The sequence below is a fragment of the Tianweitania sediminis genome (genome assembly GCF_017813335.1).
In the GTDB taxonomy this organism is placed as follows: domain Bacteria; phylum Pseudomonadota; class Alphaproteobacteria; order Rhizobiales; family Rhizobiaceae; genus Tianweitania; species Tianweitania sediminis.
On sequence record NZ_JAGIYY010000003.1, the window covers coordinates 338,810 to 390,773 of the forward strand.

Genomic DNA, 51,964 nt, shown 5'->3' on the forward strand with positions numbered 1-51,964 from the left:
CGGCTGGTGGCACGACATTTGGCTCTGGCGTTTATACCGTCAGAGACTTTCTCGCCTTCGGCGCAAACGGCGGTGGATCGGTCTGGTGCAACGGCGCCAACGTCGCGGGAACCGGTGTGGACGTGAACTTCATTCTTGGCGGCGATAGGGCTTCCACGCAGGGCACTTGCAATGGCTACGCCTTCTGCGTCGGATCAGGCTTCAGCGGCATCAGCCTCGCGGCTCCCAAGATCGGTCCGCTCGGCAAGGTGCTCGTCGTCGGCCCTCAACTGCCTGCCAACATCAAGGGCGCGACCTTCGCAGAAGGAGGATCGGCCGGCGTGCTGGCGGGCGCCTTCTACTTCCCTTTCGGCCCAGTCACCATGAGCGGCGGCGCCAGCGCAGGCGGGGCGAACAACTACTGCCTTCAACTGATCGGCTCCCGCATCACGTTGGGCGGCGGCACGACCGCTGTTTCAGAATGCATTGCTGCCGGAGGCGGGTCGGCCGCCAAGAAGGTCGTGCTGGTTCAATGAACAAGCGAGCTTTTGCAAAACGGCTGCGCCAGCAGCTGCGGATCTTGACGCGTGACAAACACGGCGTTTCGGCGGTCGAGTTCGCGCTGGTCGCCCCGATCTTTCTGCTGCTGTTGGCCGGCACAGTCGAAATCGGCGGCATGATGTTCACCCGCTTCCAGCTGAATTCGGCTATCTCGGCGGGAGCGACCTACTCGGTCCTGAACGGCAGCACGCTGAGTGCAACAACAGCCAGCACCGTGGTCACCAACACGGCGGCGGTTGTTGCAGGCAACACGAGTTCGCAGGTTGCCGTGGCTGTGACAATCAACAATGGCTACACGCGAACGGTGAGTGGTGGCCAGGCAGCAACAAGCGGCAGCGCCAGCCAGGCCGACCAGTGCTATTGCCCGACACGCTCCGGTGCCACCTTGACCTGGGGCGCGACGACCACTTGCGAGGCAAGCTGCCCCAACGGCTCCTTGGCCGGCAAATTCATCATGATCACCGCAACGAAGCCCTACCAGTCCATGTTTGGCGGCTTCAGCCTCGTTGAAGATGGCCAGATAAGCGTTGCGACCATGGCACAGGTGAAATGATGCTGGCCCTGTTGCAACGCTTCCGCGAGGAACGGGCCGGCTCCACAGCGCTGGAGTTCACCCTCGTGGCTGGCCCACTCCTATTGTTGATGTTCGGCGTGCTGGAATTCGGGCGCGCCGAGTGGTCGCGGCAAACCTTGCAGGAAGTGGCCATGCATGGCGCACGATGCATGGGCGTGCGCCAAAGCGCCTGCGCGACTGGAGATGCTTCCGACCTGACAAAGACCCGGAGCTATCTGATGCAAGAGGGTCACGGCTACGGATTGTCGTTGACAACGAGCGACATCACGCTCGAAGCCGACGCAACCTGCGATGGCGTATCGGGCTTTTCGCGCGTCAGCCTCACCTACGATTTCAAAAGCTCCATGCCCGGCGCAATCGAGGTTCTTGTGCAGGAGCTGCCGTTACGGGCCAGCGCCTGCTTCCCCAACCAGCCAACGTCCTGAAGAAGATAGGGGCGGAGCGCCGAAACGCACCGCCCCTGCTATCCAAAGTTCAGAACAGGCCTTCGATCTGCCCTTCGCCGTTGAGGAAGATCTTTTCCGACGACGGCACCTTTGGCAGGCCAGGCATGGTCATGATCTCACCGCAGATCGCCACGATGAATCCAGCGCCGGCTGAAAGCCGCACTTCGCGAACCGGCACGACATGGCCGGTGGGCGCGCCGCGGAGATTGGGGTCGGTGGAAAACGAATACTGGGTTTTGGCCATGCAGACCGGCAGGTTTCCGTAGCCGGCGGCTTCCCACTGGTGCAGCTGGTCGCGCACGCTCTTGTCGGCAATAGCTTCCGAACCACGGTAGATGCGCTGCACGATCGTCGTGATCTTCTCGAACAGCGGCATCTCGTCTGGGTAAAGCGGCGAAAACTGCGAGGAACCGCCTTCCGCGATCTCGACGATCTTGCGCGCCAGCTCCTCGATGCCTTCCGAACCCTTGGCCCAGTGCTTGCAAAGGATCGCCTCGGCACCCTGGCCGGCAACGAAGTCCTTCATCGCCTGGATCTCTGCGTCCGTATCGGACACGAAGTGGTTGATGGCCACCACCGCCGGAACGCCGAACTGCTTCACGTTCTCGATGTGACGGCCAAGATTGGCGCAGCCCTTCTTCACGGCCTCGACATTTTCCTGGCCGAGATCTTCCTTTTTCACGCCGCCGTTCATCTTCATCGCGCGAACGGTGGCGACGATCACGGCCGCTGCCGGCTTGAGGCCTGCCTTTCGGCACTTGATGTCGAAGAACTTTTCCGCACCGAGGTCGGCGCCGAAGCCCGCTTCCGTGACGACATAATCAGCGAGCTTCAGCGCGGTGGTTGTTGCAACCACCGAGTTGCAACCGTGCGCGATGTTCGCGAACGGCCCGCCATGCACGAAGGCGGGGTTGTTTTCCAGCGTTTGCACGAGGTTCGGCTGCATCGCGTCCTTGAGGAGCACCGCCATGGCGCCGTCGGCCTTGAGGTCACGCGCATAGACGGGGCTCTTGTCACGGCGATACGCGACGATGATGTCGCCAAGCCGCTTCTTGAGGTCTTCGAGATCGTTGGCTAGGCACAGGATCGCCATCACCTCGGACGCAACCGTGATGTCGAAGCCGGCTTCGCGAGGATAGCCGTTGGCCACGCCGCCGAGGGAAGCAACGATGGAGCGCAGGGCGCGATCGTTCATATCCATGACACGGCGCCAAACTACGCGGCGCGTGTCGATGTTCAGTTCGTTGCCCCAATAGATGTGGTTGTCGATCAAAGCCGACAGGAGGTTGTGCGCGGTCGTGATGGCGTGGAAATCACCCGTGAAATGGAGGTTCATGTCCTCCATCGGGACCACCTGGGCATAGCCGCCACCCGCGGCACCGCCCTTTACGCCGAAGTTCGGCCCAAGCGAAGCTTCGCGGATGCAGGTGATCGCCTTCTTGCCGATGCGGTTCAGTCCGTCGCCGAGGCCGACCGTCGTCGTGGTTTTGCCCTCACCGGCCGGTGTCGGGTTGATTGCCGTGACCAGGATGAGCCTGCCGTCCGGCTTCGAGCGCTGTTCCTTGATAAATTCGGCCGAGATCTTCGCCTTGTCATGACCATAAGGAAGCAGATGTTCCGAAGGGATGCCGAGTTTCTGCCCGATCTCCATGATCGGCTTCTTTTTCGCGGCGCGCGCGATCTCGATGTCGCTCTTGTACTCGGCCATGGCTTTTTATCGCTCCCTCAGCAGACTGATTGGCTAACGCCGCCCTCCGGCGCCTTTCAGCGGCCGGCATCAAGCCGGAAGGGCCAAGGATCCGCCATTCCAAAACAGCCGCCGAATGCACGAATTGCGACAACCCTTTTGGAGGCAGGCCGACCGTTGAGCTTTCATCCCTCACCAGCTGTGTTTTCCGCGGGCTGCGGCCGCCACGGGCCAAGCATCGGCAAGCCGTTTCCCGTGGCCGCAACTTGTCCAGCGGGCGGAACAACCGGATCTTTCTTTGCGCATTACGGCAGTCATCAGGGTGAAGAAATGCAGCTTCGGGATGAAAAAACGATCGACCGTCGAGTATTGGCTCGGTGAGCAGACAGATGAGAGCCGCTCTGCAGCCATTATCTTCACCTGGCGGCATGCACCTGCCGCTGGGTAATATTAGCCTAGGACACAATATTCTTTTTCCGAGGCGATATGGAGGTTAGACGGGCGGTCCAGGAGTGGGCAAATCTGAGAACGGTACTTGTTCGTCGGCGATAAGAGCTCGGTCAGCAACCGCTGGACGTTGCCGCGCAAGAACAGGAGATGCGGAGCAATTATGGACGAGGCGCGAGGTCAGAAGCCCGATCCTGCTGAACATCAGGCATTTTCCGATGCTCCGGGCACGGGCACGGGCACGGACGAAACCTCAGCCAAGCGGCGTCCTGGACGACCTCCGATCAAGAACCCGCGCAAGGCAGTTTCCCTGCGCCTGGAACCGGAAGTGCTGGAAAAGTTTCGCGCAACCGGTCCCGGCTGGCAGCGACGCATCAACGACATCCTGAAAGCCGCCAAGATCTAGCCTCAGCCTCGAACGAAGCCGACCATGTCTTCCGGCTTGACGCGGCCCATTTCCTCCTCCCAATGGCGCCGGCAAAGCGAAACGTAGGCGTCCTTCCCGATCGCGACCTGTTCGCCTTCTTGCGCGATGTGACCATCCGGTCCAAGTCGCACCACCATGTTGGCCTTCCGGCCGCACCGGCAGATCGTGCGCACCTCGCGCAACTCATCGGCGATCGCCAGAAGCGTTTGCGAACCCGCGAAAAGCTTGCCCTGGAAGTCGGTCCGCAGGCCGTAGGTCATCACGGGAACATCGAGACGGTCGGCCACGCGGGCCAATTGCCAGACCTGTCGTTCCTCGAGGAACTGGGCTTCGTCCACGAACAGGCAGTGGAGTGCGCGGTGGGCATGATGCTCCGCCACCCGGGCGAACAGATCATCGCCGCTGCGGAACATTTCGGCCTCGGATTCCAGCCCGATCCTCGAAGAGATAAAGGCCGTGTCATCCTCGCGGCGGTAGTGCCCCGCCACCATCAGAAGCGTGTGCATGCCGCGCTCGCGGTAGTTGTACGATGCCTGGAGAAGCATCGTTGTTTTGCCAGCATTCATGGTGGCGAAATGGAAGTAGAGCTTGGCCATGGTGGCGGTGTCATAGCCCTGCACCGGGTCCCTCCCAACCCCACAGGGGTGGTTTTCCCACTGGATTCGGCTGTTCAAGCCGACGCGACTTGCAACCACCGGCGTTTGATGTTTCGTTCCTGCGGGAGCCTTGGCCGGGCTGCTCAAGTCGGCGTCCATCATCGTCGACGCCTTGAGGAAGCCTGGACCGCATCAATCGGGAGACAACAATGCAGCACACAGCAAAATTCGTGACAACGGCATTCCTGGCGACCTTCGCCATGGGAAGCGCGGCGCTGGCCGCCGATCCCGAAAGCTGCAAGACGGTTCGCTTCTCCGACGTCGGCTGGACGGACATCACGGCAACCACGGCGACCGCTTCCGTCGTTTTGAAAGCGCTCGGCTATGAGCCGAGCACCCAGATCCTCTCCGTTCCGGTGACGTTCGCGTCCTTGAAGAACAAGGACATCGACGTTTTCCTCGGCAACTGGATGCCGACGATGGAAGCCGACATCGCGGCCTACCGGGACGACAAGTCGGTGGAAACGATCGTCACCAATCTGGAAGGCGCCAAATATACGCTCGCCGTGCCGACCTACACTTATGAAGCCGGCCTGAAGAGCTTCGACGACATCGCAAAGTTCAAGGACAAGCTGGACGACAAGATCTACGGCATCGAGCCGGGCAACGATGGCAACCGCCTGATCCTGGACATGATCGAGGGCGGCCAGTTCAAACTGGGCGACTTCGAGCTGGTGGAAAGCTCCGAAGCCGGCATGCTGTCGGAAGTTCAGCGCGCTACTGCGGCCAAGAAGGACATCGTGTTCCTTGGTTGGGAGCCGCACCCGATGAACGCCAATTTCGACCTGCAATATCTGTCGGGTGGCGACGACGTCTTCGGCCCCAACTTCGGCGGCGCAACAGTGCACACCGTGGTGCGTGCGGGCTACACCACGGAATGTCCGAACGTTGCTGCGCTCCTGAAGAACATGGTGTTCTCGCTCGACATGGAGAACGAGATCATGGGCGCCATCCTGAACGACGGCGCTGATCCGGAGGACGCGGCGACGGCCTGGCTGAAAAAGAACCAGGACGCCGTGAAGCCGTGGCTGGAAGGCGTCACGACCTTCGACGGCGGCGACGCCGCAGCAGCGATGCAGACCGCCATCGCGAACTAACAGCGATCTCGAACGCAACCTGGCGACGGCTCAGGCCGTCGCTTTCTAACTTGGAGGAGCGGAACACCACATGGAGAACGAGCAGGCTTGGTGGGACAGCCTTTACACTTTGGCGACAACCAAGATCCCGATCGGAAACTGGGGCAGGACCTTCTTTGATTTCCTGACAACCAACTTCGCGTGGTTCTTCGACTCGCTTGCCTCCACCATCGCTTCGGCGCTGGACGCGTTCACGGACGGGCTGCTCTGGTTTCCACCGCTTGCCTTGATCGCGTTGATCGCCGTGCTTGCTTATGCGCTGCAGCGTTCCTGGAAACTGGCCCTTGGAACAGCCCTCGGCCTGCTCTTCATTCTCAATCAGGGACTTTGGGAGGAGACGGTCGAGACGGTCGTCCTCGTGGTTGCAGCAGCCGTGGCTTCCATGGCGCTCGGTGTTCCAATTGGCATCTGGGCTGCCCATCATGAGCGGGCCTACACCTGGCTGCAGCCGGTGCTGGACCTGATGCAGACCTTGCCGACCTTCGTGTACCTCATCCCCGTGCTGATCCTGTTCGGATTAGGCGTCGCACCCGGCGTTATCGTGACGGTGATCTTCGCATCGCCTGCGCCCATCCGGCTCACCTATCTCGGCATCAAATCGGTGCCGCAGCCCATGCTGGAAGCAGGCGAAGCGTTTGGCGCAACCAAGCGCCAGCTGTTGTGGAAAGTGGAATTGCCGGCAGCGCTTCCCACCATCATGGCGGGCCTGACGCAATGCATCATGTTGTGTCTGTCCATGGTGGTGATCGCGGCACTGATCGGCGCGAATGGCCTGGGCAAGCCGGTGGTGCGCGCGCTGAATTCGGTCAACATCCCGCTTGGACTGGAAGCGGGGTTTGCCATCGTCGTGCTCGCCATCATTCTCGACCGCATGTCGCGCATCCGCTCGGGAGCCGTGCGTTGACCACGGCTGTCGAGTTCCAGAAGGTCGATATCATCTTCGGCGAAGCGCCCCAGCGCGAGCAAGCCCTGGCCATGGCTGACCAGGGTGCCAGCCGGGAAGAAATCCTGTCCGCAACAGGCGCGGTGCTCGGCTGCGCCGGCGCCGATCTTCAGGTCGACGAAGGTGAAATCGCGGTGCTGATGGGTCTGTCGGGATCCGGCAAGTCGACGCTTCTGCGCGCCGTGAACCGTCTCAACATCCCGTCGCGTGGAAATGTGCTCGTCAGGGATGGTGACGGCATGGTGGATGTCGCGACCTGCGACGCGCGTGCGCTGCGGCGCATCCGCCAAAAAAGCGTTGCGATGGTTTTCCAGCAGTTCGCGCTTCTTCCTTGGCGCACGGTGGAGGAGAATGTCGGCTTCGGGCTGGAACTGGCCGGCGTCGGCGCCGCAGAGCGCAAGGCCCGCGTGCGCGATCAGCTTGCGCTGGTCGGCCTTGATCAATGGGCCGACAAATATGCGCATGAATTGTCGGGCGGCATGCAGCAGCGGGTTGGTTTGGCGCGGGCGTTTGCCACCCAGGCCCCTATCCTCCTGATGGATGAACCCTTCTCCGCCCTTGATCCGCTGATCCGCACAAAGCTACAGGACGAGCTTCTTGAGCTCCAGGCCAGGCTGAAGAAAACCATCATCTTCGTCAGCCATGATCTCGAGGAAGCCCTCAAGATCGGCAACAAGATCACCATCATGGAAGGCGGGCGCATCGTGCAAACGGGCGCACCCGAAGAGATCGTTCTCAACCCGGCCAGCGACTACGTCCGCGATTTCATCGCCAACGTGAACCCGCTTTCCGTGCTGACCGCCTGGAATGTCATGCGTGATCACCGCGACCTGGAACACGGCGAGGATGGCTGGGTCTGGCTGGACCGCCGCCGCACCACGCGCTTCAAGATTGACACCGATGGCTTGGTGGTAGCCGCCGAACGAGACGGCCGTCCGGCGATCTGGACGTCTTGCGACTACGAGGAGAACTTGCCGCGGGATGCGCCGCGCGTTTACTGGGCAAAGCCCGGAACATCGCTCAAGACCGTCATGCTTGCCATGCACCGCTCGCAAACCGCGCCGGTGGCCCTCTTCGACGAGCAGTCGCGGTTTGTGGGCGCGATCGGGATCCGCGATGTCCTGAAGGCCGTTGTACGACGCTGAGGCTCGTCCAACGCTTACCTAACAACTTTTAGATTTGTGCAGCCCGCCTGGCTTGCTAAAGAGCCTCAGGCCGCGCGGAGCGGCGCCGTCATGGGGAGAAAACAGCATGAATCTTTCGGGTCAGGTCGCAATCGTCACCGGCGGCGGATCGGGACTGGGTGAAGCAACGGCCCGCGCCATGGCAGCGCAAGGCGCGAAGGTTGCCCTGCTCGACATCGGCTTGGAGCGCGCCGAGAAGGTTGCAGCCGAGATCAACGGGCTTGCCGTGAAGTGCGACGTTTCCAGTGGCGAAAGCGCGGAAGCCGCCGTTGCGGAAGTGGCAGACAAGCTCGGCGCCCCGCGCGTTCTCGTGAACTGCGCCGGCATCGCGATTGCGGTGAAGACGCTCGGCAAGGAAGGTCCGCACCCGCTGGACCAGTATCGCCGCGTGATCGAGATCAACCTCATCGGCACCTTCAACATGATCCGCCTCGTGGCCGATCGCACGCGCCACCTGGAAGCCATGGAAGACGGCGAGCGCGGCGTGATCATCAACACGGCGTCGGTGGCGGCTTATGATGGCCAGATCGGACAGGCAGCTTATTCGTCATCAAAGGGCGGCGTGGTCGGCATGACCCTTCCCGTGGCGCGCGATCTTGCGCGCGATGGCATCCGCGTCATGACGATTGCGCCCGGTATCTTCTGGACCCCCATGCTGGCCGGGCTGCCGGAAGATGCGCAAAAGTCGCTTGGCGAGCAGGTGCCCTTCCCGTCTCGCTTGGGCCAGCCGTCCGAATATGCGGATCTTGCCATGCACATCATCGCCAACCGCATGCTGAACGGCGAAGTCATCCGGCTGGATGGCGCGATCCGCATGGCCCCGCGGTAACAACTTGGCGGAGAGCGTGCTCCGCCCGACGGACAAGGAAGCTGTGCGCCTGGCCAAGACCCTGTTGCGCACAGCAAGATACGGCGCGCTCGCAGTTCTTGACCCCGTCGACGCCGGCCCCCTGGTCAGCCGCGTGGCCGTGGCCTGTGACAGCGACGGAGCGCCCGCGATCCTGGTATCTGGACTTGCGGCTCATACAGCCGCCTTGCACTCGGATGAACGCTGCAGTCTGCTCGTGGGCGAACCCGGCAAGGGGGACGCGCTGGCTTATCCCCGCCTGACGGTGCGATGCCGCGCCCGGCCAGTTGGAAATGATCTGGACGGGGAAAGACTTGCCGCTCGCTTCTTGCGCCACGTTCCAAAGGCCGCCCTTTACGCGCAGCTTCCGGATTTTCGCTACTTCCGCCTGGAACCATTGTCTGCCGCCTTGAACGGCGGCTTTGGAAAGGCCTATGCGCTTTCCGGATCTGATCTTCTTGTCGAGAACGGCTTCAGCCTGGCTGAGTTCGAACCGTCGATCCTCGGCCACATGAACGAAGACCATGCGGAGGCGGTCAGTCTTTGCGCCGAGCGTTTGGCGGCGCAACCCAGCGGCGCCTGGACAATGACCGGCATTGATCCCGAAGGCGCCGATCTCGCATGGGGCGATCAAACGGCGCGTATCTGGTTCGATCACCGCGTCAACAGCCGCATTGATGCACGCACAGCCCTGTTGGCGCTGGTCCGCGCGGCTCAAGCGGTGCCACCGAACTGTTGACATGGCTAAATTTAGCGACAACGAAACTTCCTGCTCTCTCCACCCGTATTTGCTTGCTCGGAAAGACAATGTTGAGAGTCAAAAATCGTGTCGAAATATGTCATGCTCCGAGCCGAGGAAGTGGCCTCGCTCCTGTCGATCCTTGGAAACACGAAACGCCTGCTGATTGTGTGCCTTCTTGTGGAAGGCGAGATGTCGGTCAATCGGATCGCCGAGCGCGTCGATCTGAGCCAGTCCGCCTTGTCGCAGCACCTCGCCAAGCTGCGCGAACAAGGATTGGTGAAAACGCGGCGCGAAAAGCAGACGATCTATTATTCGCTGGATTCAGCCCTCGGGCGCGACTTTCTCGCCTCTCTCGAGAGCCTTTTCACCGCCCACGCACCCGAAGACAATGGAAGAAAGGCAGCCAACGCGGCCTGACCAAAGGTGTTGCGTGAGCCGGATCATCACCATCGACGATCCCGCAGACCCGCGCATTGAGGATTACCGGAACATCCGTGATCGGGACATGGCGCGGAGCGGACAGACCTTCATTGCAGAAGGCAAGGTGGTGCTGTCGGTTCTGTTTGGCGCAAAACGGTTTCCCGTCCGCTCCGCCCTGATCCTGGCCAATCGCCTGGAAGGGCTGCGGGATGTGCTCGCCAAGGCTCCACCGGACATGCCGGTTTACGTCGCTCCGCAAGCGGTGATCGATGCGGTGGCCGGCTTTCACCTCCACCGCGGCGTGCTGGCGCTGGCAGAACGCGTGCCCCTGCCCTCACCGACCGAGCTGCTGGCGCGCCTGCCTGAACAGGCTCTGGTGGTGGTTCTGGTGGGGATCGCCAACCACGACAATGTCGGCGCGATCTTCCGCAACGCGGCCGCATTCGAAGCGGACGCGGTGCTGCTCGACGAAACCTGCTGCGATCCCTTATATCGAAAAGCGATCCGAGTTTCCGTGGGCGCTGCCTTGCAGATCCCGTTTACGCGTGGCGCAAACGCGGCCACGCTTGCCGATGAACTGATGACGGCTGGGTTCGAGCCCATCGCGCTCAGCCCCGCGGGAAACGAGAACTTGTCCAAACTGACGCCGCCGCCGCGCTGTGCGATCCTGCTTGGCACGGAGGGCGAAGGCTTGCCGCCGGCGCTTCTCGCCAGGCTTCGCACCGCGCGCATCGCCATGTCGCCCTCTTTCGACAGCCTTAACGTGGCCGCCGCATCAGCGATCGCTCTGCACCGGCTCGGTCGCTTCGCCTGGTGAGGCAGCTGCCTTCAGGGCTCGAATACGGTCTGCCAAGGTCAGCTTGCCGGTGGAGGAAAGCGACAGCTGCCGCTTTGCGAGCGCCGCATCGATCGGCGAGCCCGGGCCCTCCAGAACACGCGTGAGATGAACCATCTGCGCGGCCATTTCCGCCAACTCATCGCGAAGAAGCGACGGTTCACTCGAGGCGGGAGCGGAAGCCTCCCGAGGTTGGTCGATCAGCTTTTGCAGCCGGTCGTTCTCGGCAGAAAGGGCTTGCAGTCGAGCTTCCAGCCGGTCGCGATCGGCTTGGTATCTGGCGACGAGGGCTCCCTCCGACTGGTTCGCCACCGCTGCTGAGGGCTCGGAAGTCCGCTCCGACAGATCGGCGATCTCGGCCTCAAGACGCATTGCGAGGGCTTGTGCCTCGGTGAGTTCAAGACGCAGTGCTTCTTCACGACGCTCTGCCTGCCGCAGGTCGTTGCGCAAGCGCCCAGTCTCTTCCACCCCAAGCAAGGACCCGCCGACCGCTGTGCCGGATTTGACACTTGCAGGGGCCTGCCCGCTTTCGGCCAGCCGCTGCTGCAGGTCGCCGAGCTCCTTCCTCAGCGCATCGCGTTCCTGCTCCAGCAGAGCAATACCTTCAAGGGTGCTGACGGACGCTGCATCGGATTCGTCCGCGGCCTCGTGCTTACCCTGCAAGGCTTGCAGCGCTTTCTCCCGACGCTCCAGCCGTTCGTCCCGATCCGACAACTCGCTCATCAAACGTTCGTTCTTGCGTTCAAGATCTTCCGTGCGCCGTCGCTCGGATTTGAGATCTTCCGATGCCTTCAAAGCCGCCGTCATCTGTTCACGCAGCTTCTGCTCGGCGTCGGCACGCTGCGCTCGTAGCTGCGCGACGGTGTTGTTCAGTCGATCGATGTCACTGTCGCGGGCCAGAAGGTCGATCTGTCGATTGGCGGAAATGAGGCTCGTTTCTTCCTGCAGCCGGGTGAGGTCCTCATAGGCCTGCTGCCCTTGTTCGAGGAGGTCCTGCTGCGCCTTCAACTCGGCTTCCTTGGCTGCGATGGCGCTTTCCGCTTCGCGGAGCCGGCTTTCCAAGCCCTCGATGGACGTATCGCGCATGGCGATCGTTTGCGCCGCCTCTTCCGCGGCGATCTGCTGCAAACGGATCTGCTCGTTCAAGCGCGAGATTTCCACCGCGCGTTCATTGGCCTTGGCCCGCTCCGACCCGGCTTCGATCTCGACCCGTCGCACTGCCATTGCGTATTCGGCACGCACGCGATCCTTCTCGGCCTGGATTTCGTTCAGGCTCATGGGCAGCGTGGCTTCCAGACGGCGGCGGGTCAACCGCACCGCACGGTTCCAGAAAGCCGGTGCGATCAGCACGGCGATGAGCCCCGCGATCAGCAATCCAAGGGTGAAGAACAGGATGGACTGGATGAACACGTATCTGCCGAGCCGATTGGATTGTGCGAACTGTGCCACGTCGGCACAGAAGAAATCCAGCGCCAGCAGGAGATTGGCTGAAGCAGGTTAATGTTACCTGCCCCAAAGCCTCAGAAAGGATTCCAGGTCGGCTGCTGCGTCAGCTTCAGATAGCCCACATTGATGCCCAGTCGTGCACCGACCCCGGTGCGCACCGGAACCAAAAGCACGGGGCCGTTCTTCAGGACGTTGAAGCCGAGACCCGCAAGAACATAAGCCGAGCCGGCCACGCCGCCATAGCGCTTGTAAAGGCTGTTCACGTCATCAAGGTTGTATACGAGCACCATGGTGCGCGATCCTTGGCCGCCGAAATCCCAGCCAAGCGACGGCCCCTGCCAGAACACCTTGTGATCGCCCGCGTTCTTCGTAAACAGCGTGCCTTCGCCATAGGTCAGGCCGCCAACAAGCGCCCCGGAGCCTTCCTCACCCAGCACATAGCCGTTGGGCAGGCCGTAGGAAGCAAAGATCTTCTCCACCACGGTCGCAAGCCCGCCCGAGGTTTCGCCGAAGAACTTGTGGCCGGAGTCGACGATTTCCTGGGCGGAATAAGCTTCCTGCGCAGCGGCAGGCCGGGTGAAGCTCACGAGCCCGGCGAAAAGAAGCAGCGCAAGAACACGCATGGCAAGGTGCACAATCGACGAGAGCATCGGTATCTCCTCGTTGGAGCGTTCGAAGATGTCATTCTCCGGAACGGCTGCGGCGGCGCTTTGTGATGTCACGCCACCGTTGTTCAACAACGACGCTAAACCGCAATCCTTTTTCAACCATTAAAGCTGCATGGTTTCTTCACCATGTTGGAACGTTGCGACGCCGAAAGCGCTGCGGCAGTGTCGGCCTGGGCAAACCGATGATGGACGAAGCCGCTTGTGCGGCAGAGCGGGCAAACGCCTGCAGGAATGGGGACGCGAAAAATGGCTGAACTCGTAACGCTCTCGGCGCCGGATCTGGCCGCCCTCCTTTGCTCCCGCGTATGTCATGACATCATCTCGCCCGTTGGCGCGATCAACAACGGCCTGGAACTGCTCGACGAAGGCGGCGCCGACGAAGACGCCATGAACCTGATCCGCACCAGCGCGCGCAATGCATCGGCGCGTCTGCAATTCGCCCGCATCGCCTTCGGCGCTGCCGGATCCGCCGGGATGCAGATCGACACGGGCGACGCGGAAACGGTCGCCAAGGCTTACCTCGCCAACGAAAAGCCGGATCTGGTTTGGAACGGGACACGCGCGCTTCTGCCTAAGAACAAGGTCAAGCTTCTCCTCAACCTCATCCTGATCTCGATCGGCACCATCCCGCGGGGCGGCAAGATCACCGTTTCCTTGGAAGACGTGGATACCCAGCCGCGCTTCACCCTCACGTCTGCCGGCCCGATGATCCGCGTTCCGCCAAAATTTCTTGAACTGCATGGCGGCGGACGTCCGGAAGAGCCGATCGATGCTCATTCCGTGCAGCCCTATTACACCCTGCTTCTGGCCAAGGAAGCAGGCATGGAAATCGCCATCCGCACCACGCCCGAAGAAATCGTCTTGACGGCAAGCTCCTGAGCTACGGTCGGACGATTCCAGGTCCAGACAAAGCGATCGCTAAAATTGCGATGATCCGTTTACGGCTTTTTCCATCCCCTGCCTGCTAGCTTTCCGGCGTCCACAGGCAGGGAGTTGGGGCCATGAAGCGTTGCTTGATCGTTGAAGATTCCAGCGTGATCAGGAAGGTCGCCAAGCGCATCCTGACAAGCAACGAAATGCTGGTTGTGGAGGCCGCAGACGGCGTTGGTGGCCTGGCGATCTGCGAGGCCGAGATGCCGGATGTGATCTTGGTCGACTCCGTCCTCCCCGACATGGCAGCGGTCGACTTCATCCGCCGCGTTGGTCAGATTCGGGCGGACATGCGGCCGCACATCATGCTGTGCCTGACTGAAATGGATGTCGGCGCCATCATGCGGGCCAAGCGCGCCGGCGCGCACAGCTACCTCTTGAAGCCCTTCAACCGGTCGCAGCTTCTGGAACGCTTTCGCCAGGTTTCCGCGACATCGCGCCCGGCAGCATCTGCCGCGGCCTGATCCGCGCAAGGAAAAAGCCCGGCCTCTCGATCGGGCTCCCAGTAAAATCGGCTGGTTCGGCGAGACGCTTTAGGCGCTGACGCGAACATCCTCGGGCTCTCGCAGAACATAACCGCGACCCCATACGGTTTCGATGTAGTTCTGACCGCCGGAAGCATGGTCGAGCTTCTTGCGAAGCTTGCAGATGAACACGTCGATGATCTTAAGTTCCGGCTCGTCCATCCCGCCATAAAGGTGGTTGAGGAACATTTCCTTCGTCAGCGTGGTGCCCTTGCGGAGCGAAAGAAGCTCCAGCATCTGGTATTCCTTGCCGGTCAGGTGAACGCGCTGGCCGCCGACTTCCACGGTTTTGGCATCGAGATTGACGATTAGGTCGCCGGTGGTGATCACCGACTGGGCATGGCCCTTGGAGCGACGGACGATCGCGTGGATGCGCGCCACGAGCTCGTCCTTGTGGAACGGCTTGGTCATGTAATCGTCTGCGCCGAAGCCAAGTCCGCGAACCTTGTCCTCGATGCCCGCCATGCCCGAAAGGATCAGGATCGGCGTCTTCACCTTGGAGAGACGAAGCGTGCGCAGCACTTCATAGCCCGACATGTCCGGCAGATTGAGGTCAAGGAGGATGATGTCGTAATCGTAGAGCTTGCCGAGGTCGACGCCCTCTTCGCCCAAATCGGTGGTGTATACGTTGAAGCTCTCCGACTTCAGCATCAGCTCGATGCTTTGTGCCGTGGCACTATCGTCTTCAATCAGCAGAACGCGCATCTAAATCCCCTTTTCCGCCGCCGAACCGCGCTCAACCACTGTTCCGCGAAACATGGCAGCGGTCGTCCTCATTGATGCTGCCACCGAATGGTTAACAAGATCTGATTCCGCTTGGCAAGTCGGACCCGTCTTGTTCAATACCTTACGATAACGCATTGTTCCTGCCTGACTTTCTCCGCCCTAAAGCAGAGCGTCAAAAGCGAGGTAAATCGCACAAGTGACTCATGGGACTCAACGAAACCGACCTTGCGGAAGTTTCACCGATTTTTACCCGCCCTTAAGTCCTCGGGGCTATGATTAACAATGCCCGTAAACGAAAGGTTACTGGGCAGGAAAAAAGTTAGGATTTCGTTTTCCTGCCGCCCTGCAAGGCGGTTGACGACTACGCGTAGAGTGTTGCGCGAACCTTGCCCGCCGTTTTCGGGCATCGGTCGCCGCCAAGGAGTATCGAGTATGAAATCGCGCGAAAATCTCGTCCGCTTGAAGCGGTTCCAGGTCAACGAGCAGCGGCGCCGCATGGCGCAGCTCGATATGATGATTGCTGAATTCGATCGCATGGCTTCCGAACTCGACCTGCAGATCGCAGCCGAAGAAAAGAAGAGCGGCATAACCGACCTCAACCACTTTGCGTATCCCACCTTCGCCAAGGCTGCACGCCAGCGCCGGGACAACCTGAAGAACTCGCAAAACGATCTTGTCGCACAAAAGAGCGCGGCCCAGGCTCAACTGTCCGAAGCGGAGATCGAGCTGGAACGGGCCGAGATGCTCGAATCACGCGATGGCCGGATCGTGCGCGAAGCCGAGCCGCAGGTTTCTTCGGCAATGATCGGCTGATCACCTACTCAAAATCATTGCAGAACATGAAAAGCAGCCGTTAAGCGGCTGTTTTTGCTTTTCGGGCTTCTGACAGCGCCTGGTTGGCCTAGGCGCAACAAAAAAGGCGGCCCGAAGCCGCCTTCCCTGAAAACCATGCCCTCCGCATCAATGGCGGTATTGCTGAATCCTCGTGGTCCGCAGTCCGGCCAAGCCGAACTCGTCGATGGAAGCCTGCCAGGACAGGAATTCCTCCGTGGTTAGCTTGTAGCGGTTGCAAGCTTCCTCGAGGCTCAGGAGACCGCCGCGTACGGCAGCAACAACTTCAGCCTTGCGCCGGATCACCCAGCGCCGCGTGTTGGTGGGAGGCAGATCCGCAATTGTCAGCGGGCTGCCATCAGGCCCGATCACGTATTTCACACGCGGGCGAACTAGATCGGTCATCCGTACTCTCTACACTAAACTCAAAAGACCCAATCAACAAACAAGCTATCGGCTCTGCTTTAAGAATTGCCTAAGCTCGTAAGCACAGGGTGCAACAGAGATCATGAAGGCCCCGTTAGCAGGCGGCGGCAAAGTTTAGGCACCGGGTCGCACGTGATCACGGCAGCTCTCGCCGCCGCGGCTTACACTCAGCGCATCACAGCGGGCTGGCCCTGGGTGGCGCGCATCCTTATACTAAGGGCAAATGCAGCGGCTTGGCCGCCTGCCTCAAACAAGGACACAGGTTTTTCATGAACAGCTTGGATCTTCCCGGCCGCCCGGAAGACACGCGGGTTGTTGTTGCCATGTCGGGTGGCGTTGATTCATCCGTTGTCGCCGGCATACTCCAGCGCCAGCACTATGACGTCGTCGGCGTGACCTTGCAGCTCTATGACCATGGCGCCGCCACCCATCGCGCCGGCTCCTGCTGCGCTGGCCGCGACATCGACGATGCGCGCCGCGTGTGCGAAACGCTGGGCATTCCGCATTACGTTCTGGATTACGAAGCGCGCTTCCGCGAAGCCGTGATCAACCCCTTCGCGGAAAGCTACGCGGCCGGCGAAACCCCGATCCCCTGCGTATCCTGCAACCAGACCGTCAAGTTTGCCGATCTTCTGGCAACCGCACGCGACCTCGGTGCCGATGCGCTGGCAACGGGCCATTACATCCGCAGCCGCGCCAATGGCGACCACCGCGCGCTTTATCGTCCTGTGGATGCCGACCGCGACCAAAGCTACTTCCTATTCGCTACGACGCAGGAGCAGATTGATTACCTGCGCTTTCCCCTCGGCGGACTTTCAAAGCCCGACGTGCGCAAGATCGCCGAAGAGATGGGCTTGTCGGTCGCAACCAAGCAGGACAGCCAGGACATCTGCTTCGTGCCGCAGGGAAAATACTCCGATATCATTGCCAAGCTGCGGCCCGAAGCCGCCAATCCCGGCGAAATCGTTCATATCGACGGGCGGGTTCTCGGCCACCACGAAGGCATCTTGCGCTACACGATCGGCCAGCGTCGAGGCATCGGCGTCGCCACGGGCGAGCCGCTTTTCGTGGTGCACCTCGATGCCGAGCGTGCCAGGGTCGTGGTGGGACCGCGGGAAGCGCTGGCCACCCGCAAAATTTACCTGCGCGACACCAACTGGCTGGGCGACGGTGCTCTAAACACGGTTCCCGAAGAGGGGCTCGACATCTTCGCCAAGGTCCGTTCAACGCGGCCGCCGCGTCCCGCCACCCTGTTCGTTCGCGGCAAGGAAGTCGCCGTTGAACTGGCCGATGGTGAGTCGGGCGTCGCGCCAGGCCAGGCTTGCGTCTTCTACGCCGACGATGGCGCAGACAGCCGTGTTCTGGGCGGCGGCTTCATTGAGCGCTCCGAACGGGGTGCTGAAGCCGAACGCATGTTGTCCCGCCTGACAGAAGGGCCGGTGCGGTCCGTCGTCGCCTGACGATCTTCCGAGCCTCTGACTTCAGCTGCCGCGTCCGCCGGTGTCGTGCACCACGGTTCCGGCCGTCAGCACGCGGAGCACGCGGATCGCTTCCTCACCGTCCGTGCGCGGCTCGGCGCGCGTTTGGATGCAATGAAGGAAGTGCTCCAGCTCGCGGGTCAGCGGCAGCCCTTCGCCCACCGCCACATAGCTCGGTTCGTTGGCGGTAAATGCCCATTGGCCGCTGTCTTGCCAAACCGCATGCCGGTATACGGCAAGCTTACGTGGCCAGGGTTCGATGTCATCGAAAACCGCCATCGCCTTCTCGCCTACCACGGTCAAACGGCGCTCGCGATAGGGGTTTAGGCGGGATGCAAACAGGTGGCTGCGGACCCCGCTGGCAAACCGCATGTGAACGTGGGCAAAGTCGCTGAGCTTGTCGAGAAGCGCTGCGCCCTCGCCGCGCACCTCCACCGGTTCGCTTCCGGTGATTGCCAGGATCATCGACAGGTCGTGCGGCGCCAGATCCCATAGCGCGTCGTTCTCCGTATGGAACTTGCCAAGCCCCAGCCGGTGCGAATGGATATATTTGACCGTGCCGAGTTCCCCCGCACTGATCAGCGCCAGGAGCTGCTCGAAGGCCGGATGAAAGCGCAGAACGTGGCCAACCATGAAGACGCGGTTATTCGCCCGGGCAGCAGCAACGGCGCGCTCGGCATCGGGAACAGTCAGCGCGATCGGTTTTTCCACCAGCACGTCCTTGCCGGCTTCCACTGCCTTGATCGCGTTAGCAGCATGAAACTGCGGCGGCAGCGCCAGCACAATTCCGTCGATGTCATCGCGTCCAAACAGCTCCTCGGGAGGAATGGCCAGGCAGTCCTGTTCGGCGGCAAAGCCTTCCGCCCGCGCAGCGCTCACATCGGACACGGAATGCAGGGCACCAAGCGACTTCAGCGTCCGTATATGGTTGGAGCCCCAATAGCCGCAGCCCAATACGGCGATACGCGGTGTCATCTTCATCGGGCTCTCGCCTTTGGTTCCGGTAAGCGCGAGCGCAATGGCTCACTGTGGCTGTGCGGACACATATTCGCGTGGCGACTTGAACTCAACCCGCCGGGTGGAATCGGTTGTCATTGGACGGTCGTTGATGATTGCGCGCGATGTGGTCTGCGTCCTTGACAGGCTTCGAAGTGACACCTTATATCGCGCCGACTTCGCGGGCGGCGGCTTCATGAACCGCATCCAGGAACCGCGCGGGGCGGAGTAGCTCAGTTGGTTAGAGCAGAGGAATCATAATCCTTGTGTCGGGGGTTCGAATCCCTCCTCCGCTACCAGTCAAAGCAAGGACTTAGCACTAGATTCCGTCTTCGGCTTGTCGCGGCCGTGTTGCAGCATTTTCTTCCGCAATGACAATGCTTGCCCAAAACAACGGCCGGTGTAGCCGGTCGCGCGGTTTTGCAATTTTGTCACCGGGTTTTGCAGCAACGCGATTCTCTGTAGCCGCACTTTGAGGCGCCCTCGAAGGCACCTCAAGGCCCGCTTACAATCAACTCTGCCGCCGGCCTCGACCCTCCTCCCACCCCATACTGAAGACCTACCGGTTCAATCGTGAAGGCCGCGAAGGTCTCGCGGATCTCAGGCACATCGTTGATCGACAGGATGAAGCGGCCTTTCAGGAGCGCCAGGCGCTCCGCCATGGCGCCGAACTGCTCTCGATCGAAGAGCCCTCGGCCGTAGTAGTGCTCCGAGCCGAAGTACGGCGGGTCGAGATAGAACAGCGTCTCCGGTCGGTCATACCGGTCGATGAATTGCGGCCAATCGAGACACTCCAGCACAACGCCGGTGAGGCGCTCATGGGCCTCCTCGAGGAGCGGCGCTAGCGTCGTCAGGTTGAAGCCTGCCTTGGATCGCGGATCCACCCCGAAGTTCTGACCAGCCACCTTCCCGCCGAACGCGGTCCGTTGGAGGTAAATGAAACGCGCGGCCCGCTCCAGATCAGTCAGCGTCTTCGGATCGCTTGCGCTCAGGCGCTCGAATTCCCGCCGCGATGTGACCTGGTACCGGATCGTGTCCATGAACTGCGGGTAGTGGCGCTGCAGGATGCGAAAGAGGTTCACCACCTCTCCGTTGCGATCATTGATGATCTCGGAGCGCGGCCGAGAGGTCCGGCGAAAGAACACGCCTCCCATGCCTACAAATGGCTCGGCATAGATGCCGTGCGGCACGGCCGTGATCATTGCCACCAGTCGAGAAGCCAGCTGCCGCTTGCCTCCAACATAGCCGGCAACGGGTTTTGCCGGGACAACCGGCTGCAGGGGTTCAAAGTCCATTGAAGGCATCATCCGAATCCTGCCACCCATTCTCTTGCGGCCTCGGCCGCCGGGGTGGCGATGATGCGCGAGCTAGCCATGCGGGTCTGAGATTGGCGTCTGGGCCCGCAGCCGTGAAGTGACACGGCCTCCGTCACGTTCTTCAGTTGGCGGCCGTCCAGCCGCACCAGGCTTCCCCTTTTCGGTTGTGCGCCACTGCCTGTTCGAGGCGAGGTCTCGACATGATCTCGATCTCGGCCGCTGAGGGGCGCTGTGGGACGTTTTCGGCACACCAGATTGCCTCGGGTTCGGCGATCGGCGCCGGCTGCGGCGAGCCTGAAAGCAGCGAGCAGCTGCCGGCCGAAAGAAGGCCTGCGAACATCAAGGCTTTGACCATCGACCGAGCTCCTTTCGCAGATCCTCATCTTGCTCTTCAGCCACGTCTCTCTCTATGGTCCTGCCTTCTTGGACATGATCGAGGCGCAGCTGGACGGCCGCAGCATCACGCTCTGCCCTTTCAGCTCGGGAGACCGAGCTCGCGCCTGTTTGGCCGGCCCTGAAGGCCCGCCAAACCAGTGCGGCACCCAATCCAGCCAGCAAAGTCAGAAGCCCTAGAATGGCTAGGCTACCCGTCATGTCCGTTCTCCTCAGCTGAACACACCACGCGCCACGGTCGCAGCGAAATCCTCTTCCGCAACCATGATCGGATCGCGTTGACTGACGTCGAGCGCCTCGATCAAGAGCCGGCCGGCCCTGTACTTCTTGGCGAGGTTCTGAGCCGCTGAGAAAGTCGCACTCCAGTTGGAGTACGGAATTCCGAACTTCCCCTTCAGACCGCTGAAATCGTTGGAGTTGGCCACCGTCGAAGCATTCGTAGCGGTCTTCCGGACCCCGCCGATCGGCCGGGTGCTCAGTCCAATCACTGCGCCATCGAACCAAGTGAGCACTTGAGTGACCGTCCCCAAGATTGCGGGGTCAATGCCACTATGCACCACCGCATCGGTGCTGTTTGTAGCCTTCGCCCTGCGATGCCAGAGCTGACGCACGCCGCTATTTGTTCCGTGCCCCAGCTGGAAGATCTCCGGCCCGCCTTGCCAACCGTTGCCTGTGTCAGTGAAGTTCAGATAGGGGATCTCGCCAGATACAGGATTCCAGTCATCCGCCGTAGGGAACTTAATCCAGGCGATCGCGAGATATCTTTGTGCATTCGCGTATATCGCGGCAGCTACGCTGGCAGGGACTTCCATATAGGTCGCGCGAGCGGTCACTCCTGAAAAGTCGAGCATCCCACCGACTACCGGGACGATCTGACCGGCCGGTATCACCATCTTGCCGTTCGCGTGCTCGGAAGTATCGATGATGAGGCCATCGTTCTGCGCCGGGTTGCCGGCCTGGTAGGAAGCAGGGTGAGCGACGTCGGCTCCGAAGAGCCCGCCGTTGTTGAAGTCAGTCCACCAATGCACATCCTTTTTCAGGACCGGAAGAGCTGGGTTGTTGGTGACTGCAGGCGAGCGGATAGCAATGCCGGCCATGGTGGGGATCTCCTAAAGTGAGTGAACGAGAGCGCGGTAGAGCGCGTCGGCCACAAGTGGGCCGCCGAACAAAGCGTCTTCGTGAGTGTTGTCGGGAAGTGCCGGGAGCGGGCTTGTTGGCGAGTAGTCATCCAGGCTGAGACCGAAGTACGGCTGCAGGTCGATGAACGGGTAGTTCTTCGCCACGCACATCTCACGCACGGGTACGGTGATCTCGGACATCGGAGCGTCACGTCCGAGGAAGTTTTCGGAAGGCATTGCGATCAGGATGTCGGCTCCTGGGCTAGCCGCACGCAGACGCTGCGCGATGATGTCATAGTCGACCGCAAGGGCCGCGCCGATGGCGGCGGCGCCACTCGTGGCGCTCTGATTGTTGGTCCCGAAGCTGAGTATGTAGAGACCACAGGGCATCATCGCGTGGGCAGCGATGAATTGCGCCTCGTCTTTTGAGCGGAAGTGTCCGGATACTGCGCCGTTCTGGCCAAACTTGTTGAAACGAAGTCCATTGGCCTCGGTCAGGATGTGCAACCCGTTAAATTCTTCCAGTCCAGAGTTCTGCCTGATCTCGATCTTTGTCACCGGGACCCCAGATGGGGGCGCGGGAAGCACAACACGCGACGGTCCAACGCCGTCCGCCGTCGAGATGTCAGCAGACCACGTTCCGTCGTTGTAACTGACGCTGACTGATGTGCCGGGCACAGGCATGTAGACCCAGGCAACCTCGGACGGCAAAAGGCCGGCCGGACAACTCACCACAATGACCGAACCCGCCACCGTCGCCTTGGTGTAGGACATGTCGGGCGTGGCAACACTGTTCTGGAAAAACTGAAAGGCGGCGGAGTAGCTGGTGGCATATTCTCCGATTAGCGCGTGAGGACGGGCCATCGCCCCGTTGAAATTGATGTAGCCGCCCCCTGCATAGCCAAAGGGTTTGCGGAGCCGAACGCCCAGAGAATGGCTAATCTGTGCAAGGTAAGCCCGGCTGTCGCCTAAGAAACCGATGGGAAACTGAGTGCTGGCCACCCCGGTGTCCAGCCTTCCCAGAAACACGCGACTCCGGCGAAGCTGATCAAGGTTCTCGGTTGCCCCCTTCAGATTCCCGTAGCCGTCAAGTGAGCGGTCGATGCGGGCAGCAAGCGAGGGCTGCACGCCTCGAGCCGCGACCATCTCGGGCATCAACGGGTCGAGGTCTATACTTGGCAGAATGCCCATAACCCGGTCGTCGCCATCAGTGAAAACCGCTCGACCGTCTGGAAGGCCGATGACCGGGTAGGCCTCTGAGGTTTGAAACTCCCGGCCAACAGGCATCGCCTTCAAGGTCTTGATGATCCGGTTGTTCTGATCGACGAAGTAGACGGCATCTTCCGCGCCGATGATCTCCATGGCGAAGGCATCGACATCGCCGAACCGAACAAAATCAAAGATGCCAGAGCCCCCCGCTACCTGCGGAGCATGAAACGTGGCGTCCTTCTTCCAGTGACCGATCTCGCGCTTCCGGCCGTCCCCATCTTGAGCCGAGATCACGACAAGCCGATCATCGCCGATGATGCCAGAGCTTGCCTCGAAGCTGACTTCCTGCGCCGTCTGCCTGGCGTCCAGCTCCTCCGTCGCTGCCTCTGCGGCGGCAGTGCGCGCTGCTAGCGCCTGCGGTGTGTCATTGCTGACCTTGTAAAGCGGAGCGCTGCCGGTGCGATTTTCGTAGTAGCCATTCCCTTCACCAGCACCATCAGGCCCGAGCGTCGGCGCTGCTGGATCTCCCGTGACGTAGATCCCCTTGTTAAGCGGAATCGTACCTGCGGCTGCATTGGCCAGCGCAAGTGTCGCGAAGCTTCCGGCGTTCTCGGCGGCCGCGATGGCGCTGTTGATCACGGGAAGCTGGGCAGCCACCTCGTTGATGCCGGCGATGTTGTCTGCTGCTCCCTGGACAGCGGCCGCGTCGAGGGCGGCCAGCTTGTCTGCGAGCGGCGCGAGCAATGCGACATCTGCAGATGCCGCGCCAACAGCGATAATGTCCGGCATGCTCTGCAGGATGCCATCCAGCAGATTGATATCGATCTGAACGCCTGCAAGAAGGATTTCGAGCGCCTGGCGATAGCCACTGTCGTATGGGGTGAAGACAATCTCATAAGGCTCCTCCGTCTGAGACGGGCCCGGCCAGGGCGCTGCGAGCGTGATGGTCGTTGCCGACACCGAGGCAATCCGCACCAGCAAACCCCAATGACCGCCGAAGCGGTCACCTGGACGCACGGCCTGCGCTAGGTTGCCGGCGTTCTGGAACACGACTGTGGTGCCGTCTGCCTCGACCGTCGCGCTGCCGGAGTTATAGATCCCAGGCCAGTCAGCCATGATCCCCAGCCCCCTGTTTCAAAGTGGCGATCTCGATCCTGGCCGCGCGCAGCTCTTGATCGAGCTGGCGAACCGCAACGGCGAGCATTAGGGCCTCCGTTTCGGCATGCTCCGCACGGCGCCTGAAATACCCGGCGACGGCATCAAGGATCACGGATTGGGAGCCACTTTCCGCGCCGCCCGCTTGGCTCTGGTCAGTCATCATCGGAGCCTCCGTTTTACGCATCGAATTCGATCCCGTGTGCGGCCAGAACAGCGGCGACGGCCGCTGGTGTGCTGGCTGCCTTCAGAGCCTCCTGCGCCTGCTGGCGATCGACCTCGACCTGCGCCAGCCGCTCCGCCTGAACCTGCGCCTTGTCGAGAACGGCTTGTGCAAGATCGACCTCGCTGAGGCCGCGAGCGGATGCTTCCGGCGCCAGAAGCGGCGAGGTGCCTCCGTCGAGAACCCGACGCGCCTCCTCCGCCTTAAGTGCGTGAACCTCGTGGATCGGACCGCCGAGCACCGCGTAGTGGCGCGACGCGAAGCCTGCTTCTAACCGCAGCAGCGCAGCGAGGCGGACATTGGCCATGTTTTTTGAGAGCTCGATCCTCATTGAGCAACGATCTCCATTTCGATTGGCAGGTAGGGGAAGTGGTTGATCGCCAGCCGGTACGTCGCCGGCATGGTCGCTCGCAGCTGGATAGGCGCGCCATCGGCGGTGGAGGGCACACCGTCGATCGCGAAGGTGATCCCGGCAGGAATGCCGGTGATCACGGCCTCGTCCACACCGTCGGCTGCGATCGTTGTCTTGGAGGCAGTCACCGCCAGCTGCGGCCGCAGCACGACTCGATCGGCATCGAGGTCGAAGTAGACTTCGGCGGGATCTGGCACGTCCATGCCGTGGCCGACCCACCGAAAGGTCAGATGAGGAAACAGCGGCGGATAGCCGTCGATCACGTCAGGCGGAACCGACCCGCAATAGACGATCTCGCCCGTGACGGGATCATGCTCGATAAAGACCGCATTGCGCTGATCGCTCATCGCTTCACTCCGAAAACGCCGAGCCTGGAATAGGAAGCGGAAGCCGATGCGCCAGTGCTGGCGGTGGTCGAGAACTGCAGGGCGACCGTGAATGTCCCTGAGCCCACCGGGATCGGAAAGACGAAGGAAAAGCTGCCGCCAGAAATGTTGTTTCCACCACTCGATTGGCCGGCAACGACCTGCATGTATTCAGCGCCGTTAATCAGAATGCGGGCGACAATCGAAGCGAAAGCGGAACCGTCGGTGCTCGTCACATCGACCCGGCAGGTGAAAAGGACGAAGAGCGTTCCGCCGACGGCCATCGAAACCGACGTTTGGCAAGCAGTTGACCATCCGCCGCCGCTCACGGAGCCGCTGTTGGCCACGACCGAAGCGGTTGTTGCGGCCTGCAAAGCGAGAGCGGTGGTGTCAACGCCGCCGACCTTGAGCTGGTCCGTGGTGATGCTGTGAGCCTTGATGTTGATCGCGTCGATCTCACCGACGATCAGCGACGCCAGAACGGCCGCGTTTACGCGCATCACCCCGTCCTGGAAGACGAACGGCGTGAACTTGCTGCCAACGCTTGTGGGGTTCGCGATATAGAACCGGTCGGCAACGAAGCCGGCATAGCCGAGTCCGCCGCTGGTCGCTTCCAGGAACAGGGAGCTGCTGACGAAGTTTTCGCCCGAGCCATGTTTTACCTGGACGGCGTAGCGCGCACCGCCTGCGGGACCGCCGGCTGTCGCGGTTGCCCGGATGTTGATCGACGCGGACACATCATCCACGTGTGCTTCCAGCACGTCGATCGACTGCGCGGTCGCGACGATCTCCCCGTTGATGCGCGTGACTTCAGTCTGGACCAGCTGCTCGACGGTCGCGAGCCCCGTCTCGAACTCCGCGCTCATCTCGTTGAGCACCGCCGTGATCACCCCATCCGGGCCGATCGCCAGGATGATGGACTCCCCCACAAAAGCGCGGGTGTCCTCGATTTTCAGCTCGACTTCTTCGCGGATGACCTTGCGATCTATGAAGTTCGATGAAGCTTCGTTTTCCTCGTCCAGCATCAACTGGCGGATACGCTCGATCGCGGCGCGCGAACCGGTCGTCGCGAACTCGGTCATCCGCTGAATGTGCTGCTGGATCTCCGCCAGCATACCCGGCAAATAGACGTCCCGGTCCGTCAGCCGGATGTCGGGCGTTCTGACCGCAAGCCAGGCGGACCATTCGGTCGGCCGCGTCGAATAAGGCACATACTTGCCGCGCGCCTCGTAGTCCTCATTCGGCAGAAAATTCCCGTCGAGGAGCCACGCATAGGGTGGCGCATAGGCCGAGGCGTCACTGTCGAAAACGACTTGCTGGCTGGCGACGTGACGGACCTGGACCCAGACGCTACGCACGTCATCCAAATCCGGCGCGCAGCTCACCTTCATGGATGCCCGGCGAGGCACATTGTTGCTGTCATAGATGATGGCAGGCTCGACGGCCCAGCCGGTCATCAGCTGCGTATCGGGACGGATCGGGCCGAGCCAGCCAACCGAAACCGGCTTCTGGAAGGATGAGGACCAATCATAGTCGGTCGGATCCATCTCGCGCAGCGTGACCTGGACGCAGAGGTTCCGCAGATTGTCCTTCGACTCGACGATGAAATCTTTGTCGATGTACCCGTTGCGCTTGGAGGTCCAGGCAACGACGTCGTTCGGCTCGAGCGGCCGCGCATCGGGCGGCAACACGATCACATGGACCCGGAAACGGCGCCCATCCTTCAGCATGGTGCGCGCCAGCACCTGGACCTGGGTGGGGAACGGAACCGCTTCGAAGGCGACCGAGAACGGCAGGTTCTTGCCGGCATCCGACGCGCGCATTTCCGCGTCGTCGGTGCGTGGCGCATCCTTCATCGCCCAACGTTCACGGGGCTCCGGATAGGTGGCTTCGATCGCATTGAAGGTTTGGTCGATGGTCGGAAAGGGAGCAAATGTCTGCCCTTCCGTGATGACGATATCGTCGTCTGTGAAAGAGTAGACGGCAGCGCCTGGCGCGCCGACCAGCATCTTGAACAGCCCGCCGTTTTCGGTGATCCGTCCGGAGCAGCCGAGGCGAAACTTCTCGATCACGTCCAAGGGCTCGTGGTCGCTCAGGATCTCATAACCGCTGCGGAACTGAGGTGCCGTTCCACCTTCAGCGAGGGCGATCGCACGGTCGCACTCGTTCATCGAAGCAAACCAGGACGAGGTCGGCAGCCGATGGGCACCGAGGTTTTGGCCGCCGAAAACCCACTCGCCCTGGTAATAAAGTCCACGGATGATGTTGTAGATTATGACGGCGTTGTTTTGCGACCGCTCATAGGTTGCGACGTTGCCCCAGCGGTGGCTGCCAGAACCGCCGATCGAGCTATCCTTGCGGGGGTCGTAGAGCGGGATTGGCTGAGGCTCGACCACGATCTGCGGCAGACCGTTGGTAAACAGGCCTTCGCTGTCATAGCGCGCCGTGACGATCAGCACCTGACACCCGCGCCCGATCATCGTGGGAAGAAAAGGCCGCTCCGGATGCGTGCCAAATTTCGCCAGCAGGAAGGGATCTGCTTCGCTCTGGTAGCCGTCGAGGAAGCGGATCCAGAGATGATGCTGGTCCTTGCTGTCTCGATATTGCGCAATCGGAAAACCACGCCCTTCCGGGTCCGGCTCGCCCCAAAGCACCTCGACCAATTCGTCGTTGACCCAAAGGCTGACGATTCCGGCCGGGCCGGCGCCATTCGGCATGTTTGAGACTTCGATTACGTCTGTGACGAAGGCGTTCGGCGTCTGTCCGACCTCTCCCCAGACCCCGATATATTTGCGCCGGCCGGCGGTGGCATACTTTCCGACGATCACGCCCGAGGGTTTGTCGTCACCCATCTGGATCTGGAGGTTGACGCCCCTGGGCTCCTCCTTCGGAGCCATCGCCTTCATAATCAGCGAGCCAACGAAGTTCAGCGCGAGGCCGATCGCCGTCTTGATCAGGAAACCGGCGATACCTCCCTTAGCCAGAAGACCCGCAACCGCGCCGATCGCCGCGGCGACGGGACCTGCCTCAGCTCCCGAGGTCGCGGCAAGCAGCATCCAAAGCGCTGTGAAGAGGATTGGAAGCCGCTTCATGGCCGCTATCCGACCGCGAAGATCTGATCGGCGTCGAGCAGGTCGACAGTGCCGAGGCCAGCTTCGGTCAGCACGAAGATGCGCTCACCATTGACGACGCCCAGGGCATGCCGGAACAGCGAGTCGACGGGCACCGCGGCGATGTCTCCGATGATAGCCTCAGCGCGCGGCCGTGCCGGCAAGATCGTGTCGACCAGGTCGGCGAGATCGTCGAAGCCATCTTCTTTCATCAGCCGGTAGGCGGAGGCCGCGCTGTCATAGCGACCACGATAGGGAGCAGCGATATCGACGCCGGTCAGCGCCTCGACCATCCGCCCTACGAGGGCAGGACCGCAATCGTTCTCGCCCCAGGCGAACGGCTTGCGACGCAGATCGTCAACAACGGCCTTGTAGGGGCCGCGCCAAAGCTCGATGCGGGTGAGCTGCAGGGTCATGCCTTCTGGCCCCACGGGATCGTCCAGTTCGCGACCACAGCGCCATATTTGCCCCACTCATCGCCGCCGCGGCGCTTCTGCGCCTCATAGGATGACTTCTGATAGTTCTTGCGCGTCAGCATGGAGATCGCGTCCGATGCTGCATGGATCTTGATCGAGCCCTCGCCGCCGGCGGCCGGCGTGGTGATCGGCGCACCATCGATCTCTCCCATGAAAACGAGCTCGGGCGTTCCAACCGGCTGGCGGGATGATGGATCAAGCGTGATCTCGTGGATCTCGATCTTTCCGAGTCGCACGTCATAGCCGCGCACGATCTCCTGGGCGGCGGGTGCAATCTGGCTAAGATCGACCGTGACGGTTTGGATGGTCAGGTCCGAAACCTGGCGGATGGGCGAGATGGCGAGCAGAGCGCCGGCGCCGAGATACGGCCGGGCAACAGGCTGGCCAGTGACGCCGCTGGTGACGTTCACCGTCACATCATAGTCGCCCGACCACAATCCAAGCGTTTCCAGCGACCCGGAGGCACGGTTCTTGCCCTCGAACCAGACGAAGAAGCGTGGCGCCACGCCGGTGTCCCGGGCGGCGATGAGTGCGGAAAGAAAGGCGGATGAGATGCTCTTCATGGGATCAAAGCTTCTGGATGACTTTGAAGCCGGCATCCCAGCCCATGTGCCGGCGGGCCGTGCCCGGGTTGTGGCTCTCGGGATAAATGACGACGCGGCACGCCGGCTTGATGAGGGCGACGGCCGAGTTGGCGACCACGCCCACCGGAACATGCGGAAACACCGCGAAGGAAGGCGTGGTGCCGCCCGAGCTCGCCTGGACGGTCGCCGTGCACTCCAGGAAGGCGTAGCGATCGCCGAATGTCACCTGGATCTTGTCGCCGATAGTCAGGCGGTAGTTTGGGGCCAAGCCCTTTAGCGAAAGCGACTGCCGATCGGAGCCGACGCTGTTGACCGACACCGATCGAGCGCCCAGGACGGCGCCGGTTGGATCCGCCTGCGGATAAACCGACTGTGGGTCGCAAAGCAGGAACGGCTCCTGGGCGCCGTGAAGGCTGCGGATGAGAGCGGCGTTCTGCTTGACCAGGTGAAAGTGCTCGGTCGCCAGCTGGATGGTCCCAACCCAAAGCGGCGTCGCCAGCTCCGCCTGCCAGAAGCGGCCTTCTCCGACGCCCGAAAACTCGTCGTTGCGCTGGATGTCCCAGCTGACACTGGAGACCTTCAATCGATCGTTGAGGTAGGAGAGCGGCTTCGTCATCCGCGTGGACCTCGACGGTGACGGTTCCTCTCGTAGCCCTGAATGTGATCCGGCAGGTCGGCGGCAAAGGAGGAAACGGCAGCAGTTGCTTGTGCCTGCCCCTCCTGCTGCGCCACGTTCTTCACGTAGGCGCGCAAGTTTCCATCATCGTCGACGTCGACCCCGACAGTAACGTGCACCGCTTGAACAGTTGCGGCCGCGGAACCGCCGACGGCGCCGCGGCCGCCGCCGAAACCGGCTAGCCCGATCGCATGCTCGGCCACCATTGCCCTGGACCGTGGGTTGGAGCGGATGACGTCGCCGGCGCGCAGCTTTCGAAGCTCCGGTCCTTCCTCACCGACCCAGGCCCACCCGGGCGGCGCGCTTTCGGTGCCGTCGGCGAAAAGGCCGAAACCACCATTCATGATGTGATTAGCAGCCAGGGGCGAGATCGAGTTCATGAAGCTGAAGGAAGGCAGCCCGCCACCTCCGCCGCCGAAAAGCTTGCCGAAGAAGCCGCCACCTCCGCCTCCGGAGGGTGCGGCCGGAAACGCGTTGGAAAGATTGTTGCCGAACTCGTCGAGCCCCTTGCCCAGCGACCCCAGCCCCTCGCCGGCCGAGGTGGCGCCGGTGGTCATCGTGTCGATCGCCGACGTCGCCGACTCCGTCTTCGACCCGAAACGCGCCATGGCGTCCTCGGCCGCCGACAGGCGATTGCTCCAGCCGTGCATGTTTTCGGGATCGGCGGCCGACCAGCCGCGCGGCCGCTCGAAGCCGCCGAAGGCAGCCGTCGCCTCGCGGACATCGCCGGCGTTCATCAGCCGCTTGAAGGCGGCACTCTCCGAGGTTTGAAGTTCCTTCCACGCGAAGTCGAGCTGGCCTTGAACGTCGTCCAAGTTGCCACGGCCGCCGATGTGGCTGAACAGGTTGTCACGACGGTCATTCCATTGAAAAAGGCCGTGGGCATACCCGCCGTCGCCAACCGCAAGCGGATTGAAGCGGCTCTCTTGGGCGACGTTGCCCATGATGCCGGCGATCTGATGTGGCGCCAGCCCCTTGCCCGCGAAATAGTTCCACACCTGGCTCTGGACGCCGCCTGCAGGAGCAAGCGCTGCACTGGCCGCAGCAGCGCCGATCGGAGCAAGCGGCGCACGGGTCACCGCGCCTGGCGCATAGTTGTCGTTAGCGCCAGCGCCTGACTTGCCGAAGATCAGTTCGGCAAACCCGCCGATCGTCGGGATGAACGATCCGCCGCCGCTCTTAGAGCCTTGCGGATTGGGCATGATGATGTCGAGCAGACCCTCAAAGGCCTGATCGAGGATCTTGTCCGCTATGCGTTGAAGGGCGTTCACAGCCGCGTCTGCAAGCGCCTCCCACAGGTTTGCGCCCTCCCGAAGCGCATCCGCCGAGTCAGTCAGGAAGCCTTTCGCTATGTCCCGGTTTTCAGCCCAATCGCGTTCAGCTTTCGCGGCTTCACGAACAGCCTCAGTACGCTGGCGTGTCAGTTCGATGATCTCGTTGGCATTCGCCCGCAGCGCCTGTGCTTCCTCGCCGTAAAGCGGGATCCCAAGCTGCCGAATCTCCTGCTCCAGCTTCAGACTGGCGACAACTGCCTCTCTGGCTTCTCGACTTTGGCCGAGCATTCCCGCTTCGGCGCGCAGCAGCTCAAGCTGCTCCCGCTGACTGCCCAGCATGCTTTCGTAGGGTTTTGAAAGGCGATCCTGGCGCGCCTGGTCCCGCTCACGATCCCGTTTGAGGCGCTCGGCCTCGGCCCGGCGGCGCTCATCGAATTCCGCCCGCCAGTCGCCGAGCTCGATGTCGCTGCCGGGCCGGCTCTGAGAGAGAGCTCGCGATGAGGCATCGGCCATCCGCTGATCGGCTTCCAGCTTTTCACGATAGCGGCGGTCGAACTCCTCCTGCTCCTGGATCGTCTGGTAAGGGTTGTTCTGAAGAACTTTCGGATCGACATAAGTTGGCACGAACTGCATCTGTGCATCGATGCGGTACCGCTCGGCGTCGGCGCTGGCACGTCCAACTTCTTCGCGATATTCGCGCAGAGCCTCGATCAGATCGTTGATTGAGGTAATGCCGGTGCTGCCAAACTGCTGGTTTGTTTCCGACAGAACCTTGATCGCTGCATCGAGATCACCGGTCGAGGCCGTCGACTTGTTGATCCTTGTCTCAAGCTCCTCCATGACTTCGACGATGCCGCGAAAGCCGGCCGCATCGTCTCGATTGGCGCTCATAAGGTCGCTGCGAGCCTGAGCGGACATGCCCAGGATGTCAGCAATCTGCTCACGGGCAGGCTCGTAGCTCTTGGCTGCAACTTCTTCCGTCGCCGCAAGGAGATCCTGGATCTCCCGGCCCTTGCGCAGCTCTTCCACGTAACGCTGGAGCGCAGGCGTGGCGTCACCCCACTTTTGGGCCACACCCTCGATCATCTCGAGGTGCTTCTGTAGCGCTTCCTCAGCCTTGTCGGCTTCGGTTTCAGTGTCCATGAAGTACTGAACCAGCGCCGCGCCGGCGCCGATCGTCGCGATCGTCACCAGTGAGATCGGGTTGAGAATCGATAGAAATGCGGAGCCTATCGCCGGACCGATGCGCTGGCCGGATCGCACGATGTCGTTGAACTGAGCGCTAAGCTGTGTGCCCTGCTGCAGAGCGATCGCAATCGGGCTCTGACCCATCTGCGTCGTGACTGCGATGTCCTGGAGCTGGTAGCTGATGTTGGCCGAGTTAAAGCCGGCACCGCCGCCAGGCTGGGTGGATTGAGCAGAGACACGCGCTGTTTCCCGCAGCGCCGCGGTCCGACCTTTCAGCGCCGCGATGTTGTCCAAGGCGGCCCTGCGCTCCCGGTCGAGCGCCGCAGTCATTTCGTTGACCGAGATCGCGCCAACAGAATGAGCCTGCCGGATCTCCGCTTGCTGCGCCTTGTAGTTCTGGATGACGCTGAACAGCGGATTGTACTTAGCTCGAAGACTATCGAGCTGGCGGCCGAACGCGTCGATGTCGCGGCCGCGGGCCGCATCCATGGCAAAGGGACTGCCAATCGCCGCCGCGCCCCTGCCGATGTTGAGAGAGCGGTTGATGCGCTCCGCCATTGTTTCAGCATTTCGCGCCATCGTGGCAACGTGGTTCGCTGCCACCTGCTGTGCTGCAGCTACCCTGTTGGTGGACGCGACAACAGCATCATTGGCGTTGGCGACGTCCTGCAGGCCCTGGCGGGTTTCGGCGGCCGCACGCTTTGCACCTTCGGCATTTCCGCCGATGACCAGGGCGAGGTTGAGGCTCATGCGTCACCTCGCGCGGCATTAAGGATAGGCAGAGCCGCCCTTTCCATCACGCGCAGATCGTCGAAGACAGCGCAATCGAGGCGCCCACGGCGGCGCTCAAGAAGCGGTCGAGCGGAGGCGTAGTCGATGCCAAGGAAGATCAGGACGCCGGTCATTCCAGCGGCGATGATGCGCCACTGCGTCTCACAGTTGAGAAAGACCGTAAGGCTACGCCAGTTCACGTCCCAAACCTCGAGGGCATCATCATCATTGTTTGCGACCTGGTCGGGAGGGACCTGGACCCCGAGGAGCTCGAAGTCCGCAGCGGTCTCCTCATCAAGGCCCCCACTGGCTTCAGGATCGACTTGACCGGACCGCGCGTATGCCCAATGGCGCGCGGCCGCGATCAGTTTCCCCTTCGAGCCACGTCCGTCCGCATGCTGTCTCCCCAGGCCCGGAAAACCGCGGTCCTAAACCACTGCATCTCCATGGCTTCGCGGAGAGCGTCCTTCGTGAATGGGACCGCAGCGTCATTCTCGTCGACCACACCGCGCCAGTCCGTGATCACATCCAGGAGCTGCTCGACCTCCTGCGCCACGCGCTCATTCGGATTGTCGATCTGCGATATTTCGGTACCCTTCGCTCGAAGCACGCTTTCACGGACCGCCTTGAACCGCGCTTCGAACTTCATTGTCATGAGTTTGCCGGCAGCTTCCGGGTCGGGCATGCTGACGTCGACGGGCCACCAATAAAGGTGCTCAGATACAAGGCGGAACTTTGCGGCCATATGGCTCTCCCGGAGTTCTAGAAGCGGGTTGGAAACGGCTTCGAAGCCGTCTCAACGTCAGTGTCCGCGCAGGGCTTAGCGGATGATCAGCGAGAGCTCGTCATTGCCCGCCGTCGGCAGGAACATCATCGGAATGGTGTTGTTCATGATCCCGGTTGACTGGCCTTCGCCTGGACGGCCGATCTGGACGTTCAAAGCTGCAAACTCACAGATATTTCCAGCTTCGGTCCCGTGCACGAAGCTCATGGCGCCGGTCTCGTGAGCCTTCGCCGTCGCTATCCAGTTCTTCACCGACAACTGCGTCGCTTCCATCACGGCCGACCCGGTGGTCCGGCGATCCGCGATCTGGATGGTTTCCTCGTTGATGAGCTGGCGGGCCGAGACCTCGTTCCCGAGGTCGATGGTCACGCTTTCCGTCGGGAGGGTGACACCGTGCAGGCTGAACACCGAGTTCTGCTTGTTCACGGGAACAGGCTTGATGAAGCCGGTCAGCGTGAGAGCAGGCAGCGCCTCGTCAACGAGCGTGCCGTGCAGGCCGAGGAAGTTGAACCGCAAGCGCGGGATGCCCTGTGGCGTCAGCTCGGTCCGCCAGCTGCCGCGGCAGCCGAGCATGGCCTGACGGGTACCGTCGCGATTGTAGTGGAAGGTGACCGCCTCAAAACCATCGGAGACCGGCTGGTATTCGACGTCGGTCCCGGCGGTTATGACCTGGCTCATCCCGCAAGCGCGGAGCAACGAGCCATAGGCAGGCGCGGTACCGGCATCGCCGGCGCCGGCAAGCTCGACCGAGCCTTCCAGGCGTGCGAGATACCCCGACAGGATGATGCCCTGGTGACCCATATACGGCAGCAGCAGGTCGCGGCTAATTTCTGCGGCCTCCAAGGGCGTGAAGTTCACGTCCTGGAAGAGGATGGCGTTGGCTGCGCCAGTGGGAGCGGCATCCGTCCCATAGGTAGTTTCGATCTTCGCCAGGGCGGCGAGCTTGCGCCAGAAACGCTTGGCCATGGATCAGTCCTTTTTGGATGAAGCGGCGGCGGTCTGCACGGCTGCCGGCTTGGGGGCTTGGGACTCGGCCGATGCGTCGGGCGCGTCCTTCATGACTGGCGATGTGCGCTTCAGCTCGCCGGTCTTGGAAGCGCGCTCATACGTGCCGCCTGTCCGCTCGATCGGGGATTTCGTCATGCTTGCTGCTCCAACCAGGTGGTCACGCCGTAAGTCTCGCCCCACCAAACCGAGCCCTTGGCGGCGCGCACCAACTTGCCAGCGATGAGGGTGAAGGGTTCGCCATGCTCGGCGTTCGGCGCGAACCCGATCATCTGCTGGCGCACCCAGGCTTTCAGGGAGTCGATCTCGCCGGCGGCCGCGCCACCCGTCGCATCGGAAACATTGCTGGTGACGATGTAGACGCCGAGGTCGACTTCGACGGGCTGAAGCACGGGCCCGGTGAGGCGCTCGCTCTCGCCAGCCACTTCCTCGAGGATGACGACAAAAGCGGCCGGCGTGGTGTTTGGGCCGTCCTTCAGTGCGGCAAGCTCGGCGATCGGCTCAACCAGGCGAAAGGGAGACCCGCTCGTGTCGCGGAGGCGAGCAATGACGACGTCGACCAGGCTGCTCATCGTGCGGCCTCCGCGAAATGGTCAGCGACGATCGAGGTGATCGTATCGCGGTCGGCCTGGTCGATGCCGAGGTATGGACGCGCTGGCATCCGGACCTGGTGGGCGCCGATCGTGACCGCCCTGCTTTCCTTTCGCTTGGCGGCCGAGCGCACGAAGCGCTTCCGTTTGCCGGTCGAAAGGTGGATCGTCTGCTGGCGCTCCGGCATGTCGATGGCGCCGCCGAGCTGGTGAATGGCGGCATAAACGACGTTGCTGCCGACGCGTGCTTCTGTGTTGGACGCTTCGAAGGTCAGGCTCTGGTAGAGCCGGGTGCTCACCCGAAGAATGTTTGCGGTACCGCGGCGACCACGGCCGATGCGAGCAGCGGCTGTGCGCGGCCGAAGCGGCGCCCACTTCTTTCCGTCCGGACCGGTCTCGCGCTCGAAGCGGCGCTGGGTCGACTGGAGCATGGCCGCGCCGATCGCCGCCATTGCCGGCTGCATATCGCCGGCAGCATCCTCCAGGCGCTGAAGCTGGCCGGTGACAGCCTCGTCATCGATGCGGATGAAAATGCCGGTCACGATCAGGCTCCCCTGAGACTGTCGCGAGTGAAGGTGCGGTTTGGTGCCGAGGTCCGGATCTGGCCGCCGCCGGCAGGCTGCGGATCTGCGCCGCCTGCGGGGCCCGAAAGCTCGATCAAGCCGCGAGCCACATCCTTCAGCCACGAAACGGCTTCGTTGTAAGCGCGCAGGACCGGACCCTCTTTGTCCGCCGCTTTGCCATGAAGGTAGTAGCGGGCGATGTCGGCCACCTTCTTCACCAGCACCGGCGGCACATCCTGTAGCGGGAGAGCAACCACCTTGCGCAGGTAGCCGTCGGCCAGCGCCGATGCGTCAGTCAGCGCCCGCTCCAGCGTCACGTCATCGATCGTCGATGGCGGCCGGTTGACACGATCTGTCAGCTGCTCGAGCTCGGTGGAGCCGAAGCGGTCGATCAGATCCTGTTTGGTAGCATAGGTCACGCCTGGTCGGCTCCAGTCGTCGCCGCCGTCACCAGTTCAACAACGAGGTTCGGCTCGACGAGAAGCGCTTCCAATTGGTCGGGTGTGAACGTCGCGCCGGGGTATTCCGCCGGCGCAAGGCCATGCGCCATGCCGGCACGGCGGAAGCCCGCAATGCGAGCCTGGATCCTGACATGAGGACCAAAGGCCAGCTCTGAAAACGGTGCGTTGTCAGCCCACCCTTCGAGCGCCCGCCAAAGGTTCGGAAAGCGCAATTCACGGGTTGCTAAATCAAGGCCGTCGAACTCTGCCCAGGAAGGATGAAATGCCGGTTCTCTCCCGGCCGTCACGCCCAAGGTGTCGGACTGTTGCTCGATCCCCAGGCTCGTGCTCCCTGGCCGGACCTCATCCTGAGACGGGACGTTCTCTCGCTGCTCCGTTGCCTGTTCAGGCTGAATTGGTGCCGTCTCTCCGGCTGTCGCGTCCATGATCTCAGACGTTGCAGATGCCGACCGCCCGGCATCAGGCCTACTTGCCTCTCCCGCCATCGGGGCGCCTTCCGCGGCGCTGGTCCGACCGTTGTCCTCGGAGGTTTTCGCTTCGGGATTGGGATGGGGGGAGCCTGCGCCTACCGGCGACTGACCGGTCACCAACGCAGGCTCCATTGCTCCGCCCTGCGTCGACCGGATTGTTTCACCGGCAGGGTTGGCAATCTCGATTGCGATCGGCTGCGCGGCTTCGACCGCTTGCGCGGGCGCCGGCGTCGTCGACTTGGCTTTCGTGGTTCGCGTGGCCTTGACCATCGATCATGTCTCCGGGTCTTGCGGAAAGGGCTTGTAAGCCCCTTGCGAAAGACCCGCCGCGGGAGGAGGTGCGGCGGGTTCTTTCCAGTCACGCGGGAGGAGGTGCGTGACGGGGAAGCTGTTATGCCAGCCAGGGCGTCATCAGCAGCTCGGCGCTGCCCGCCCACTTGTTGCTTTCGCCGCCGTTCACCAGCTGCGACTGCAGGATAGCCTTGCCGGCGCCTTCGAGGCTCGGTGGCACCACCAGAAGGTCAGGAACGAGGCCGAGTGGGCGACCGTAGTCGCCCTTCATGCCGGTGATCGCCGCACGTGCGGCCGCGTAGTTCGCCTCGTTCAACGTCTGCTTGGAGCCATAAGCGAACTGCCAGAAGCCGAAGCCGGCATTGGCGCGGCCTTCGACGCCGTAAACGAACTGCTTCTTGTTGAAGACGTTCGGATCGTCCGGGCTGTCCAACGCGACAAAGTCGAACTTCTCGCGCTCCTGGTAGATGATCGGCTTGATCGCCCGCTTCGTGCAAAGCAGGTACCAGCCTTCACCCGAGCCGCCGCCGGAGTTCGAAACAGAGATCTCATTGCCGTTCTCATCGAGCACCGGGTGATCGGTATCGAAGAAGAACTGGCCATCGTAGCACTTGGTTGTGAAGCCGTTCTTCAGGAGCGGCCAAACGAGCTGATCCGGGAAGGCCGCAACCGACATGCCCATTTCGGTGAAGAGCGGCGCGTAGGTCCCGAGCGTGTCATCGCGGATATCGTCGCGTTCCACGGCGATGGTCATTTCGAACGACTTGTTGCGGATCGAGTAATCCGCCTCGGAAACGTTCTGGATCACGCGATCGCCAATCCACTCGCGGATGTTCGGCAGCTTGCTCAACCAGCCATAACGCTCTTCGCGGGTGCTGGACGGCACCACCGTCGCGACGCGTGCATATTGCGAGGCGGCCTGGCTGAGGCCGCCCTGAAAGTTCGTCTTGAAGCCAACGCGCAGCGCGTTGAGAGAGCCGGAAGTGATCTTCATGGGTTCCTCAGCCGAAATTGACCCAGACGCCCTGGGCGTCCACGTCGTGGATCTTGCCGGCCACCGAACGGGTGTTGGTCCCGTTCGTCTTGGCCACGGTCTGGTCATCGACGCCGTAGCAGTCGTCGCCGATATCGGCGGCCGTGATGGCGTCGGTGGCGGCCGAGTTGGCATAGCGGTAGATGCCGCGACCGATGCGGGCGCGGATATCGCCATTGGCGCCGGCCGAATTGTCGAAGTCGGCTTCGGCTCGGCCGACGCCGCGCAACGTGGTCGACGTGCTCATCGGGACCGCGAGGCCATTTGCATCAACGGCCGTCAGGCCGCCGGCGTAAATCTTGGTGGCTGCTTTCACCGGCAGCTCGGTCATGCCGGCTTCACGCTCCGGCGTGTTGCGTCCCTTGCTCAACGCGGCCATGTCAGAAGGTCTCCGATGAAGCCGCCTCGGCGGCGAGGGTTTTCGCGTAGTCGGCCGCGCTGATGCCGAGCGCCGCAACCGCTTCGCGCTGACTTTCGTCGAGCGGAACCGGATCGCCGGCCTGACGCTGAGGCGTCGGCTTGAGCTGCGGATCCGTGAGGACCGGAGCACCCGAGGTGAAGGCGTTGAAGGCGGCGATATCCTTCTTGGCGAGATCCAGGCCCCAATCCTTCAGGGCTGGCGCCAGCTTGCCGGAAGCAACGGCCTGGTCGACGGCCGTCTGCGCCTTGTCGGCCGACAAAGCCTGCTGGAGCTGGGTGACCGTGTTCCGAAGCTCGGTCACCGCAGACAGCGGCACGTACTTCGAGGGATCGGGCGCAGCGGTCGCCTTGGCGTTGAAGGCCGCCACGATCGCGTCGGAACCAGCTTCGGCGTCGGTGCCGGCGGCAAGCGCCACCGCGGCAACCGTCGTCTGCAGCTTGTTGATCACCGAAAGCGCTTCCGCTTCGGTGCTGCCCGCGGCGAGGCCAAGGGCTTGGAGGATGTTGTCCATGGGTTCTCCCTCTGGGGACAGGTCGGAAAATGAGAGGTCGGAGCTCGCGGCGACCTGCGCCAGATCGAGCGCCGGCGTGTTGGTGAGCGCTGCCATTCGGATTGCGAGCACCTTGCCGGTACTCTTGGAGTGGATCAGCACGGGGCTCAGGTAGCGGTACTCAAGCCCTCGGATCGCCTCCGCCGCAGCCGCCGTCCACTCGACGCGACCCCAAATGCCGTCCGCGCGGACCTGAAGCTCCTTGATCCAGCCCGCTGCCTTGGCGGTTCCGCCAACGCCATCCTTCGCGCCGAACACCGACTGATGGTCGTAGTCGATCACCAGCTCGGTGGAACCGGCGATGGAGAGCGTGCGCTGGACGATGGCCTGGAGGGTTTCGCCGTGGCCGGCGTCGAACGGGCCGCGACCGTCACGCGCCGAAAAGGTGCCGGCCGGGCAAAGCTGCACCCAGGAGCCGTCCGCAGCATCGGCGGCCGAAAGCAGCGCGAGCGGCGCGGCAAAGGTGGCAAGGGTTGTAGCGGCGGCTTTGGACATGCGGCTGATCTAGCCGCGTCGACCGCATCAAGTCGGCAGGCCGAATTCGGCCCCCGGTCGCTATTTGGTTGGGAAAGGTGGGGGCAAATCGCCCGCGGGCCTATCCATACACGCGCAGGTCCGAATTTGAAGCGCTTTCAAAGCCCGTGGACGCGCGCAATTCAATTCGGGCGTCCATCGGACCCTCCGCGTGCGTCCGGCGCGTTCTGAGGCCCCACAAAGGGATCTACCCTATCGGCCAACAATCAGGCGACGAAGGAATGAAAGCGCGCCGCCGCCTGGAACTTTGATCTTCGCAACGGTCTCGCCTTTGTATCGAGCCCAGGCAAGAGCCTTCAGACGCTCCTGCGCATCAGCGGGCGATGTGGCGAGGATCTCTATGCCCCAATCCGCGCCCTGATGCCGGTACTCGAAAAGGTACGGCTTGAAGCTTTCCGATAAGTTCGCGCTCCGTGTTCGGCTGGTCATCGACGACGGTCCCTCAGGATGATCACGCCCTCGCGGCCGAGCAGCTGTTCCACTTCGGCATGGTCCATGAAGCGGTAGGCCGTGAGATAGGCAGCAAGCCCATTCTCCGTCGTCTTCAGCGCGGCGTATCGCCAGCGGCCTCCCTGCCTGACCAAGAAAAGCGTATCGGCGCCCGCCTGGATGATCAGAGACGCATTCTCCACCAGCGACGGGATCACGGCGTAATCAGACCTGGTGAGATCCGGATGGCGCTGCAGCTGCTTGCGCATCGTCTCGGCCGACAACAGCACCACGCCGGCTTGCGAACTGGTGGATGCGCCCACTTCTGTTGGCAAAAGGGCGATCGGCAGCTCGCCTTCGGGTTCGTCAAGGAACCGGCCGAACCGCTCGGAGGCGATCGTCTCCTCAATGGCGGCGCGAGCAAGCGCCGGCGGCGAGGCGATCGGCCTGGCGGCAAAGGCGCTGTTGGCCGAGGCCGTCACCCCCGCCTTGCCGGCATTGTGCGCCCAGCCCGGATCAATCCCGTCCGGAATGCGCGAGATCTCGCCGGTCCGCTTGTTGACGAAGGAGCGCATCGTGTCGGCCGGCGGATCAAAGGTCAGCGCCTCGCCTTCACGCTGCAGGCGATCAATGTCTCGCTGAGACAGGCTCTGCAGGGTGCAGCGGCAGTTCCAGCCGCATGGCGGTGCCCAGCGGTCCCAATAGGGATGATCGACCGGCAGCACCAGGTTGTGTCGCGCGCGATGGGCCGGCCGCGTGCGGTCATCCAGGAGCGCGACGTAGCGCAGGAAGGGCCGGGCCTTCTTGTTGCGTTCAAAACTCGCCCAATGCCCCTCGGCATAGGAGACCCGCATGTTCGCATCGAAGATGGTCTGCAGGCGGCGCGGGCTGCCGAGCTGCGCCGGTACCGCTTCACCTGTCGCCGGATCCGTGACCAGCTGCCGGCCCCACCAGCCCTTCGCCTGGAGAACTGGCGTCAGGTCTTTGGCGAAATCACGGAAGGTTCGCCCTTCCTTCAAGGCGGCTTCAAGAGCGGCGTGAATGTCGCCCAGCACATCGAAGCCTGCTGACTTAGCCACGGTGAACATCGCGGCATGCTCTTCCTGCCAGACGTCCTGCCAGGAGAAACTTGGGTCCAGTTTCAGGCCGCGGCGTTCCAGCGCGCGGATCGCGTCCTGTGGTGGGAGCGGCTCGACGACGGTTGCCATCAGTCGGCCAGCGGCTGATCCGTTTCACCAGCCAGGCGCGCGGCGAAGCTCGCCCTTGCAAGCAGGTCGGCGATGGCCGTCACATCCATGTCGGCAAAGCGCTCCGCCAGGACCTCACGCGCCTCCTCAATCGAGGTCGCCTCCGCGAGACGGTCAGCCAAGCCAGCCGTGAGCGGCGCAATCAACGGCTCCCAATCGGAAAGAGCCTCGTCGACCGCGTCATCGATCGTATCGGCTCCCTCGTTCCCGCCAACGGTGCTGAAGGCCTCATGCTTGCCTGCCTGTGCCGGCTTCTTGTCCTTTCCCGGATCAGCGGCTTTTGCCGGCGTGCCGAGCAGCTCATCATCGGCACCTGGATCCGGCAGCCCGATCTTGTCCCGAACAACGGAAACGCCGACCCTGCCACCCAAGCGAACGAACTTGTCGACGTGGCCCATGAAGGTGTCGAGGTCGATCGGCCTGCGGATCCTGATGCGCGGGTAAAGCTTCTGCTTGCCGAAGTTCAGATCCACGAGCGGCCGCGCCAGGTCGCGGTTCAACGTTGCGGCGAGCTGCTGCGCGTCGGCGGCCTCGATGTCCTCGCGCACCTTGTCATGTGTCTTGCCGACCGCATGGCCGCCGGCGATCGCGTCGGTGGTCGCCGTCTGGCCCAGCACCAGCTTGGAGATCTGTCGATCGAGCCAGTCCGCGCGCTTTTCATAGAGCTCGTGGTTTCCGGAGATCTTCGCTTCCACGAACTCGACCGTCATCGCCTGAGGGATGATGGCCGCATAATCGACGCCGATACTGGTGACCGCCTCCAGGAGCACCTCCTTGTCGCGCTCGGATGCGCCCGGATCGAACTTCCCCAGCCGCAGCGGCTGCCCATAAGCCTCGCAGAAGATCGCCCAATCCTTGACCGTGTAGGCCTTGAACATGAAAGCCCACGCGGCACCCCGCGCCAGACCGCCGCGGATCGGCAACCCGCTCTTTGCCTTTGCGTGATGAACGATCCAGCCGAAGGGCTTCAGAGGAACGCCTTCGCCGCCTTCGCGCAGCTTCAGCGTTTCCCCGTCGATCCGGTCGAAGATAAACCAGCGTGGATCCCGCCACTTGAGTTCGCGCGGCCGCCACTGGCCTTCCGACGTGTCCCAAAGGATCTCGGTTGCCGAGAAACCCTTTCCGAGGGCGTCCAGCACATCGCGCAGCTCTCCCTGGAAGGCATCGCGGTCGATCACCTCTCGAATGAGGTCCGCGTGCTTCACTGCGGCGGCGTCATCGCCAGCGGCATCAACGGTGATCTCCAAGCCCGACACCTGCATTTTCCGGGTGCCGAGTACGCTGGCATAGTGCTGGTCGCGCTCCTCGATGTCTTCGGCCAATGCCAAATACTGCTCCGGATCTCCCTCGATCGAGTCACGGAGCAGGCGGGCCAGTCGGCCAGGCGTGAGGCCGGCTGCCGGATGCATCGCGTCGTGGCGCCGGACGCCAGCCGACGTGGGCGCTGCCTGCTCCTGCTTCAGGGCGCGAATGTCGATCGGCCGGCCATAAGCGTCGAGCAGTGGCATCAGAAGATCCCCCGATCTCGTCGGCCGCTCGGCCGATCTTCAGGCGGGCGCATCCGCAGGCCGCCGCCACCTGCGCCCTCGTCGAATTTAGTGCGGGCGCGCGGTGCGCGTTGGTAGCCATATTCATGTTGCGCGCCGCCGGCGGCATTGACGGCAAGAAACATGGCCCAGGTTCGGTCGGCGTGATCGTCATCCCGCTCGGCAACGAAGCGGGGCGCACCGGTTGCCGAGGCGACCTTGCGAAGCTTGTGCAAATCACTGCGCAGCGGGACGTCCCCTTCACGAATGCGGATGGTGCGATCCTCGAAGCGCTCTTTCCCGGCGGTCGCCATGACGAGCTTGTTCGGCCCGGTGAACAGCACACCCTCGATGCGCGAAGCGCCGTAGCGGCGCTGGGCATCCTCCACCGGCTTTTCGCCCATGCCGGTTTGATCCATGCAGCCGCGGCCGACCCGGTACCGCTGCATGACATCGTCCAGCGCCTCGTCCTGTTCGGCGAAGGTTTTGCGCTTCAACTCAATGCGCTCACGATCCCAAAGGACGTCGCCGACTTGTTCCAGCACCTGGATGACGAAGAGGTCGTTGCGGCGGCCGATATCGACGCCGATGAAGCAGACGCCGCCCTCGTAGCCCTCCGGATCTCCAGCACGCGGATCCTCGCAGGACGTGATCAGCTCATAGGTGAGCCATGCGCTCGCCTCGTCCAGGTACTGCAGCTCATACTCCTGAGCCCAGGCATCCTCATCGGCCAGGCCGGCGCGCAGCTCGTCGATATCACGAGGCAGACCATCGGCGACGGCCTGGTAGATGTCGACGGAGTGCCGAGACCAGGTGTCATCGTCGGCCGTGTCGATCTCGTAGAACTTGCCGCTCTTGCCGTTCGGGGTCGATGTAACGCGCAGCTTCCAGCCCGCTGAAATCACAGGAAACAGCGCCTTCCAGATCGCACCGGAATCCTTGTGGAAGGCAAACTCGTCCAGGAAAACGTTGGAGGAAAAGCCGCGTGCCGTATCGGGGTTCGCAGGCAGGGCCGTGATCTTGGAGCCGTGCGGGAACGCCACTTCAAGCGCCTTGTAGCTCACGGCGCCGATATCATAATCCGCCTCGTAGGCATCGAAGGTCAGGCCGTATGCGTTGGCGTGGATCTTCACGCCCTCTTCGATCGCTTCACGGGCCTGGCGCTCGCCGCGCGACAGGATGACCCACCTGGTGCGGGCCTGCTTCACGACATGTTCGAAGCTTTCATCGACGCATTCCAGCGTGGTGGTGAACGTCTTGCCGGTTTGACGAGCGAACTTGCCCAGCTTGAAGCGGGAGCGATCGTCGAACCAGCGGCGCTGGTAGGGGAAAAGGATCGGAGTGCCCATCGTCAGGTTTCCCCACGATAGGCTTTGCGGATGAGTGCGAGCACCGTGTCCGCATCAACCGGGACCCCGGCTTTCTGTACCGTCTCGACGGCGTCCTGAACCTTCTCGCCGAACTCTTTCTCGACGCGCGATCGGCGGATGGTGGAGAGACCCTGCGCTTGAGCGGCCGCGCGCAGCGCGTTGGCCAGGTTCATGGCGCCTTTGGGATCGACGCCGCTTTCACCCGCGGCCGTGATCACTTCAAACACGAGCGTCTTGATCGCCTCGGCAGCAATGACGGTGAGATCGTCGGACGACTTGGCATCAAACTTCTCTGCGAGCGTCGCGGAGATCTCGCGCGTTTCGTCCAGCCGGCGCGACAAGGTCGCCAGCTTGATGCTGTACCGGTTGAACGCCGAAAACGACGGGATGGAGAAATCCAGCTCGCCATGGTGGTTGCGCCGCAGCTCCTCGAGCTTCGCATAGAAGTCCTGGTAGATTTCGAGCTGGGTCCGTTCGCGATCGCGCAGCTGCTCGTTCGCCCACGCAATGATGGGCGTGGCTGCTTCTGGCAGCATCTCGATCCCTGAAAGTCGACCGCGCCCAACCGCCATGATCAGCTCCAGCGCGGCCGAGAAGCGATGCCGTCGATGTTCGAGCGCTTCTCATAGTGCTCCAGACCGGCGCGCGTGATCCCTGCAATCAAAAGATCGCCGGCGACGGTGATGTGGATGGCATCAAGCTCCTCGAGCTTGCGCAGCTGCGTCCGCAGCCACTCCCGGCTCCGGGAATAGCCCTGCACCGCAAGAGCGCGATCGAGCAGCGTCTCGTTGAGCCGGCCGTCCGACTGCTTGTTGAGTTCGCCAAGGATCGCCAGTCGGGCTTCCTCGTTCAATCCGTCGCTCATGTGTCTCCTCCTTGCGCTAGTGGCCAGGTCCGGGGCGTTTGATGCCGGGCAGTGTGTGGCGGCGCAGAACGTGATCGGCGCCGGCCTGCGTAAGCTGGCTGACGAAGCCAGCAGCACCTTCGATGTTGCGGACGGCGCCGGCGCTGTTTTCCAACCAGGCAAGCTGGGTTCGGACATATGCGCGACCGCGGTTGATCGCCCACCTGGTGACCAGCAGATCGTCGAGCATGGAATCCGTCATCCGATAGTCCGGTTGCTCGGCCAGAAGGCGCAGAATGCAAAGGCGGGCGGACATGTCGTACATGTCGTTGTAGCCTTCGAAGATCATGTCTGCCCTCCTTGCCCCTTGCGTGCGGCCGCGGCGTACATGAAGTCCTCGATGCGCGATATCGCGGCCGCGCTGGCCTGGATCGTCATCAGCGCGGATTTCACTTCACCTTCAAGGCGCGTGAACGAAAGCTCCAGCCGGTGATGATCTTCCTTCGTCGGTCGGTTCTTGAGGTCGAGCTCGACTATGCCCAGCCGCTTCTCGATCTCGTTCACAGCGCTCAGCCGCTTCTCAAGCTCGGTGACCTGGTTTTTGACCGTCTCGATGCCCGTTGCCACAACGGTCATCTTACCGCTGTCTACCAGCTGCGACTTGTCTCCGATGCCGGAAAAGCCGAGCAGCTTGAGGAGCGTAACAACGACGAACACGGTGCCCACGACTCCTGCTGCAAGGGCGGGTGAATAGTCGACCATGAGCTTGATGTACGGGTCCATGCGTCAATCCTGTCGCTTGAGCCCGAGGTAAACCGCCGTAACGATTATCGAGAGCGCGAACGCCGTGTGACTCCTTGCCGTCAGCGGCGAGGTGTCCGCGGCCCAGAAGGAGATCGCGATGATTGTCCAGATGCCCGTGGCAAGCATCATGGCCACGAACCGGATCATCGTCGATCCACGGATAGGACCCAGCGCGACGAGTTGGGCGGCAATGATGCCTGCGATGATCAAAGCCCAGCCATAAGGCGGCAGCGAGCTGAAGGACGCGTAGCGCGGGAGCGAGAAGATTTCCGGCTTGGTCACCAGGAACTGGAGCCAGCCCAACAGCATCACGAGGCTCGTAAGCTCGATTGGCCGGGCAAGATCCCGGCCAAGCACGTCGCCAAGCGCGTGCAAGATCTTCTTCCGCATTCCAGTCACGCGCATTTCCGTCTCAGTGCCTTTTCGTGGATCCGCTGACAGTCGATGCAGCGCCGGGCGAAGGGCGCGGCCCCGCGGCGCTCATCGTCGATCGGCAGCATGCAGTCTTGGCACTCAATTGTGCCTTGCGTCCGGACCTGGGCCTGAGCCCTCTCGACGAAAATGCGGCGCTCTTCTTCGGCTCGGAAGTCCGCGAGCTCGAGCGCCGCATTGCTGACATAGGACATCAGCCGGTCAGGGGCCGATCGACGCGGTGGAGACGCCGTTTACGCCGATGGCCGGCGATGTCGCTTCCCGCTCGGGGTCGATGAGCACGCCATCAAGCCGCGCCTCAATCATGTCCGCCAGATCGTCACGGGTCTTTTCAAAGTGCTTCAAAGCACCGGGAATGGCCTTCAAGGCATACTCGGCCGCGATCTCGATCGCCTGGCTTTTAACGTAGATCGGGATGCCGCCGGCCGCCCGGTCGCCCAGCTTGGAGATCGCGTAGCCGATTGCTCGAGCCAAGCCCTGCTCGACCACGTCGCGCTGCAGCGCATTGGTCTTGAGACCCAGCCAGCCGGTGACCTTCGTCAGCAACCAAACGGCAAGTGCCATCAGGACCGCGAACAGGATCGGCGCCAGCCAGGAGAGAGTGGCAACAACAGTCGGGCCGAGGTCGATGCTTCCACCGGGATCGACCGTCTGCGCCAGCGCTAACGTGGGCTCGACGATGATGGCAGCGAGCAAGATCAAACATGACGCAGCTGCGAAAAACAAGCTTCGTAGAAAGCGCATTGCAGAGCTCCTGGTAACGGCCTCAAGCGGCCTGATTGACTTCGAAGAGCCCGCGCAGGCGGGCAACCGTGGTGGCGTCGAGAGTGCCGGTCTGTTTCAAGCCGACGCTCGATTGGAAGGCGCGGGTCGCGGCCTTTGTCTTCTCGCCGATGATCCCGTCGATCGGGCCGAGCACAAAGCCGGCGCGCGTCAGCAGACGCTGCAGATAAGCGTCACGCGTATCGGGGCCTTCGAGAACAGGTGCCGTTCCTGCTTCGAGAACGACCGGCTTCCATGTCCCTCGGATGTCTGCGACGGCAAAGCCTTTTGATTCCGCCCACGGGATCACGTCAAACACGGGGCAGGCCTTCAGATGTTCAAAGGGCTCGATGATGCCGTTGCCGTTTCGGTCAGGCGACAGATCGCGGTGGCCGCACCAGCGAATACCGGGGTAGCGCTTGTCGAAGAAGCTCATGGCACTTGCCAGAGCCGGGAGGAGATGACGGACAGTCTCGAAGTCGGGGCGGCCCTGGGCGTCAACGCCGCCGATCATGGCGAGGCCAAGCGCGATCGAATTGAAGCCGGCAACGTGGGCCCCCACGGCATCGTAGCCGCGGCCGACGTAAACGTGCCCGGATTGCCCAAGAACGGCATTGTAACCGATGTCGGACCATCCTTGCGCCATATGGATCTTGCGCAGTCCGGAAACGCCGCCGCTCCAGCCGGGCGGCGTCGCCGTGACGTGGATGACGCCGAGGGTGGTTTTCTTGCGGTTGGGCATGAACGGCTCTCGGCACACAGATGAAGGGGCCGATTTCGGCCCGTGCCGGTTGTCGCGTAAGTGGGATTAAGGGAGCGGAGCCCGTTTTCGGTTGCCTAGAACAGAGTGCCCTGTTCGTCGTCATCCCGATCGCCATCCGGCTCCTTCAAGCGTCGGCGATGCTCATTCACCGTGGAACGAGCGACCCCAAGGCTGGAGGCAGTGCTGCTGATTGAGTAGCCTTTGCGTGTCATCTCGGCAATGGCTCGCTGTCGGCGTCGTTTCTCGCCAACTAAAGCGGGTGGAATGACGATCTTCATGCCACCGAAGTCTGCCGCCAACTTCCTCGCAGCTTCCATGCCGATGAGCTTCGGGAGCCAATGCTCGTTGTTGACCCTCTGCGGAATGTAGATGGTTTGGCACGCCTTCTCGTTCCCCAGGAGAAGCGCCGCGCGAACGCCCGCCACATCGGCGATGCGGTTCAGCAGCGGCGACAGCCAGGCGCGATCGGGATCGTGCTGCTCGGTCACGACTGTTCCCCGATCTCGCGCTCCAGCTCCAGCTGCCGAGCCGTGGCAATCCGCAAGCGGGCTTCAAGCTCAACACGCCGATGGGAAAACCGCTTCAGCCGCGAAATGCGGCCCACGAGGTCCTCGCGCTGTGACTGCAGGCGCGTGATCTCACCCTGCAGGCTCCAGTTCAGGAGCGGCAGCTGTGGTGGGTGAGATCGGCGCGCCATGAGGATCACTCAGCCGCCTCCGCCGTGAAGCGACCGCTCTGGTTGCCCCAAACCTCGCGACCAGGCCAAGCCTCGCGGGCGAAGAGTTCGCAGCCGAAGACATCCGGCAGGAGCTGGTCGATCATCTGCCGGGCTTCCGGCGGCTTGCGGGAATGTTCCCGCCGCAGCGAGTCGATCAAGTTGCGCACGGACTTCGATCGAAGCGCCGGCTCGCCGATGGTGCCGATCAGGAACGGCTCTGTGGCGGAGCGGAAGATGTACCCGGTGCCGAAAGCTACGCCGCCCTGGCTGCCTCGTTTCAGCCAGGCGCCACCTGTTTTGTAGGTAAAGCCCCACGCCTGCATGACGCGCAGCGCGATCGGCAGATGCGGCCAGGTTGACCACAGGAAGAGCAGGCAATCGCGGGAAGCAAGATGCCCCACCGGCAGAGCCGAGATCTCGGCTTCACTCATGGTGTCGTAGTGCGCTTCGGGCGACTTCCCATAGCCCTTGTCCGAACGCATCTCATAGGACCAGGGCGGATCCGCCAGGATCACGCCGTACTTCAGCGGCCGGAGCGTATCAAAGGGCCAGCTGCTCATGGTGCGCCATCGCCGGCGCGCTTGGCGGCCACGTAGGCGCGAATGTCAGTTTCGTTCTCCTGGCACCAATGCAGGGTGGCGAGAACCGCCTCCATTCTCTTCGTGCAGAGCTCTGCTTCGGCCTCACGCATTTTCCCCCGGCTGATGAGACCGGGATAGACACTGCGACGAAGCGCCAGCTCGCGGCGCACCTCGGCGATCTGGCCGACCAGCGGGATCTTGGCCGGCGAGGTCATTGCTCACCCGGCCGAATGCCCCGGATAGTCTCCATGAGCTGGGACTTTCCGCCGTTCGCCTTCCAGATGAGGCTCAGGGTGAGGCTGCCGTCCTTGCATCGCGTGACCGAAGACTTTCGGGAAAGGGTCCAGCCGTCGCTCATTCGAAAGAGCGGGTGTTGTTCGATCCTGTCGGCCGCGATTTGCTCGAGCTTCTCGAAGGCGATTTTCACGCGGCCGACTTTGCGACGGGTCATCAGGAGGGCCTCCATTCAATCAGCACGCCCTCGAAGCGGCCGACGCCGTGATGCTTGAGCCAGAACGCGCCCATGTTTGCGCGGGCGGTGCTGTGATGCGTTCCTGCGGCTTGGTTGAAGTCTGCTGGCGCAAAGCCGTCGAGCTGGGCGAGCGCCTCAATCTCGCGGGCGTCGAGCACCCAATCGCCGATCGTGATCGATGCGATTCCTGCGTCCAGGAGTTCCGACGTCGAGATCTCGATCGGCCGCACCGCCACGCAAAGCGGATCCTTGTCCAGGAGCTTGGTGCAGTGGCGCGTCCGCATGCCGGCGTAGAGCTGGATCGGCTCGCCGGGACGTGCATGACGCTTGCGGGGAGCGCGGATGGTCTGCCGCTTAGTGAGCGCCGCGACCGCCTGCGCGAAGAACGGTGCGAAGCTATACGCGACCACGGCGCTCGCCTCCTTGCTGCCGGCGGATGCGCTCGCCAAGCGCATTCATGAGCTTCAGCCAGTCGGCGGGTGGCAATCCCCCGACATATGCGATCTCTCCACCGCTCATATCGGGCTCGGGATGGAGGTCGAAGATCGTGGTGAACTCGTGGCCCGTCAGTTCCTTGACCAGCCTGAGGAACGCGGGGCCGTTGCCCATGAGGGTCGCGCCAGGCACGATCTTCCGGAACTGCGCCCAGGCCACGCGAAACCGATCATCGTTGAAGATGGGATGCCGTTGCTTGTCCGCCGACCAGTCGACGCCGGCTTCCCGTTCCATCCATCGCTTCAGCGCCTCGATCGCCTTGATGGCGTCCTCGGCATCGCGAACGAAGCGAACGTGGTCGATGCCCGTCTGCCGTTTCACGAAGCTGACCAGGGCATCGTCCGAGCGATCGCGAACGATGCCGAGGTTCCAGGCGGCGATCCAGAGCGCCTGCAGCTTCGGCGCGAACTTGCCCTCAAGCCGCTTTCGCGACCCCTTTGAGGCCGTCTGAAAGCCCTGCCGGCGGAACTCCTCGATCAGCCGATTCCGCTGATTGTCGTTCATCTCGCGGGTGGAGCTCTTGCCGGTAACTCTCACGCACACCGCTCGGAACGTATCCTCGTCCAGGCCGAGCTGCTTCTTGGCGACATGGATGGCGGCAAGTGCGCTCATGGTTGAGGATCCTTCTTCGGCCGAGCGACGAGCTCGAAGCCAATGACGTTGAGAGCGGCATCAAGGTCAGCGACTCCCGGCTGCCGGCGATAGCGCCAATCGGAAACCGTGCAGCGCCGGTGACCCGAGCGCTCAGCGATCTCCGTCACAGTGGTCATCTGCCGGTTCGCCTCCTCAAACAGGAAGCGAACGAGCGGATGGCTGTGCTGCGGAATAGGAAGTTTGCCGCGCCAGCGGGTGCCGAGGCGGTTGCCGGATCTGGATCGATGGGAGGTCATCGCTGATCTCTCCTCAATCCGGAGAACTCAGGCTTGCCGCCGGCAAGCACCTTCGCAAGCGCTTCGACGCCTGTGAGCTGGTAGCCAAGGCTATGGATGGTCCGGATATCGATGCCGCAGCCCTGGACCTTTTGTCGAGTGTGGCAAACGTGAACGTCTACATTCTTCGGCTGCGGCCAGTTATCGTCAGGTCGATCCCAGTATAGTGCTTTGAGAAGAGCTTCTTTGCTGCGCGGCTTTCCGTCGGCTAGAGCCATCAAGATCCGCATCTCGCTCGGTGTCAGGCGAAGCACTCGATTGAGATGTAGTGGTCGATCTGGGCGGGCTGCCGAAGCGAGAGCCTCAACCTGCGCTTCTAGTTCCTCAGCATAGGTCATCAACTCGCTGCGGCTTAGACGTTCAATATCGAAGTCCCTGCGGGCCGCAACGATCATCGTCCGGCCTCCTCCAGCAAGGCAGCGGCACGCTCTGAGATCTCCGGCCTGAAGAAGCCAAGGCGGATCTGGATAGGCGATGAAAACTCCGCAGAGCCTCCCTCCAGGAGCGGCTGATCAATGCATTCCGCCAGGCAGTCGGCGAGCCTGCTTTCCAGCGTCGCCTCGTGCGGAACGTTCACGCCAAGTTCGGCATCTATGGCACGGTCGAGATCCTCGCCGCCAAGGATCGTGTTTTCAGGCACGCGCCCAGCGAAGATGCCGCCCACCGCGATATCGACCTGGCGCGTTTGACGATCGCGCAGGAAGCGATAGC

Annotated in this window: 67 protein-coding genes and 1 tRNA gene (2 of these 68 cut by a window edge); 16 read left to right on the forward strand and 52 right to left on the reverse strand. The window is 62.4% G+C overall.

What is annotated here, in order from left to right:
* The 3 genes in view from J5Y06_RS12120 to J5Y06_RS12130 are tightly spaced (at most 44 nt apart) and all read left to right on the forward strand, a layout consistent with a single transcriptional unit that may run on beyond the window.
* Positions 1-515: the final stretch of a pilus assembly protein TadG-related protein gene (locus J5Y06_RS12120; protein WP_209335406.1), read on the forward strand. Its footprint begins 1,453 nt before the window's first position; only the last 515 of its 1,968 coding nucleotides appear in the window; its start codon lies beyond the left edge, outside the window; the stop codon is at positions 513-515.
* A 44-nt stretch (positions 516-559) separates the two neighbouring features.
* A complete protein-coding gene (locus J5Y06_RS12125; RefSeq protein WP_209335407.1) occupies positions 560-1,093 on the forward strand; it encodes a TadE/TadG family type IV pilus assembly protein in 534 nt (177 codons plus the stop codon).
* On the forward strand, positions 1,090-1,539 hold the full coding sequence (locus J5Y06_RS12130) for a TadE/TadG family type IV pilus assembly protein (RefSeq protein WP_209335408.1): 450 nt from the start codon (positions 1,090-1,092) through the stop codon (positions 1,537-1,539). The genes J5Y06_RS12125 and J5Y06_RS12130 overlap by 4 nt, the downstream gene beginning before the upstream one ends.
* A 49-nt stretch (positions 1,540-1,588) precedes the next feature.
* Here the strand turns inward: J5Y06_RS12130 and J5Y06_RS12135 are convergent, their stop codons facing one another.
* A complete protein-coding gene (locus J5Y06_RS12135; protein ID WP_209335409.1) occupies positions 1,589-3,268 on the reverse strand; it encodes a formate--tetrahydrofolate ligase in 1,680 nt (559 codons plus the stop codon).
* A 589-nt stretch (positions 3,269-3,857) separates the two neighbouring features.
* Here J5Y06_RS12135 and J5Y06_RS12140 point away from each other — a divergent pair.
* Positions 3,858-4,100 (forward strand): BrnA antitoxin family protein, encoded by a 243-nt coding sequence (locus J5Y06_RS12140; RefSeq protein WP_209335410.1) that lies wholly within the window; start codon positions 3,858-3,860, stop codon positions 4,098-4,100.
* A 2-nt stretch (positions 4,101-4,102) separates the two neighbouring features.
* Here J5Y06_RS12140 and J5Y06_RS12145 read toward each other — a convergent pair whose 3' ends face one another.
* Entirely contained in the window at positions 4,103-4,717 is a 615-nt protein-coding gene (locus J5Y06_RS12145) for a thymidine kinase (RefSeq protein WP_209335569.1), read from the reverse strand.
* Between the two features lie 209 nt (positions 4,718-4,926).
* Here J5Y06_RS12145 and J5Y06_RS12150 point away from each other — a divergent pair, with 209 nt between their 5' ends.
* The 7 genes from J5Y06_RS12150 (at position 4,927) to J5Y06_RS12180 (ending at position 10,866) form a co-directional block, all read left to right on the forward strand.
* Positions 4,927-5,874 carry a choline ABC transporter substrate-binding protein gene (locus J5Y06_RS12150; protein ID WP_209335411.1) on the forward strand — a complete coding sequence of 316 codons (948 nt, stop codon included), beginning with the start codon at positions 4,927-4,929 and terminating at the stop codon, positions 5,872-5,874.
* A gap of 70 nt (positions 5,875-5,944) precedes the next feature.
* The gene (gene choW / locus J5Y06_RS12155) at positions 5,945-6,817 is read left to right on the forward strand and encodes a choline ABC transporter permease subunit (protein WP_209335412.1); all 873 of its coding nucleotides are present in this window, start codon (positions 5,945-5,947) and stop codon (positions 6,815-6,817) included.
* Positions 6,814-8,001 (forward strand): choline ABC transporter ATP-binding protein, encoded by a 1,188-nt coding sequence (choV, locus tag J5Y06_RS12160; RefSeq protein WP_209335413.1) that lies wholly within the window; start codon positions 6,814-6,816, stop codon positions 7,999-8,001. Before choW ends, choV begins: the two co-directional genes overlap by 4 nt.
* A 106-nt stretch (positions 8,002-8,107) precedes the next feature.
* Positions 8,108-8,869 (forward strand): 3-hydroxyacyl-CoA dehydrogenase, encoded by a 762-nt coding sequence (locus tag J5Y06_RS12165; RefSeq protein WP_209335414.1) that lies wholly within the window; start codon positions 8,108-8,110, stop codon positions 8,867-8,869.
* A gap of 16 nt (positions 8,870-8,885) precedes the next feature.
* Positions 8,886-9,626 (forward strand): HugZ family pyridoxamine 5'-phosphate oxidase, encoded by a 741-nt coding sequence (locus J5Y06_RS12170; protein ID WP_342453416.1) that lies wholly within the window; start codon positions 8,886-8,888, stop codon positions 9,624-9,626.
* Positions 9,627-9,710: 84 nt separating this feature from the next.
* Entirely contained in the window at positions 9,711-10,046 is a 336-nt protein-coding gene (locus J5Y06_RS12175; protein WP_209335570.1) for an ArsR/SmtB family transcription factor, read from the forward strand.
* Between the two features lie 13 nt (positions 10,047-10,059).
* Complete coding sequence (locus J5Y06_RS12180; RefSeq protein ID WP_342453417.1) at positions 10,060-10,866, forward strand: TrmH family RNA methyltransferase; 807 nt, start codon at positions 10,060-10,062, stop codon at positions 10,864-10,866.
* Here J5Y06_RS12180 and J5Y06_RS12185 read toward each other — a convergent pair.
* Positions 10,825-12,333: a coiled-coil domain-containing protein gene (locus J5Y06_RS12185; protein ID WP_209335417.1), complete on the reverse strand. Its 1,509-nt coding sequence runs from the start codon at positions 12,331-12,333 to the stop codon at positions 10,825-10,827. The two genes, J5Y06_RS12180 and J5Y06_RS12185, sit on opposite strands and share 42 nt — an antisense overlap.
* A gap of 71 nt (positions 12,334-12,404) precedes the next feature.
* Entirely contained in the window at positions 12,405-12,953 is a 549-nt protein-coding gene (locus J5Y06_RS12190; RefSeq protein WP_342453423.1) for a DUF1134 domain-containing protein, read from the reverse strand.
* Between the two features lie 291 nt (positions 12,954-13,244).
* Here J5Y06_RS12190 and chpT point away from each other — a divergent pair, with 291 nt between their 5' ends.
* Positions 13,245-13,877 carry a histidine phosphotransferase ChpT gene (gene chpT / locus J5Y06_RS12195; RefSeq protein WP_209335418.1) on the forward strand — a complete coding sequence of 211 codons (633 nt, stop codon included), beginning with the start codon at positions 13,245-13,247 and terminating at the stop codon, positions 13,875-13,877.
* 122 nt (positions 13,878-13,999) lie between these two features.
* Positions 14,000-14,392, forward strand: coding sequence for a response regulator (locus J5Y06_RS12200; protein ID WP_209335419.1), 393 nt, complete (start codon positions 14,000-14,002; stop codon positions 14,390-14,392).
* Positions 14,393-14,461: 69 nt separating this feature from the next.
* On the opposite strand, the gene ctrA is transcribed toward J5Y06_RS12200, so the two are convergent.
* The gene (ctrA, locus tag J5Y06_RS12205; RefSeq protein ID WP_209335420.1) at positions 14,462-15,157 is read right to left on the reverse strand and encodes a response regulator transcription factor CtrA; all 696 of its coding nucleotides are present in this window, start codon (positions 15,155-15,157) and stop codon (positions 14,462-14,464) included.
* Between the two features lie 453 nt (positions 15,158-15,610).
* Here ctrA and J5Y06_RS12210 point away from each other — a divergent pair, with 453 nt between their 5' ends.
* Positions 15,611-15,991, forward strand: a complete 381-nt coding sequence (locus J5Y06_RS12210; protein WP_209335421.1) for a flagellar export protein FliJ — start codon at positions 15,611-15,613, stop codon at positions 15,989-15,991.
* Positions 15,992-16,138: 147 nt separating this feature from the next.
* On the opposite strand, the gene sciP is transcribed toward J5Y06_RS12210, so the two are convergent.
* A complete protein-coding gene (gene sciP / locus J5Y06_RS12215; RefSeq protein WP_209335422.1) occupies positions 16,139-16,414 on the reverse strand; it encodes a CtrA inhibitor SciP in 276 nt (91 codons plus the stop codon).
* 290 nt (positions 16,415-16,704) lie between these two features.
* Between sciP and mnmA the strand changes: the two genes are divergently transcribed.
* A complete protein-coding gene (gene mnmA, locus J5Y06_RS12220; RefSeq protein WP_209335423.1) occupies positions 16,705-17,895 on the forward strand; it encodes a tRNA 2-thiouridine(34) synthase MnmA in 1,191 nt (396 codons plus the stop codon).
* 21 nt (positions 17,896-17,916) lie between these two features.
* Here mnmA and J5Y06_RS12225 read toward each other — a convergent pair whose 3' ends face one another.
* Positions 17,917-18,888: a Gfo/Idh/MocA family protein gene (locus tag J5Y06_RS12225; RefSeq protein WP_209335572.1), complete on the reverse strand. Its 972-nt coding sequence runs from the start codon at positions 18,886-18,888 to the stop codon at positions 17,917-17,919.
* A gap of 243 nt (positions 18,889-19,131) precedes the next feature.
* Between J5Y06_RS12225 and J5Y06_RS12230 the strand changes: the two genes are divergently transcribed.
* Positions 19,132-19,208, forward strand: a tRNA-Met gene (locus J5Y06_RS12230).
* Positions 19,209-19,403: 195 nt separating this feature from the next.
* On the opposite strand, the gene J5Y06_RS12235 is transcribed toward J5Y06_RS12230, so the two are convergent.
* The 45 genes from J5Y06_RS12235 to J5Y06_RS12455 form a co-directional block, all read right to left on the reverse strand.
* A complete protein-coding gene (locus J5Y06_RS12235; RefSeq protein WP_209335424.1) occupies positions 19,404-20,204 on the reverse strand; it encodes a DNA adenine methylase in 801 nt (266 codons plus the stop codon).
* A 142-nt stretch (positions 20,205-20,346) separates the two neighbouring features.
* Positions 20,347-20,580, reverse strand: coding sequence for a hypothetical protein (locus J5Y06_RS12240; RefSeq protein WP_209335425.1), 234 nt, complete (start codon positions 20,578-20,580; stop codon positions 20,347-20,349).
* Positions 20,581-20,830: 250 nt separating this feature from the next.
* Positions 20,831-21,715 (reverse strand): hypothetical protein, encoded by an 885-nt coding sequence (locus J5Y06_RS12245; protein WP_209335426.1) that lies wholly within the window; start codon positions 21,713-21,715, stop codon positions 20,831-20,833.
* Positions 21,716-21,727: 12 nt separating this feature from the next.
* A complete protein-coding gene (locus J5Y06_RS12250) occupies positions 21,728-24,061 on the reverse strand; it encodes an SGNH/GDSL hydrolase family protein (protein WP_209335427.1) in 2,334 nt (777 codons plus the stop codon).
* Positions 24,054-24,266, reverse strand: coding sequence for a hypothetical protein (locus J5Y06_RS12255; protein WP_209335428.1), 213 nt, complete (start codon positions 24,264-24,266; stop codon positions 24,054-24,056). The genes J5Y06_RS12250 and J5Y06_RS12255 overlap by 8 nt, the downstream gene beginning before the upstream one ends.
* Positions 24,267-24,279: 13 nt before the next feature.
* Positions 24,280-24,654, reverse strand: coding sequence for a hypothetical protein (locus tag J5Y06_RS12260; RefSeq protein ID WP_209335429.1), 375 nt, complete (start codon positions 24,652-24,654; stop codon positions 24,280-24,282).
* Entirely contained in the window at positions 24,651-25,082 is a 432-nt protein-coding gene (locus J5Y06_RS12265; RefSeq protein WP_209335430.1) for a hypothetical protein, read from the reverse strand. The genes J5Y06_RS12260 and J5Y06_RS12265 overlap by 4 nt, the downstream gene beginning before the upstream one ends.
* Complete coding sequence (locus tag J5Y06_RS12270; RefSeq protein ID WP_209335431.1) at positions 25,079-28,192, reverse strand: phage tail protein; 3,114 nt, start codon at positions 28,190-28,192, stop codon at positions 25,079-25,081. The genes J5Y06_RS12265 and J5Y06_RS12270 overlap by 4 nt, the downstream gene beginning before the upstream one ends.
* Positions 28,193-28,197: 5 nt before the next feature.
* Positions 28,198-28,626, reverse strand: a complete 429-nt coding sequence (locus J5Y06_RS12275; protein ID WP_209335432.1) for a DUF6950 family protein — start codon at positions 28,624-28,626, stop codon at positions 28,198-28,200.
* Entirely contained in the window at positions 28,623-29,249 is a 627-nt protein-coding gene (locus J5Y06_RS12280; protein ID WP_209335433.1) for a hypothetical protein, read from the reverse strand. The genes J5Y06_RS12275 and J5Y06_RS12280 overlap by 4 nt, the downstream gene beginning before the upstream one ends.
* 4 nt (positions 29,250-29,253) lie before the next feature.
* On the reverse strand, positions 29,254-29,886 hold the full coding sequence (locus tag J5Y06_RS12285; RefSeq protein ID WP_209335434.1) for a hypothetical protein: 633 nt from the start codon (positions 29,884-29,886) through the stop codon (positions 29,254-29,256).
* Complete coding sequence (locus J5Y06_RS12290) at positions 29,883-33,158, reverse strand: phage tail tip lysozyme (RefSeq protein ID WP_209335435.1); 3,276 nt, start codon at positions 33,156-33,158, stop codon at positions 29,883-29,885. Before J5Y06_RS12290 ends, J5Y06_RS12285 begins: the two co-directional genes overlap by 4 nt.
* A complete protein-coding gene (locus tag J5Y06_RS23070; RefSeq protein ID WP_342453424.1) occupies positions 33,155-33,589 on the reverse strand; it encodes a DUF1799 domain-containing protein in 435 nt (144 codons plus the stop codon). Before J5Y06_RS23070 ends, J5Y06_RS12290 begins: the two co-directional genes overlap by 4 nt.
* Positions 33,544-33,924: a hypothetical protein gene (locus J5Y06_RS12300; protein WP_209335437.1), complete on the reverse strand. Its 381-nt coding sequence runs from the start codon at positions 33,922-33,924 to the stop codon at positions 33,544-33,546. The genes J5Y06_RS23070 and J5Y06_RS12300 overlap by 46 nt, the downstream gene beginning before the upstream one ends.
* Positions 33,925-33,999: 75 nt before the next feature.
* On the reverse strand, positions 34,000-34,929 hold the full coding sequence (locus tag J5Y06_RS12305) for a phage tail tube protein (RefSeq protein ID WP_209335438.1): 930 nt from the start codon (positions 34,927-34,929) through the stop codon (positions 34,000-34,002).
* Positions 34,930-34,932: 3 nt separating this feature from the next.
* A complete protein-coding gene (locus J5Y06_RS12310; protein WP_209335439.1) occupies positions 34,933-35,106 on the reverse strand; it encodes a hypothetical protein in 174 nt (57 codons plus the stop codon).
* Positions 35,103-35,540, reverse strand: a complete 438-nt coding sequence (locus J5Y06_RS12315; protein ID WP_209335440.1) for a phage tail terminator protein — start codon at positions 35,538-35,540, stop codon at positions 35,103-35,105. Before J5Y06_RS12315 ends, J5Y06_RS12310 begins: the two co-directional genes overlap by 4 nt.
* Complete coding sequence (locus J5Y06_RS12320) at positions 35,537-36,100, reverse strand: phage virion morphogenesis protein (protein WP_209335441.1); 564 nt, start codon at positions 36,098-36,100, stop codon at positions 35,537-35,539. Before J5Y06_RS12320 ends, J5Y06_RS12315 begins: the two co-directional genes overlap by 4 nt.
* A 2-nt stretch (positions 36,101-36,102) precedes the next feature.
* Positions 36,103-36,540: a gp436 family protein gene (locus tag J5Y06_RS12325; RefSeq protein WP_209335442.1), complete on the reverse strand. Its 438-nt coding sequence runs from the start codon at positions 36,538-36,540 to the stop codon at positions 36,103-36,105.
* Positions 36,537-37,322: an HI1506-related protein gene (locus tag J5Y06_RS12330; RefSeq protein ID WP_209335443.1), complete on the reverse strand. Its 786-nt coding sequence runs from the start codon at positions 37,320-37,322 to the stop codon at positions 36,537-36,539. Before J5Y06_RS12330 ends, J5Y06_RS12325 begins: the two co-directional genes overlap by 4 nt.
* A 121-nt stretch (positions 37,323-37,443) precedes the next feature.
* Positions 37,444-38,337, reverse strand: a complete 894-nt coding sequence (locus tag J5Y06_RS12335; protein ID WP_209335444.1) for a Mu-like prophage major head subunit gpT family protein — start codon at positions 38,335-38,337, stop codon at positions 37,444-37,446.
* A gap of 7 nt (positions 38,338-38,344) precedes the next feature.
* Entirely contained in the window at positions 38,345-38,755 is a 411-nt protein-coding gene (locus J5Y06_RS12340; RefSeq protein ID WP_209335445.1) for a hypothetical protein, read from the reverse strand.
* Between the two features lies 1 nt (position 38,756).
* The gene (locus tag J5Y06_RS12345) at positions 38,757-39,842 is read right to left on the reverse strand and encodes a phage protease (protein WP_209335446.1); all 1,086 of its coding nucleotides are present in this window, start codon (positions 39,840-39,842) and stop codon (positions 38,757-38,759) included.
* Between the two features lie 231 nt (positions 39,843-40,073).
* Entirely contained in the window at positions 40,074-40,310 is a 237-nt protein-coding gene (locus tag J5Y06_RS12350; RefSeq protein WP_209335447.1) for a hypothetical protein, read from the reverse strand.
* Positions 40,307-41,518 carry a phage head morphogenesis protein gene (locus J5Y06_RS12355; protein ID WP_209335448.1) on the reverse strand — a complete coding sequence of 404 codons (1,212 nt, stop codon included), beginning with the start codon at positions 41,516-41,518 and terminating at the stop codon, positions 40,307-40,309. The genes J5Y06_RS12350 and J5Y06_RS12355 overlap by 4 nt, the downstream gene beginning before the upstream one ends.
* Positions 41,518-43,065, reverse strand: coding sequence for a DUF935 domain-containing protein (locus tag J5Y06_RS12360; protein WP_245247794.1), 1,548 nt, complete (start codon positions 43,063-43,065; stop codon positions 41,518-41,520). Before J5Y06_RS12360 ends, J5Y06_RS12355 begins: the two co-directional genes overlap by 1 nt.
* Positions 43,065-44,432: a terminase large subunit domain-containing protein gene (locus J5Y06_RS12365; protein WP_209335449.1), complete on the reverse strand. Its 1,368-nt coding sequence runs from the start codon at positions 44,430-44,432 to the stop codon at positions 43,065-43,067. The genes J5Y06_RS12360 and J5Y06_RS12365 overlap by 1 nt, the downstream gene beginning before the upstream one ends.
* A gap of 2 nt (positions 44,433-44,434) precedes the next feature.
* Positions 44,435-45,025: a phage protein Gp27 family protein gene (locus J5Y06_RS12370; protein WP_209335450.1), complete on the reverse strand. Its 591-nt coding sequence runs from the start codon at positions 45,023-45,025 to the stop codon at positions 44,435-44,437.
* Between the two features lie 2 nt (positions 45,026-45,027).
* Entirely contained in the window at positions 45,028-45,318 is a 291-nt protein-coding gene (locus J5Y06_RS12375) for a VpaChn25_0724 family phage protein (RefSeq protein WP_209335451.1), read from the reverse strand.
* A gap of 16 nt (positions 45,319-45,334) precedes the next feature.
* Positions 45,335-45,646, reverse strand: a complete 312-nt coding sequence (locus tag J5Y06_RS12380) for a VpaChn25_0724 family phage protein (protein WP_209335452.1) — start codon at positions 45,644-45,646, stop codon at positions 45,335-45,337.
* A complete protein-coding gene (locus tag J5Y06_RS12385; RefSeq protein WP_209335453.1) occupies positions 45,643-46,080 on the reverse strand; it encodes a DUF2730 family protein in 438 nt (145 codons plus the stop codon). Before J5Y06_RS12385 ends, J5Y06_RS12380 begins: the two co-directional genes overlap by 4 nt.
* 3 nt (positions 46,081-46,083) lie before the next feature.
* On the reverse strand, positions 46,084-46,491 hold the full coding sequence (locus J5Y06_RS12390) for a hypothetical protein (protein ID WP_209335454.1): 408 nt from the start codon (positions 46,489-46,491) through the stop codon (positions 46,084-46,086).
* Between the two features lie 5 nt (positions 46,492-46,496).
* On the reverse strand, positions 46,497-46,727 hold the full coding sequence (locus tag J5Y06_RS23570) for a TraR/DksA C4-type zinc finger protein (RefSeq protein ID WP_209335455.1): 231 nt from the start codon (positions 46,725-46,727) through the stop codon (positions 46,497-46,499).
* Between the two features lie 7 nt (positions 46,728-46,734).
* Entirely contained in the window at positions 46,735-47,277 is a 543-nt protein-coding gene (locus J5Y06_RS12400) for a hypothetical protein (protein WP_209335456.1), read from the reverse strand.
* Between the two features lie 22 nt (positions 47,278-47,299).
* Entirely contained in the window at positions 47,300-48,037 is a 738-nt protein-coding gene (locus J5Y06_RS23075; RefSeq protein WP_245247795.1) for a peptidoglycan recognition protein family protein, read from the reverse strand.
* 95 nt (positions 48,038-48,132) lie between these two features.
* The gene (locus tag J5Y06_RS12410) at positions 48,133-48,546 is read right to left on the reverse strand and encodes a helix-turn-helix domain-containing protein (protein WP_209335457.1); all 414 of its coding nucleotides are present in this window, start codon (positions 48,544-48,546) and stop codon (positions 48,133-48,135) included.
* Positions 48,543-48,755: a hypothetical protein gene (locus J5Y06_RS12415; RefSeq protein WP_209335458.1), complete on the reverse strand. Its 213-nt coding sequence runs from the start codon at positions 48,753-48,755 to the stop codon at positions 48,543-48,545. The genes J5Y06_RS12410 and J5Y06_RS12415 overlap by 4 nt, the downstream gene beginning before the upstream one ends.
* A gap of 5 nt (positions 48,756-48,760) precedes the next feature.
* Complete coding sequence (locus J5Y06_RS12420; protein ID WP_209335459.1) at positions 48,761-49,336, reverse strand: MT-A70 family methyltransferase; 576 nt, start codon at positions 49,334-49,336, stop codon at positions 48,761-48,763.
* On the reverse strand, positions 49,333-49,572 hold the full coding sequence (locus J5Y06_RS12425; RefSeq protein WP_209335460.1) for a hypothetical protein: 240 nt from the start codon (positions 49,570-49,572) through the stop codon (positions 49,333-49,335). The genes J5Y06_RS12420 and J5Y06_RS12425 overlap by 4 nt, the downstream gene beginning before the upstream one ends.
* On the reverse strand, positions 49,569-49,808 hold the full coding sequence (locus J5Y06_RS12430; RefSeq protein WP_209335461.1) for a hypothetical protein: 240 nt from the start codon (positions 49,806-49,808) through the stop codon (positions 49,569-49,571). The genes J5Y06_RS12425 and J5Y06_RS12430 overlap by 4 nt, the downstream gene beginning before the upstream one ends.
* Positions 49,808-50,239 (reverse strand): ASCH domain-containing protein, encoded by a 432-nt coding sequence (locus J5Y06_RS12435; protein ID WP_209335462.1) that lies wholly within the window; start codon positions 50,237-50,239, stop codon positions 49,808-49,810. The genes J5Y06_RS12430 and J5Y06_RS12435 overlap by 1 nt, the downstream gene beginning before the upstream one ends.
* The gene (locus J5Y06_RS12440) at positions 50,226-50,936 is read right to left on the reverse strand and encodes a gp16 family protein (protein WP_209335463.1); all 711 of its coding nucleotides are present in this window, start codon (positions 50,934-50,936) and stop codon (positions 50,226-50,228) included. The genes J5Y06_RS12435 and J5Y06_RS12440 overlap by 14 nt, the downstream gene beginning before the upstream one ends.
* Positions 50,933-51,214, reverse strand: a complete 282-nt coding sequence (locus J5Y06_RS12445; RefSeq protein ID WP_209335464.1) for a hypothetical protein — start codon at positions 51,212-51,214, stop codon at positions 50,933-50,935. Before J5Y06_RS12445 ends, J5Y06_RS12440 begins: the two co-directional genes overlap by 4 nt.
* Positions 51,211-51,648: a helix-turn-helix domain-containing protein gene (locus J5Y06_RS12450; RefSeq protein WP_209335465.1), complete on the reverse strand. Its 438-nt coding sequence runs from the start codon at positions 51,646-51,648 to the stop codon at positions 51,211-51,213. The genes J5Y06_RS12445 and J5Y06_RS12450 overlap by 4 nt, the downstream gene beginning before the upstream one ends.
* Positions 51,645-51,964, reverse strand: the 3' portion of a protein-coding gene (locus J5Y06_RS12455) for a hypothetical protein (protein WP_209335466.1). It continues 19 nt past the right edge of the window; only the last 320 of its 339 coding nucleotides appear in the window; its start codon lies off the right edge, out of view; it ends in the stop codon at positions 51,645-51,647. The genes J5Y06_RS12450 and J5Y06_RS12455 overlap by 4 nt, the downstream gene beginning before the upstream one ends.

Bases quoted from the DNA above. Each gene is read 5' to 3' on its own strand.
- J5Y06_RS12130 (WP_209335408.1), top strand. From the start codon at position 1,090: ATGATGCTGGCCCTGTTGCAACGCTTCCGCGAGGAACGGGCCGGCTCC.
- J5Y06_RS12135 (WP_209335409.1), bottom strand. From the start codon at position 3,268: ATGGCCGAGTACAAGAGCGACATCGAGATCGCGCGCGCCGCGAAAAAG.
- J5Y06_RS12140 (WP_209335410.1), top strand. From the start codon at position 3,858: ATGGACGAGGCGCGAGGTCAGAAGCCCGATCCTGCTGAACATCAGGCA.
- J5Y06_RS12145 (WP_209335569.1), bottom strand. From the start codon at position 4,717: ATGGCCAAGCTCTACTTCCATTTCGCCACCATGAATGCTGGCAAAACA.
- J5Y06_RS12150 (WP_209335411.1), top strand. From the start codon at position 4,927: ATGCAGCACACAGCAAAATTCGTGACAACGGCATTCCTGGCGACCTTC.
- choW (WP_209335412.1), top strand. From the start codon at position 5,945: ATGGAGAACGAGCAGGCTTGGTGGGACAGCCTTTACACTTTGGCGACA.
- J5Y06_RS12165 (WP_209335414.1), top strand. From the start codon at position 8,108: ATGAATCTTTCGGGTCAGGTCGCAATCGTCACCGGCGGCGGATCGGGA.
- J5Y06_RS12190 (WP_342453423.1), bottom strand. From the start codon at position 12,953: ATGCGTGTTCTTGCGCTGCTTCTTTTCGCCGGGCTCGTGAGCTTCACC.
- chpT (WP_209335418.1), top strand. From the start codon at position 13,245: ATGGCTGAACTCGTAACGCTCTCGGCGCCGGATCTGGCCGCCCTCCTT.
- J5Y06_RS12200 (WP_209335419.1), top strand. From the start codon at position 14,000: ATGAAGCGTTGCTTGATCGTTGAAGATTCCAGCGTGATCAGGAAGGTC.
- ctrA (WP_209335420.1), bottom strand. From the start codon at position 15,157: ATGCGCGTTCTGCTGATTGAAGACGATAGTGCCACGGCACAAAGCATC.
- J5Y06_RS12210 (WP_209335421.1), top strand. From the start codon at position 15,611: ATGAAATCGCGCGAAAATCTCGTCCGCTTGAAGCGGTTCCAGGTCAAC.
- sciP (WP_209335422.1), bottom strand. From the start codon at position 16,414: ATGACCGATCTAGTTCGCCCGCGTGTGAAATACGTGATCGGGCCTGAT.
- mnmA (WP_209335423.1), top strand. From the start codon at position 16,705: ATGAACAGCTTGGATCTTCCCGGCCGCCCGGAAGACACGCGGGTTGTT.
- J5Y06_RS12225 (WP_209335572.1), bottom strand. From the start codon at position 18,888: ATGACACCGCGTATCGCCGTATTGGGCTGCGGCTATTGGGGCTCCAAC.
- J5Y06_RS12235 (WP_209335424.1), bottom strand. From the start codon at position 20,204: ATGGACTTTGAACCCCTGCAGCCGGTTGTCCCGGCAAAACCCGTTGCC.
- J5Y06_RS12240 (WP_209335425.1), bottom strand. From the start codon at position 20,580: ATGGTCAAAGCCTTGATGTTCGCAGGCCTTCTTTCGGCCGGCAGCTGC.
- J5Y06_RS12245 (WP_209335426.1), bottom strand. From the start codon at position 21,715: ATGGCCGGCATTGCTATCCGCTCGCCTGCAGTCACCAACAACCCAGCT.
- J5Y06_RS12250 (WP_209335427.1), bottom strand. From the start codon at position 24,061: ATGGCTGACTGGCCTGGGATCTATAACTCCGGCAGCGCGACGGTCGAG.
- J5Y06_RS12255 (WP_209335428.1), bottom strand. From the start codon at position 24,266: ATGATGACTGACCAGAGCCAAGCGGGCGGCGCGGAAAGTGGCTCCCAA.
- J5Y06_RS12260 (WP_209335429.1), bottom strand. From the start codon at position 24,654: ATGAGGATCGAGCTCTCAAAAAACATGGCCAATGTCCGCCTCGCTGCG.
- J5Y06_RS12265 (WP_209335430.1), bottom strand. From the start codon at position 25,082: ATGAGCGATCAGCGCAATGCGGTCTTTATCGAGCATGATCCCGTCACG.
- J5Y06_RS12270 (WP_209335431.1), bottom strand. From the start codon at position 28,192: ATGAAGCGGCTTCCAATCCTCTTCACAGCGCTTTGGATGCTGCTTGCC.
- J5Y06_RS12275 (WP_209335432.1), bottom strand. From the start codon at position 28,626: ATGACCCTGCAGCTCACCCGCATCGAGCTTTGGCGCGGCCCCTACAAG.
- J5Y06_RS12280 (WP_209335433.1), bottom strand. From the start codon at position 29,249: ATGAAGAGCATCTCATCCGCCTTTCTTTCCGCACTCATCGCCGCCCGG.
- J5Y06_RS12285 (WP_209335434.1), bottom strand. From the start codon at position 29,886: ATGACGAAGCCGCTCTCCTACCTCAACGATCGATTGAAGGTCTCCAGT.
- J5Y06_RS12290 (WP_209335435.1), bottom strand. From the start codon at position 33,158: ATGAGCCTCAACCTCGCCCTGGTCATCGGCGGAAATGCCGAAGGTGCA.
- J5Y06_RS12300 (WP_209335437.1), bottom strand. From the start codon at position 33,924: ATGGCCGCAAAGTTCCGCCTTGTATCTGAGCACCTTTATTGGTGGCCC.
- J5Y06_RS12305 (WP_209335438.1), bottom strand. From the start codon at position 34,929: ATGGCCAAGCGTTTCTGGCGCAAGCTCGCCGCCCTGGCGAAGATCGAA.
- J5Y06_RS12310 (WP_209335439.1), bottom strand. From the start codon at position 35,106: ATGACGAAATCCCCGATCGAGCGGACAGGCGGCACGTATGAGCGCGCT.
- J5Y06_RS12315 (WP_209335440.1), bottom strand. From the start codon at position 35,540: ATGAGCAGCCTGGTCGACGTCGTCATTGCTCGCCTCCGCGACACGAGC.
- J5Y06_RS12330 (WP_209335443.1), bottom strand. From the start codon at position 37,322: ATGGTCAAGGCCACGCGAACCACGAAAGCCAAGTCGACGACGCCGGCG.
- J5Y06_RS12335 (WP_209335444.1), bottom strand. From the start codon at position 38,337: ATGAAGATCACTTCCGGCTCTCTCAACGCGCTGCGCGTTGGCTTCAAG.
- J5Y06_RS12340 (WP_209335445.1), bottom strand. From the start codon at position 38,755: ATGGCCGCGTTGAGCAAGGGACGCAACACGCCGGAGCGTGAAGCCGGC.
- J5Y06_RS12345 (WP_209335446.1), bottom strand. From the start codon at position 39,842: ATGTCCAAAGCCGCCGCTACAACCCTTGCCACCTTTGCCGCGCCGCTC.
- J5Y06_RS12350 (WP_209335447.1), bottom strand. From the start codon at position 40,310: ATGACCAGCCGAACACGGAGCGCGAACTTATCGGAAAGCTTCAAGCCG.
- J5Y06_RS12355 (WP_209335448.1), bottom strand. From the start codon at position 41,518: ATGGCAACCGTCGTCGAGCCGCTCCCACCACAGGACGCGATCCGCGCG.
- J5Y06_RS12360 (WP_245247794.1), bottom strand. From the start codon at position 43,065: ATGCCACTGCTCGACGCTTATGGCCGGCCGATCGACATTCGCGCCCTG.
- J5Y06_RS12365 (WP_209335449.1), bottom strand. From the start codon at position 44,432: ATGGGCACTCCGATCCTTTTCCCCTACCAGCGCCGCTGGTTCGACGAT.
- J5Y06_RS12370 (WP_209335450.1), bottom strand. From the start codon at position 45,025: ATGGCGGTTGGGCGCGGTCGACTTTCAGGGATCGAGATGCTGCCAGAA.
- J5Y06_RS12375 (WP_209335451.1), bottom strand. From the start codon at position 45,318: ATGAGCGACGGATTGAACGAGGAAGCCCGACTGGCGATCCTTGGCGAA.
- J5Y06_RS12380 (WP_209335452.1), bottom strand. From the start codon at position 45,646: ATGATCTTCGAAGGCTACAACGACATGTACGACATGTCCGCCCGCCTT.
- J5Y06_RS12385 (WP_209335453.1), bottom strand. From the start codon at position 46,080: ATGGACCCGTACATCAAGCTCATGGTCGACTATTCACCCGCCCTTGCA.
- J5Y06_RS12390 (WP_209335454.1), bottom strand. From the start codon at position 46,491: ATGCGGAAGAAGATCTTGCACGCGCTTGGCGACGTGCTTGGCCGGGAT.
- J5Y06_RS23570 (WP_209335455.1), bottom strand. From the start codon at position 46,727: ATGTCCTATGTCAGCAATGCGGCGCTCGAGCTCGCGGACTTCCGAGCC.
- J5Y06_RS12400 (WP_209335456.1), bottom strand. From the start codon at position 47,277: ATGCGCTTTCTACGAAGCTTGTTTTTCGCAGCTGCGTCATGTTTGATC.
- J5Y06_RS23075 (WP_245247795.1), bottom strand. From the start codon at position 48,037: ATGCCCAACCGCAAGAAAACCACCCTCGGCGTCATCCACGTCACGGCG.
- J5Y06_RS12415 (WP_209335458.1), bottom strand. From the start codon at position 48,755: ATGGCGCGCCGATCTCACCCACCACAGCTGCCGCTCCTGAACTGGAGC.
- J5Y06_RS12420 (WP_209335459.1), bottom strand. From the start codon at position 49,336: ATGAGCAGCTGGCCCTTTGATACGCTCCGGCCGCTGAAGTACGGCGTG.
- J5Y06_RS12425 (WP_209335460.1), bottom strand. From the start codon at position 49,572: ATGACCTCGCCGGCCAAGATCCCGCTGGTCGGCCAGATCGCCGAGGTG.
- J5Y06_RS12430 (WP_209335461.1), bottom strand. From the start codon at position 49,808: ATGACCCGTCGCAAAGTCGGCCGCGTGAAAATCGCCTTCGAGAAGCTC.
- J5Y06_RS12440 (WP_209335463.1), bottom strand. From the start codon at position 50,936: ATGAGCGCACTTGCCGCCATCCATGTCGCCAAGAAGCAGCTCGGCCTG.
- J5Y06_RS12445 (WP_209335464.1), bottom strand. From the start codon at position 51,214: ATGACCTCCCATCGATCCAGATCCGGCAACCGCCTCGGCACCCGCTGG.
- J5Y06_RS12450 (WP_209335465.1), bottom strand. From the start codon at position 51,648: ATGATCGTTGCGGCCCGCAGGGACTTCGATATTGAACGTCTAAGCCGC.